The organism is Pseudomonas sp. BS-2016, assembly GCF_001806145.1.
Classification (GTDB): domain Bacteria; phylum Pseudomonadota; class Gammaproteobacteria; order Pseudomonadales; family Pseudomonadaceae; genus Aquipseudomonas; species Aquipseudomonas lundensis.
In genome coordinates this window covers 57,016-112,446 of sequence record NZ_MLCT01000008.1, presented here as the reverse complement: position 1 = coordinate 112,446, position 55,431 = coordinate 57,016, and the positions used below count along the sequence as shown (strand labels likewise).

The window sequence follows — 55,431 nt, the reverse complement described above, 5'->3', positions numbered from 1 at the left end:
GTGGTTTCTGGCGTCTGGAAAAAGGCGGTGTGGGGATGGTCTGAGGCATTTAGATGATTATTTTTCGCAATGAAAGCATCCGCCTCTGATCCAGGCTCTATGCCTCAAATAGGCATGCAATAACGTTTGAAAGCGTAGGTTGGTTCGTAGAGGTTTAAAAAAACGCTCGATCATGTTCATCCACTAACTGGATGTCGGTGTGAAATGCATATGGAAGCATTCGTGTTTTTCCAGCCACGCCTTCACTTGGGGGTATTTGTGAGTCGTGTAGTTGTCGACGATCTAGTGCAATTGAAGGTGCTTGGGCGTTTCTCGGTTGATCTTCTTGAGGAAATCCAGCCACTCCTGATGCCGGTGCTGGTACTCATGCTGCTGATCAAACGGCCCTAACGATAATCCAGCGCAGCGAATAACGTGACAGTGCCATGGCGCACATAGTCGTGCGATGGAAGTGTTTTCGGGCCTCGCCAATGGCTACATGGCCCGTTTGGACGGTTCGATCTAATACTGTCGATTGTGGTTTTCCATACGTCGCCATGGATTAATCGATGTAAATAAATGAAATCTGGCGTTTTGGCTACGAGGGTTTTTTATAGAGGATTTAGTGTTTTTTCACGGTTGTAAATTGCTTTAATAGTTGATGATTTATATGTGTTTGTGAAGGTCTTTTTAAGTCTGTTTGGCGGGTTGCTATTTTTTGTAGTCGTTCGAGTTGCTGCTGATTACACGCTTTGCCCCTTAAGGGGCAAAGTGTTGCTTGTTGTGTGTCGGAAGTTTTGTGTAAAAAGAAGGTTGCGGATTTTTTTTTGTCGCCTAAGCTTGGTCTTGGCTTGAGTGAACTACAGTTTGGCCCGGAATCGGGAGTTGGTTGTTTGTGTGCCCGTATGGGCATGTCGTGCTGTTCACCGTGGAAGGAACTGCGATGAATATAGAGTGGCAAGGTGCTCAGGATTTAAAGGATGTATATGGATGCCTTATAGAGAATGAATTGAATGTTTCTGTTGAGGCTCGCGATCAGGCGTCGGCGGTGATTACGCACGCGCAAATGCGAAGTTTTGCTCAGCTCGGCATTTATACCTATAGCCTGCCAGAAACATGGGGTGGCTTTGGGTGGGGATATGCTCCGTGGGGGAAAGTGTTAGAAAAGATTGGTTATTTGTCTCGCGATGTCTCTTTTCCTTTTTTAATATCCGTCAGGATGTCATTCATCAACGCGCTATTGGCTGTTCAGCGTGCTGATATCAATGATGTCTATATGAGGGATTTGATAGAGGGAAAAAAGGCTGGTGCATTTGCTTATACAGAGAACGCAGATGCATTTTCATTTCTATCATGTGCACTGCCTGAAAAGGAGACTGAGTACTACCTGTTAAACGGATTGAAAGCAATTGTCACTGGCGCAGAGACTGCAGATATTTTTTTAATGTTTGTGCGCGGAGAAACTGCTGATATCCAAGTGTTTTTAGTGCGCGCTGATGATCCGGGTGTAGCAGTAACGCCTCGTGCCATGCACGGCTGCCGCTCCACGGGGATTGCGTCAGTGGAGATGGTTAATGTCAGGGTACATAAGAGTCGATTGTTGATTGCAACGGATGGCCTTAGTTTTGCTCAGCGTTACTTCCTCAATTGTCGACGCGCTTTACAAACCACTTTATTTCTGGGGCGGGCGCGCGCAGTGATTGAGGCGACACTGGGATATCTACACACGACTGTACGCCATCAGCGTCCTTTGATTGATCTTCAGCATGTGCAGGCCTTGGTGGGGGAGATGTACATCTTGCTTGAGTCTGCCAGAACGTCAGTCTTTTATGCCTTGCATCGGCAGGACAGGGCGGAGTCCGATCCCTATTGGGATTCAGTCTCTTCGTCCGCTAAATACCAGGCTGTTGAGGCGGTGAATAAAATTGCGGCCCTGGCATTGAATGTGACAGGCGGATGGGGATATAGCGAAAGCAGCGGCATTGGCCGGGCGCAACGAGATTTTGCATCCTTGATTGCGGGTGCTGATCCTCAAGAGAAACTTAAAGTTGATATTGGTATTCAGAAAATCCATGAAATAGAAATGTACTATCAGCGCTGTCCTCAATAGGGAGGAATCATGCATATAAAATTATCAGGAAATCTGGCACGGTTTATTAGCTATCAGCGAGCACTGGATATTGATGTGGGATGTCGGAATACGGTGGTCGGCGCTATTCATAAGATGGTTGAGCAGTACCCCGCCCTTAATGAAGTGATTTTAGATCGGCAAGGGAATGTGAAGCGAAATTTTCATGTGTCGTTGAACGGGGAAAAGATAAGAGTGGATGAGTTTCATAAAGAAATTGTTAATGATGATCAGCTCGACATTTTTACAGCGATTGCGGGAGGTTAAAGTGAATGCAGAGCGCAGTGTTTCAGCTACCTATGCTGTCGATCCGACATTGTTTACGCCGGTGCAGTTTCATGCGCGAGCTTTACTGGGGTACAGCGTGAATGGTATTTGTGCCTGGTTTATTAAGCATTTGGGTGTGTCGATTGCACAGCAAGTGAGTGAGCACTGTCAGAGTATGGTGGTCGTCGGATGTGAGATAGATTACATTCGTCCGTTTGATTTTTTTGAGGTTGATGAGTTTACGGCAATTCTGGAGAAAGTCCGGGTCAGGCAGTCGAGTGCCTTGCTGGAGTTTTTCCATGTGTTCACCGCCGGTGGTCATGAATTTGCCCGAGTGGTCACGCGCTGGAAAATAGTAAGACTCGAAGGAGATGCGGCGTTATCAGCGGTATCAGGGAATATGAGTGAATCGTTATTGATGCGGTTTAAGCCTATAGAGCTGGATTCATTACCCATTCAGCGAATATTACCGCTGAAGGTTGTCGAGATTGAAACTGTAGGTCAATTATATGTGCAGGGCTCGTATAATCAGATGTTGCACCGGCATCAGTGTGAAGTTGCAGACCAATGGGCATTTCATGAGTTGACCGCGCTGGCGGCGCAGATGCGCGAGCGTGTTGTATTGTCGGCCTCTTCAAGTGAATACCCGATGGGTGAAATACTTGGCAGGCCAATAAAACAGATAACGATGGAGTTAAGTTGCCCTGTTTTCTTATTTGAAGAAATGCTTCTGGAAACGAACGTTTATCTGTTGGAAGCAAAATGGGTGTTTCTTCATCGCATTTATAATCTCGACCGGGCGAAGGCATTGGCGGCGACGGTGATTGAAAGTTTTTGACCGTTCCAAACACAGTCATCAAGCGTGACGGACATGCTGGCGGCTTACCATTCGTCATTCCCAGCAGGTTTTTCTAAACCTTTACCGGCATACGCCTTCAGATTCAATGCAGAGATAAACCTGCCTTTTTCTGGAGGATGTTATGAAAACCCCGAGTGCCACTAAGCGTTTTGTCGCGGGCTGTGCGTTGGCTTATGCCGTGTTCATGGCCGGTTCTGCCGTGGCTGCAAGCCCCGCTGAGTTTGTAGACGAAGCGTCTGCGGCAGGGATTGCGGAAATCGAGAACAGCCGTATGGCGATTCAGAAAACCAAGTCGGTCGATATCAACAGCTATGCCGTGGAAGTGATCAAGGATTACACCGATGCCAACCGTGACCTTAAGGATATTGCTCAGAAGCAAGGGCTGGAGGTGGCGGCTGAAGAAGATGTCTTGAGCAAGGCCAAGACGATGATGCTGCAAGTGCAGGAAGGCGCGTCATTTGATGTGGCGTATGTGGCCAATCAGGTAAAAACCCACGAAGACGCTATTTCGCTCTTTAAGCAGCAAGCTCACCAGTCAACGTCGCCGCAGCTTAAAGCGTTCGCGAAGAAGTATTTGCCAAAGCTGGAAATGCATCTGGACATGGCCAAGAAGTTGGCGACTACCCATCAAAAAGGTGAGGTGGATAAACCGGTCAGTTAATGGCCCCTGTGGCGCTGACGCTGTGGCGCGTCAGCGCACTGTCGCTAGGCCTTGGCGTCGCTTGTTTCTTCGTTGGAGGTGATGACCGTTTCGGTGCAAGTCACCTCCACTGACTGGTTTTCACCGATGCGTTTGTATTGCTTGCGAATATTGTGCAGCTCTTTGGTGTCCAGCGCGTCCAGGTTGAGCACGGCGTTTTGTGCTTCTTTAGTGACGCGCAGCAGTTCATCAATTTTGATATGCAGCACATCGTTGTCGCGGTTCTGGGTATTTTGAATGAGGAACACCATCAGGAACGTGATGATGGTGGTCGAGGTGTTAATGATCAGTTGCCACGTGTCGTTGTAATGAAACCAGGGCCCCGAAACGGCCCATATCACGATCAGTAAAATGGCGATCTGGAATGTTCTGGGGCTTCCTGCCTGCTTGGCAAGTCCTTGGGAAAAGGTATCGAATTTCATCTTGTGCCTCTGAGTGGTCGTTATAACTGGGACCACGGCAGGTGTTTGAAATTCTTTTTTCTTACATCGACCTTTTCATCTCCAGTGGAAACATTGCCCGTTAGGCGGCATCAAGGTTGGGTTGAGCCGGGCAAGGCCGAAGGTGGCGTGACTGAGCGCTCGCCATCGCCTATCGGGCCATTGCCATCCGTGTTCATACCGCCCTGACGGCCTGGATCATTGCCTTGAATGCGTGGATCGACTGACGGGTGCGTCGGGGTGTCCGCATCGTTGTGGATTTTGGAATCCTGATTGATGGTGGGCTCAATCCCTTGGGTCGCTGGCGCGGGGGCGGGCCCTTCGGGAAGGGTCGGGCCGGTGGAAGACGAAGCCGCATAGCTGCTGACGGACACCATGCCCAAGGCAGTGGCGAAAGACAGCTGTTTAATCAAGGTCATCATGAGGTCGACTCCAAAGTGGGGAGGGCTACATGATGTTGGTGTATGAAATGCACAGGTTCGTGCCACCCAAGTGACGAGCGGTTACTCGATAATCGCCGCGTCACCTGAGGCGTCAGGCTCAAACGGCGATGTCGTTGAAGCTGCAGTATTCTTCCCAGCTCATGTCCAGGGCTTCAGCGACTTCCTGATGCACTTCCCGGCGCATCGCGGCCAATTCTTCCGGCGAGCGAGCGATGAGTTCCAGGGCCAGCTCCCAGGCTTCGAGGCCACGGCTTTGGGCTTCGTCGTCAAATGCCCAGAGGATCTGCTGCTGGCGATCCTCGTGGCTGAGGTCTTTCATTTCTTCGATCAGTTCAGGGTGCCCTTTGATGAACGTATCCAGGGCCAGTTCGTTGCGGGATTCTTTAGGGATCATTCGTATTCTCGGGGCCATTCAGGGCAATAAACGACCTGCCAAGACAGGCCGTTTTCAAGGTGTTGAGCATCCTAGCGGCTTCACCCGGTGATGAAAAGCGCCGCAACACGGGCTACCCGACAGGCTGCAGCTTGCTTTCTCGTTGCAGGGCATAACCCCACACTGCGAGGGTCAGGGTCGCGATGACGGCGCCGACCATGACGATGCCCTCCCAACCGTAAACCGGGTAGGTTTGTGCGCCCGCGAGCGAGCCCAGAGCGCCGCCAATGAAATAACAGGTGATGTAACCCGCGTTAAGGCGATTGCGCGCCGCGGGCCGGATTTGAAACACGGCGTTCTGGTTGCTCACATGGACCAGTTGCACAGCAAAGTCCAAGGCCAGCACGCCGATCAACAGGGCGGCCAGCGAGCTACCGGCAAATGCCATGGGCAGCCAGCACGCCAGCAATACCAATAAACCGGCAGTGGTGGCCTGTCGGCCCTTGCCACGGTCAGCCATGCGCCCGGCCCAATTGGCCGCCACCGCACCGACGGCACCCGCGAGGCCGAACAGGCCGATCACGGCGTCTGAATAACCGTAGGGCGGCAGTGCCAGCAGAAAGGCCAGGGGTGTCCAGAACAAGGCAAACAACGAGAATGTCAGCAGGCCCAACAGCGCGCGCAGGCGCAATACCGGCTCTTCGACGAACAGGCGAAATACCGATCCCAGCAGTTTCGGATAGCTCAGCCCTGCACTCTGGTGGTGATTGGGCAGGGCGCAGTACAGCGCGATGGCGCTGATAAGCATGAGCGCGGCGGCCAGCAGGTAAATCGTGCGCCAATCGCCTGCCGAAGAGAGGGCGCCGGCCACGGTGCGTGCCAGCAGAATACCCAGCAGCAGGCCGCTCATCAGTGTGCCTACGACCCGGCCCCGGCTTTGCGGGTCCGTCAGGCTGGCAGCCATGGGCACCAGCACTTGGGCCGAGACAGAAAACAAGCCGGTGACCGCCGTACCCAGCAGCAACAGGGGGAGCGACGGGGCGAAAGCACTCAAGAGCAAGCCCAGCGCGCTTAAGACGGTCATGCTGACGATCAGGCGGCGTTGCTCAAACAGGTCGCCCAGCGGCACCAGTAGCAGCAGGCCGGCGCCATAACTCAACTGGGCGGTGATCACGACCGTACCGGCACTGCTCATGCTCAAGCCCAGCTCTTGGGCGATGGTGTGCAGCAAAGGCTGGGCGTAATAGTTGCTGGCCACGGCCAGGCCCGTCGCAGTGGCCATTAGCATGATCAGGGCAGTGCTCAGGGGTTTGTGAGCGGCAGGGGAGGTGGACATCGACTGTCTCATCAGCATGGAGTGTGGCGTGAAGTATCAGGACTGCTGCCCGTGCATGTCACTGAATATGTCGAAGTTTTTTCCAGGCCAACGACAAAGCCCTTCACCCGGAGGGAGAAGGGCTTTGAAAATGCAGCGTTTCGGCATTGGCCGTGACGGTCGCCGTATCTTAGTTACGGCGGCCCAGCAACAGGCCTACTACCAGACCGAAACCGGCAGAAATCGCAACGGTCTGCCAGGGGTGACCGCCGATGTAATGCTCGGTTGCGTCAACCACCGGCTTGCTGCGTTCGCGAACATTGTTTACGGAGTCCAGTGCCTGCTTGAGTTTCAGGCCCACCTGCGCACGCAGTGTTTCGCCTTCTTCGCCAACCAGCGATGCACTGTCCTTGAGCAGCTTATCCGATTCGGCTATCAGGTCTTGCAGCTCGCTGAAAGCCTGGTCTTTGATTTGGTCTTCAGCGGCTTGTACGGCGTTTTTTCGAGCCATTGCGGTACTCCTTGCAGGTGAAAAGGATGATGAGTTATGGAGTCAATCCGGTCGTGAAAAGTTGCATCTGTTTTGCGGGATGTACGGTGTTGAGCTGACAGCGTAGTTAAAAACCTGGCTGAGACACTTCTTTTGAAGGTGTAAGATGTAACCCAATTTACGCCGCAGGAACCTGTCATGAGCTTCAATCTCGCCAATAAGCCCCTTGCTGAGCGTGCTGCGCTTGAAGATGAAAAATCACGTCTGTTTGACCTTTGGCAGAGCAATCTGGGTAAGGCCAAAGGCGATGCCGCACGTCTGTTCGGTGAGCGTGCCAAGCGCAAAGGCAAATGGGCCGAATGGGTCCGTTCCGAGCTGGACGGCATGTCGCCGCCCGAATACGCAAACATGGTGCGCAGTGAAGTGAACCGTCTGATGGCCGCGGCCAAGTAAAACGCGTAGATGCGGCTGATCAGGCGATCTCCAGCACGCTGAAATGTTGGGATGCGGCCCCGACCTTGATCTGCACCTCGTCGTCGAGGTACTTGCCCAGCAGCGCAGCGCCCAGTGGCGAGCGCGGTGTGATGACGGTGACGGTTTGCCCGTTCGCCTTGAGCGTCAAGCCTGCCGCATCAGGGGCCAGCAGCAGGTATTGCGGGGTGCCCTTGTCTGTTTCGAGACACACCAGCGCCCCGATCTGAATCCCGCGCGCGGGGTCCAGTGGTTCCAGCGACATAGCCTGACAGCGTTTAAGTGCCTGGCGAATTTCCTCTACCCGACGTGCCTGACCTGTTGCCAGATAGGAAGCTTCCAGCCCAAGGGTGTCGTACTTGTTCTCGGCCACATTTTCTTCGTGGGTGGCAGCTTCGTAGGCGGTCTGAGCCGCGCGTTGCAGCACATCGAGATCAACCTCGAGTTTCTCCAGTAACAGGCGGTGTACGTCGATCTTGTTCATAGGCAGGGACGGTCGGGTCTTCGGTTAATTGCAAAAGCGCAGCACGTTGGCGCGGCTTTTGTCGGTCGGTGCGTTCTGATCTTGCTGTAGCCAAAACTGGCAGGTGGGGTTTGCCAGGTTGCGGTTGCTGTCACGCGCCTGCTCCAGCCGTTGCTGCTGTTCGTGTTGATACAGGTTTTGCTGATATTGCTCAAATATCACATTGCTTGGGGCGGGCGGCGGCGTCGATGGCAGTGTCGTCGGGTGCAAGAGGGCGGCTACAGGCGCCAGGGAAGCGGGTCCGGCAGCGCGATAGATCAACCAGCACGTCAGGGCTATCGCTACAAACCCGAACCAAAGCCCAAGGGCAATACAGCCGATCAGGGACAGCGGGCTGAGGGTGACTGACAATCGACGGCGAGCAATCGGACGAGCGGGCATGGCAGCCTCCGGGCGGGCGCGTGGTGTGAGTGAGCGGCGATTGTCGCACGACTGTCGCGCAGATTAATGCGCCATAACGCTTCTGTCCCTGCTGTTTTATGCGGACAATCGGGCCTTTGAATCTTGGAGCCCGGAATGAAAGTCTCCTGGGATATTTTTTGCAGTGTGGTCGACAACTACGGCGACATTGGTGTCACGTGGCGTCTGGCCCGTCAGTTGGCGGCCGAGCATGATCTGGCGGTGCGGTTGTGGGTCGACGATTTACGCGCGTTCGTGCCGCTGTGTCCTGAGGCGGATGCCACAGCCAGTGAACAATGGCAGCAGGGCGTGGAGGTTCGCCAGTGGCCACAGGTCTGGGCGGCGGTGGAGGTGGCCGACGTAGTGATCGAGGCGTTCGGCTGCAAATTGCCAGAGGCTTATTTGCGCGCCATGAAAGAGCGTGTCAGCCCAGCGTTGTGGATCAATCTTGAGTACCTGAGTGCAGAGGACTGGGTGGCCGGCTGTCACGGCTTGCCTTCCCTGCGGCCCGATGGCCTTAAACGCATGTTCTTTTTTCCCGGCTTTGAAGCTGGGACGGGCGGCTTGCTGCGCGAAGGCGATTTACTCGCACGACGTCAGGCCTTTCAGCGGGATCCGCTGGCGCGGCAGGCGTTCCTGCAAGCGTTGGGCGTCTTTCCAGACCCGCAGGCGCGCCTGATCTCATTGTTCGCTTATGAAAACACGGGCCTCGCCAGTTGGCTGTCAGCCTTGTCAGCGGGTCATCGCGCGACGCATTTGCTGGTTCCGCAAGGGCGGATCATGGCGGATCTGCTGCACTGGCTTGACGTTGAAGCGTTACCGCCAGGCACCGTTGAGCGGCGCGGCACGCTGACTGTTCAGGCGTTGCCGTTTGTCCGGCAGGAGAATTACGACCGCATCGTGTGGAGTTGTGACTTCAATGCCGTGCGGGGCGAGGACTCCTTTGTGCGGGCGCAGTGGGCCGCTCGTCCCATGCTTTGGCATATTTACCAGCAAGAAGAGGACGCGCATTGGGTCAAGCTCAAAGCCTTCCTGGCGTTATACGTCAACGGCCTGTCACCGGCCGCCGCGCAGGCGATTACCAACCTGTGGCTGGCCTGGAATGCGGGCGCGGACATGACCAAAAGCTGGAATGACGTAGAAGAACACTGGGAGCAACTGTCCGCCCACGCTGAGCGCTGGTGTCTACAACAGGCAAACCAGGCTGATCTTGCGCAAGCGCTGGTACTGTTTTATAGAAATTGGATATGATACGCGGCCTAGATTTTTGTAAATCTCAATCCAAATTCGGATACTCGCAATGAAAACTGGTAAAGAGCTTAAACCCGGCACAGTCATCAAGCTCGAAAACGACCCTTGGTTGGTTCAGAAAGCTGAATTCACCAAGTCGGGCCGTAACAGCGCGATCATGAAGACCAAGCTGAAGAACCTGCTGACTGGCTACAAGACTGAAATCGTTTACAGCGCTGACGACAAGCTGGACGACGTGATCCTGGACCGTAAAGAAGCGACCCTGTCCTTCATCTCCGGCGACACTTACACGTTCATGGACACCACTGACTACACCATGTACGAGCTGAACGCTGAAGACATCGAAGCCGTTCTGCCTTTCGTTGAAGAAGGCATGACCGATGTTTGCGAAGCCATCTTCTTCGAAGACCGCCTGGTTTCCGTGGAGCTGCCGACCACCATCGTGCGTCAGGTTGACTACACCGAAGGTTCCGCTCGTGGCGATACCTCGGGCAAAGTGATGAAGCCTGCCAAACTGAAAAACGGTACCGAGCTGAGCGTTGCAGATTTCGTTGAAATCGGCGACTGGATCGAGATCGATACCCGTGACGGTGGTTCCTACAAGGGCCGCGCCAAGGTTTAATCCTGGCGTTCACCGCACGACAAAAACCCGACCACAAGGTCGGGTTTTTTTTGCTTCATGAAATCGTGCGCAAGGCCCGGTTTTGAGCTTTGCCACTGGCCTGCGACTGGGTAGCATGGCCGATCACCATGAGGGGCAGTGATGTTGATGGATGTTGTGATGTACACCGCGTTGGGTGTCGCGCTGGGGGCGATGGGCGGATTGTTCGGGATAGGCGGTGGTTTGATTGCCATTCCCGTGCTGGGCCTGTGGTTTGGTCTGGATCAGCAAATGGCGCAAGGCACGGCCTTGGTCATGTCGGTGCCCAATGTGCTGGTGGCGCTGTATCGCTACAACCAGCGCAATCGCATCGACCTGCGTCAGGCGTTACCGCTGGTGGTCATGAGTTTCTGCTTTGCGTGGCTGGGCGCGATGCTCGCGGTAGGGCTGGATCAGCGCATTATTCGGTGGGGATTTGTCGGGTTTTTGCTGGCGATTACGCTCTATAACCTGATCAAGCTGTATGGGGCAGCGGCTCAAGCGCCCACAGGCTCTCGCTACGGCTGGCCATGGTATGGCGCGTTGGGGGCATTGGCGGGAACCACGGGCGGGTTATTTGGCGTAGGCGGCGCCGTCGTCGCGGCGCCCGTGTTGACCAGCGTGTTCGGCACCTCGCAGGTGGTGGCGCAGGGGATGTCGCTGGCCCTGGCGGCACCGAGTACCAGCGTCACGCTGTTGACCTACGCCGTTCATCACGAGGTCAACTGGCTGATGGGGGTGCCTATGGCAATCGGCGGGTTGCTGAGTATCAGTTGGGGCGTAAAAGTTGCTCATGCGCTGCCCGAGCGTGTGCTGCGCGCTTTGTATTGCGGCTTCTTGTTGGTATGCGCCGGGTTGTTGGCCATCAAGGCTTGAAGCCATCGACGATGTAGTGCGCAAAGCATTCAATAATCGGTGAGGGCGTCGTGGTGGGTTTGCGCAGCAATACAATGCTGGCGGACGGCAGCTGAGGCAGATTTTCGGCTTCTGCGACGATGCGCAACCCGGGGGTCAACAGGCTTTCGAGTTGCGCAGTCACGGCCAGCCCCGTACTGACCACAGCATTAATGGCCGCCAGGCTGGCGCTGGTATAAGCGACCCGGTATTCGCGTTGCATCGCATCCAGCGCATTGCAGGCCCAGACCCGGCAAAAACACTCGGTGTTGAACATGGCCAGTGGCAGCGGCGTTTGTTCATGGGGCGTAAAACCTTCGGCCACCATCCACACGAAGCGTTCCTGACGCAGAATCTGTCCTCGCTCTGAGCCTGGCTTGCGGGTGACGATGGTCAAGTCCAGATCGTTACGTTGCAGCAGTAACGCAGATGGCTCGCAATGCACTTCCACATTGATCAGCGGGTAATCCTGAGCGAATCGCGACAGCACCCCGGGCAAAAAACGCATCACATAATCGTCCGGTGAGCCGATTTTGATCGTGCCCACCATGTGCGGCTGGCGCAGGGTATTGAAGACCTCGCCGTGCAATTTCAGAATGCGCCGCGCGTAGCCGAGCAGGACGTGGCCTTCGGTCGTCAGTGAGACATTACGCCCGTCGCGCTGAAAAAGCGGGCATTGAAGGACATCTTCTTCAAGCCGTTTCATTTGCATGCTCACTGCCGATTGCGTGCGGTTGACAACGTCGGCGGCGCGGGTGAAACCGCCATGGTCCGCAATCGCCACGAACGTGCGCAGCAGGTCGGTATCTATGCTGGGGAAATCAGCCATTCATCAATCTCTGAGATGAGTCGCATAAGAAACATTCGTTGGATTGATCTTAGGCGCAGACAGACACTTGAGCCATCCCCCACGAGGACTCAAGCGATGAAAGGCAATAAGGTTTCAGCCGTGTGGTCACGGCTCGTCCGGTGGCACCAGTTAGCCCGCGAACGGGCATGTTTGCGCAGGATCAGTGATGCGACGCTCAAGGATCTGGGGCTGAGCCGCGCGGACGTAGAAATTGAAAGTCATCGGCACTTCTGGGAAGACCCGTTTAACAAATAAACGGGTCCTCATGCGCCCTTGCGCCTGATGCCAGGCGCAACGTTTCAGCGTTTGACTTGCTTGAGGGTTTCGGCAATCAGAAACGCCAGCTCCAATGACTGATCGGCATTCATTCGCGGGTCGCAATGGGTGTGGTAGCGGTCCGACAAGCCATCTTCGGTAATCGGGCGTGAGCCGCCAATGCACTCGGTGACATTTTGCCCGGTCATTTCGATGTGAATGCCGCCGGCGTAACTGCCCTCGGCTTCATGTACCTGGAAGAAGTGTTTCACTTCGCGAAGGATCTGCTCAAAGTCGCGGGTTTTGTAGCCACTGCTGGCCTTGATGGTGTTGCCGTGCATCGGGTCGCAACTCCAGAGCACTTGCTTGCCTGCACCCTCGACCGCACGAATCAACTGTGGCAAGTGATCGCCCACCTTGTCGGCGCCCATGCGCGCGATCAGGTTGAGGCGGCCCGGGTCGTTGTTCGGGTTGAGCGTGTCGATCAGTCGCAGCAAGTCATCGGTGTTCATGCTCGGCCCGACCTTGACCCCGATCGGGTTATGGACCCCGCGCAAAAACTCGACATGCGCGCCGTCCAGCTGGCGCGTACGGTCACCGATCCACAGCATGTGGGCCGAGCAATCGTAGTAATCGTTGGTCAGGCTGTCGCGGCGCACGAAGGCCTCTTCGTAATTGAGCAGCAGCGCTTCGTGGGCAGTGAAGAAACTGGTTTCGCGCAATTGCGGCGAGCTGTCCATGCCGCAGGCGCGCATAAAGGCCAGGGTTTCATCAATGCGGGTGGCCAGTTGGCTGTACTTTTCAGCCAGGGCCGAGTTGGCGATGAAGTCCAGATTCCATTTGTGGACCTGATGCAGGTCGGCAAAACCGCCCTGGGCAAAAGCGCGTAGCAGGTTCAGGGTGGCGGTGGACTGGTTGTAAGCCTGCACCAGGCGTTCGGGGTCTGGTACACGGCTTTTTTCATCAAAACCGATGCCATTGACGATATCGCCGCGATAGGCCGGAAGCGTGATGCCGTTGAGGGTTTCGTCATTGGCCGAGCGCGGTTTGGCGAATTGGCCGGCCATGCGACCGACTTTGACCACCGGGCAACCCGCCGCAAACGTCATGACGATGGCCATTTGCAGTAACACTTTGAACGTGTCGCGAATCTTGGCCGCGGAAAACTCGGCAAAACTTTCAGCGCAATCGCCACCTTGAAGCAGAAAAGCCCGACCCTGTGTGACTTCCGCAAATTGGCGGCGCAACTCGCGTGCTTCGCCTGCAAAGACCAGTGGCGGGTAACTGGCCAGGCTTTGTTCGACCCGCAGCAGGTGCGCGGCGTCAGGGTAGACAGGTTGTTGCTGGATTGGCAGGGCTCGCCAGCTGTCGGGGCTCCAGGATTGGCTCATCGCAGACTCTAATGTGGAAGTGAGGTGGGCCATGGTAGCAGCAAATTAGTGCGTGACCTGTCGCGCTGCTATGGCCGACAATCGCGCCTTTCTGCTCGGCGCCGAGTGGTGGTTTTTTAGTGCGATGCCCGGGTTGTGCCGGGTCGCGGCAAGGAGAGGAAATGTCTGAGGAGCGCGTTGAGCGTCTGCTCGCCGAAGTTCATGATGACTTCGGCATGATTCGGGTGCTTGAAGTGGAGGATTACCGCTTCCTCGAATTTGGCGATGCGATCGAGCAAAGTTGTGTCTTCACCGCTGATCCCAGCTGGCTGGAGTATGACTACACCCGCGCCATGCTGATCGGCGCACTGTGCCATGAAGCCCCTGAAAGTGCCCTGTTTTTAGGGTTGGGCGCAGGCACTCTGACGCAGGCCTGCCTCAAGTTTCTGCCCCTCGACGATGTCGAAGCCATCGAGCTGCGACCTGACGTCCCCCGGCTGGCCATCGAGTACCTGGGCCTGGATGATGACCCCAGGCTTTACATCCGTATCGGGGACGCCCTGGAGTTGCTCGACAGTGCGGAGTCGGCGGACCTCATTTTTGTCGACCTTTATAACGACCTCGGGCCTGCGTCCGGGCACCTGGCCTGGGGGTTCCTTGAAAACTGCCAGAAGAAACTCAATCCCGGCGGCTGGCTGATCATCAATCAGTGGGCCACCGATGATGGCAAACCGTTGGGCGCGGCACTGCTGCGCGGTTTGTACCATCGCCATTACTGGGAGTTGCCGGTGAAGGAGGGCAACGTGATCTTGATGGTGCCTGCGGATCTGGAGCAGACACTGGCGCTGGACGCGGTCACCGGGCGTGCTCAAGCGCTGGCGTCGACGCTGGGGTACTCGCTGGAGCCGTTGATCAAAGCCATTCGCCCTGCCACCTGAATGCGCAAAGATGAAACGTTTTAGCCTTTGGCCCCGAGTGGCCAAGGGTTTGGCGTTTTTTGAACCGGTCAAAATATCCTTAAGGCCCGGTCTATAGAGGCATACAGCGCTTTTTGCCTCAAAAAAACACTTCTTTTTTTTGATAAATCCGGTATAGTGCGCGCCGGCCTTTAGCCGGGCCACGTTTAGGTGTCGCATTTCCCGAAGCACGCTTCGGCTGCTCGTCCGTTTCGCGGACAACCCTGAACGCTCCATTCATTTAAACGTTTTCGCAAATCCCCGCCGACAAAGCAGCCAGGGCGACTCTTGAGTCTTACACGGCATGCGCAGCTTTGGAGCATGGGTCTTTGCGGATGCACTTAGAGGCAGACCCATGACCCAGGAAACCGGCGGCTTCGCCGCTTTTAATCTTAATCCGAATATTCTTGCAGCCGTCGCAGCGACTGGCTACGAAGAACCTTCGGCTATTCAGCAGCAATCGATCCCGATCATCATGGCCGGTCACGACATGATTGGTCAGGCGCAAACCGGTACGGGTAAAACCGCCGCGTTCGCCCTGCCGATCCTGCACCGCATCGATCCTGCTAAGCGCGAGCCGCAAGCCCTGATCCTGGCGCCAACCCGTGAGTTGGCGCTGCAAGTAGCAACCGCTTTCGAAACCTACTCCAAGCAAATGCCTGGCGTAACTGTGGTAGCCGTTTACGGCGGCGCGCCTATGGGCCCACAGCTGAAAGCAATCCGTAATGGCGCACAGATCGTTGTCGCCACACCGGGCCGTCTGTGCGACCACTTGCGTCGTGACGAAAAAGTACTGGCAACCGTGAACCACCTGGTTCTCGACGAAGCTGACGAAATGTTGAAGCTGGGCTTCATGGACGACCTCGAAGTGATCTTCAAGGCTCTGCCATCGACCCGTCAGACCGTTTTGTTCTCCGCGACCCTGCCGCAGTCGATCCGTGCCATTGCTGAGCGCCACCTGCGCGATCCGCAACACGTGAAGATCCAGACCAAGACTCAGACCGTTACCGCGATCGAACAGGCTCACCTGTTGGTTCACGCTGACCAGAAGACCTCGGCTGTATTGAGCCTGCTGGAAGTCGAAGACTTCGACGCCCTGATCATGTTCGTGCGCACCAAGCAAGCGACCCTGGATCTGGCCAGTGCCCTGGAAGCCAAAGGCTACAAAGCCGCTGCGCTGAACGGTGACATCGCCCAGAACCAACGTGAGCGCGTGATCGACTCCCTCAAGGATGGCCGTCTGGACATCGTTGTGGCGACCGACGTAGCAGCACGTGGTCTCGACGTTCCGCGTATCACCCACGTGTTCAACGTTGACATGCCGTACGACCCTGAGTCCTACGTTCACCGTATCGGCCGTACTGGCCGTGCCGGTCGCGAAGGTCGTGCGCTGTTGCTGGTAACGCCGCGTGAGCGTCGCATGCTGCAAGTGATCGAGCGTGTAACCGGTCAAAAGGTTGCTGAAGTTCGCCTGCCGGATGCTCAAGCCGTTCTCGATGCTCGCATCAAGAAGCTGACCAACAGCCTGGCGCCGCTGGTGGCTGATGCCGAATCGACTCACGGTGATCTGCTGGATCGCCTGACTGCCGACATCGGTTGCAGCCCGCGTGCCCTGGCCGCCGCTCTGCTGCGCAAAGCCACCAACGGTCAAGCCCTGGCCCTGGCGGCCATCGAGCGCGAGCGTCCACTGGTGCCGAACAGCGCGCCGCGTGAACGTTCGGGTGATCGTCCTGAGCGTGGTGATCGTGAGCGTCGTGCGCCGGTTCCATTGGCCGAAGGCCGTGCCCGTTGCCGTACCGCGCTGGGTGCGCGTGATGGTATCGCTGCCAAGAACCTGCTGGGCGCTATCCTCAACGAGGGTGGCCTGGCACGTGAAGCCATCGGTCGCATCCAGGTGCGTGACAGCTTCAGCCTGGTAGAACTGCCGGAAGATGGCCTGGAAAAACTGCTGGCCAAGCTGAAAGACACCCGTGTTGCCGGCAAACAGCTCAAGCTGCGCCGCTACCGCGAAGATTAATCACTGCTGCAGTGATTGATCGATAAAAAAATCCCCGACGTGTTCGGGGATTTTTTTTGTCCGGTAGGTGGGTCTACGTCAGGTCGATAGCCTGCCTTCATCCAAACCGATAAATATCCATGCCCAGCGCACCCAGCGTCCAGCCCGCGTGCGCCACGTGAAATGCCCCGCCGGCCCCGCGGGCGAAAAACAGGGGCAGCACGTGCTCATCACTGGGGTGGTTACGCGCGGCATGGGGGGCAGCGCGCCGGTAGTCGTGAAGCGCTGCCTCATCGTCAGCCTCGAGTTTTTCAATCATCCAGTCCCGAAATGCCTTGGCCCACGGTTCGATGCGCTCGGGGCCTGCGTGCCAGTCCAGCTCGCGCAGGTTGTGGGTGATGCTGCCGGAGCCGATCAACAAGATGCCTTCTTCACGCAGACCGGCCAGGGCGCGGCCGATGTGTGTCTGAAAGGCCGGGCCTCGTTGGCTGGGCAGAGAAACCTGCACCACGGGGATATCGGCCTGCGGGTACATCAGGGACAAGGGCACCCAGGTGCCGTGATCAAAAGGGCGTCGCGGGTCCAGTCGGGCCGGTAAACCGTTGTCAGCCAAGCGTTGCGCTACCTTTGCGGCCAGTTGGGGATTCCCTGGGGCCGGGTATTGCACAGCGAACAAGGCAGGGGGGAATCCGCCAAAGTCATGCCAGGTTTCAGGTGCCGCGCCGCTGCTGACAATCAGTTCCGCGCTTTCCCAGTGTGCAGACATGATTACGATAGCGTTCGGGCGCGGCAGTTCGGCGGCCAAACGGGTCAAGGCGGGCCCACTGGCGCCGGGCTCAAGTGCCAGCATTGGCGAGCCATGAGAAATAAACAGGCTGGGAAGCATGAACAGGGCCCTCAGGGTTAAGATGCGTCATCTTCGTTCTGATCAATGATCTAAATCCAATATAAGTTTTAGTGGTTATCCATCGAATTTAAAGGTGAATCATGCAGGCTGACTTTTGGCACGACCGTTGGGAGCGTAATCAGATTGGCTTTCACCTGGAGCAGGTCAATCCCCATTTAGCGCGTTATTGGCCCGACCTCGGCCTTGAGCCTGGAGCGCGTGTGCTGGTGCCGCTGTGCGGGAAAACCCTCGATTTAACGTGGCTGGCGGCACAGGGTTATGAGGTGCTGGGCGTTGAGCTGTCTGAGACAGCGGTGCAGGCGTTTTTCAGCGAACACGACCTCGAACCCAGGGTCAGTCAGCGGGGCGGCTTCAGGGTCTACGAGGCAGGGCCGGTGACGTTGCTGTGTGGTGATTTTTTTGCGTTGAGCGCTGAGGAGGTCGCGGCCTGTTCAGGTGTGTATGACCGCGCGGCCATCATCGCCTTGCCCCCGCAGATGCGAGAGGACTACACGGCCCATCTGACACGCATCTTGCCAGCGCGCTGCCGGGGCCTGTTGATTACCCTTGATTACGAGCAGTCGCAGATGCAAGGCCCGCCGTTTTCCGTGCCCGATGCGGAGGTCCAGCGTCTTTTGGCGGCAGATTGGTCAGTCGAGATCCTTGAGCAACCGGACATCTTGGGCAAGAGCTGGAAGTTTTTGAAAGGCGGTGCAACCCGGTTGGTTGAGCGTGTCTACCGCCTGGAAAAAACGGCCTGACGCGCACTGGACCGATATGAAAAAGGGCGACCGAAGTCGCCCTTTTTTGTTCGCCGTAAACGTTAGCCGCGGCGACGCAGTGCGTCGATACGCTCTTCCAGCGGTGGGTGGCTCATGAACATACGGGCCAGACCTTGTTTGATGCCGCCATTGATACCAAAAGCCGCCAGGCTGTCCGGCATGTGCACAGGCAGGCCCTGTTCGGAGCGCAAGCGTTGCAGGGCGCTGATCATGGCTGCTGTGCCCGCAAGGTGAGCACCTGCTTCGTCAGCCCGGAATTCACGCTTGCGCGAGAACCACATCACAATGGCGCTGGCCAGGAAGCCCAGCACCAGCTCTGCGAAGATCGTTGCCACGTAGTAGGCAATGCCGCGGCCTTCTTCGTTCTTGAAAATCACCTTGTCCACAAAGTTGCCGATGATGCGGGCGAAGAACATCACAAATGTGTTCACCACCCCTTGCACCAGGGCCAGGGTCACCATGTCGCCATTGGCGACGTGGCCGATTTCGTGAGCCAGAACCGCTTTTACTTCATCGGGAGAAAAACGCTCCAGCAGGCCCTGGCTGACAGCAACCAGTGCATCGTTCTTGTTCCAGCCTGTTGCAAAGGCGTTGGCCTCATAGGCGGGGAAAATCCCGACCTCGGGCATTTTGATCCCGGCTTCCCGGGACAATTGCTCAACGGTTTGCATCAGCCATTGTTCATGACGAGTACGGGGTTGAGTGATGACCTGGGTGCTGGTGCTCATTTTCGCCATCCATTTGGAAATGAACAGCGAGAACAAAGATCCTGCGAAACCAAAGACTGCACAGAAAACCAACAGCTGACTGAGGTTCAGATCAACCCCGTTGGCCGCCATGAACCCGTTGAAGCCGAACAGGCTCAGGGTGATGCTGGCAATCAGCACGACCGCCAGGTTAGTGGCCAAAAACAGCAAAATGCGCATCATGGTTGTAAGAATCTCCTCGACTTAAGGTATTGCCGCATGCGGGTATATAAGGTGCTGTTACAGGCTATTCAACCAAGTGACTATTTCAAACTGTGTCCTACAGGCTGATTCTAGTTGCAAGAAAGCCGTTTCCTAATACGGATTGACTTTTTTTAGACGCGAAAATTCGGTTTCGGGTCAATAAATACAAGGCATGGCGATTTTAGCGAGGTGCGGGGAGGGGGGCAGCAGGCGAGCGGATGTGGCGGGTGAAGAATATTTCATACAAAACATGCTGTGCGACATTTGATGTGTCGCACAGCATGTTGGGAAATTACTGACGGTAGGTTTTCAGGAAGTTACCGATTCTGCCGATCGCCTGGTCCAGTTCATCCACCCGTGGCAGCGTGACCACACGGAAATGATCGGGCCACGGCCAGTTAAACGCCGTGCCTTGCACCACCAGCAGTTTTTCCGAAAGCAGCAGGTCCAGGACGAATTTCTCATCGTTGAGGATCGGGCAGACTTTAGGGTCAATCCGCGGGAAGGCATACAAGGCCCCCATGGGCTTCACGCAACTGACGCCCGGGATATCGTTGAGCAACTCCCAAGTGCGGTTGCGTTGTTCGAGCAAGCGACCGTTAGGCAGCACCAGGTCATTAATACTCTGATAACCGCCCAGCGCCGTCTGGATCGCATGCTGACTCGGGACGTTGGCACACAGGCGCATGTTGGCCAGCATGTCGATGCCTTCAATGTAGCTCTGGGCATTGTGTTTGGGGCCGGAAATGGCGATCCAGCCGGAGCGAAAGCCCGCGACGCGATAGGATTTCGACAAACCATTGAAGGTCAGGCACAGGACGTCCGGGGCCAGCGAAGCCGTACAGATGTGCACGGCATCGTCGTACAGGATCTTGTCGTAGATCTCATCAGAGAACACCACGAGGTTGTGTTGGCGTGCGATTTCCAGCATGCCTTGCAGCACTTCTTTGGAGTACACCGCCCCCGTCGGGTTGTTCGGGTTGATGATGACCATGGCCTTGGTGTTCGGAGTAATTTTGGCCTTGATGTCGGCCAGGTCCGGGAACCAGTTGGCCTGTTCGTCGCACAGGTAGTGCACCGGATGGCCGCCTGCCAGTGTTACCGCAGCGGTCCACAGCGGGTAATCAGGGGCCGGGACCAGCACCTCATCGCCATTGTTGAGCAGTGCTTGCAGCGACATCACGATCAGCTCGGACACACCGTTGCCCAGGTAGATGTCTTCAATACCGACGCCTTCGACCTGTTTTTGCTGGTAGTACTGCATCACCGCCTTGCGCGCGCTGAACAAGCCTTTGGAGTCACTGTAGCCCTGCGCGGTGGGCAGGTTGCGGATCACGTCCTGGAGGATTTCATCCGGGGCTTCAAAACCAAATGGCGCCGGGTTGCCGATATTCAGCTTGAGGATGCGATGGCCTTCCTCTTCCAGGCGTTTGGCGTGCTTGAGCACTGGGCCGCGAATGTCATAACAGACGTTGGCGAGCTTGTTTGATTTGCTGACCTGCATGGCGATGTGATCCCGAAAATGAACGATCCAGCCAGAGGTGTTGCCTGACTGGGAAATTCTGTGCCTTCACACAGCGGCAATCCGCGTCGCTTCAACAATCCGTTTGAATGCGGATAACGCGGGTGCCAGACTGGCGTTTAACGAGGCGCAATCATACGTGCCACCCGACCCCTGGAAAAGCCACTGGTCGGGGGTTTTTCAGTGACAGAGGGATAACCATGCACAAGTTGGAAAAAACACTGGACGAGTGGAAGGCCATGCTCGACCCGGAGCAATACAACGTCTGCCGTCTTAAAGGCACCGAGCGACCGTTTTCGGGCAAATACAACGCCACCAAAACAGATGGCGTTTACCACTGCATCTGCTGCCAAGCGCCTTTGTTTGACTCAACAGCCAAGTTTGATTCGGGGTGCGGCTGGCCGAGCTTCTATGAGCCGATTGGCGAAAGTGCAATGCTTGAGATTCGTGACATGAGCCACGGCATGATTCGCACCGAAGTGGTGTGCGCCAAGTGTGACGCGCATCTGGGGCATGTATTCCCCGACGGCCCACCGCCAACAGGGCTACGTTACTGCATCAACTCGGTGTGTCTGGATCTCGTACCGCGCGACTGACCATCACTTTTCGAGGCGCCGTCATGACTGATAACGTGCTGAATATCCCTTGCACTACGCTGACGGGGGAAACAAAGACCCTGGCCGACTTCCATGGCAAAGCGCTGCTGGTGGTCAATACCGCCAGCAACTGCGGGTTTACGCCTCAATACAAGGGCCTTGAAGCCCTGTGGCAGGCGTATAAGGATCGTGGCTTGGTGATTCTTGGCTTCCCTTGCAACCAGTTCGGGCAACAGGAACCGGGGGACGAGGCGGCCATTTCGCAGTTTTGCGAGACCCATTACGGCGTGAGCTTCCCGCTGTTCAAAAAAGTCGAGGTCAATGGTGCCCAGGCGCACCCGCTGTTCAGGGCGTTGAAGGCCCGGGCGCCGGGGTTGCTGGGCTCCACCGCCATCAAGTGGAATTTCACCAAGTTTCTGATCAGTGCCGACGGTCAGACCATCAAGCGTTACGCCCCACCGACCAAGCCGAACGCTTTGAAACCCGACATAGAAGCACTTCTCGGCTAAGCGTCCTTGCTGACACCGGGCCAACCTTTCAAGGCGTCAAGGGCACCCAGGTGTCCAGCAGCGCCTCAAGTTCTTCACGGCGGAAAGGCTTGGCCAAATAGTCGTTCATACCGGCTGCCCGGCAACGCTCGCGCTCTTCGGGCATGGCGTTGGCGGTCAGGGCCACAATCGGCAGGTCCGGCCAGCGCTCACTCTGGCGGATCTGCCGACTGGCTTCATAACCATCCATGACTGGCATGTTGCAATCCATCAGCACCAGGTCAAAGTCCTGCTGCTCCAGTTGACTCAAGGCCTCGCCGCCGTGGGCGGCAACCGCGACATCGCATCCCAATTTGCTCAACATGCCTTTGGCCACCAATTGGTTGACCGGGTTGTCTTCGACCAGCAGGATTCGCGCCCGATGTTCGGTGGGCTGGCTGCTGGGCGGCACGCTCAAGGCTTCGTCATCGTCGTGTTGCAGCAAGTGCTGCAGGCTTTGATAGAGCGCTTTACGCGAAAGCGGGCGGGCCTTTTGTTGCAGGGGCGCAAGGGCATTCACTTGGTCGCCGGGCATGAAGTTGCCATACGCCGTGACCAGCAAAATCGGCGCTTTGATCGCGGGCCGCAAGCCAAACAGGCATTCCGGACAATCGGTGATCAGCAGGTCAGGCTCAATGCCTGCCAGTGAGTCGTCGATCGAGAAACGTTGATAGTTCAGCCCCCAGGTCGGCAACAGGTTGCCAAGCAGTTCAGACAAGCCGCTGCTGGCGGTGGTGACGGCAATGACCTTGCCCTGCAATGGCTTGGGCGAAAGGGCCGGCGTGTGACAGGGCAGCGGCAGGTCGGCGCAGAACTGGCTGCCAAAACCCACCTCGGAGCTAATGGTCAGACGCCCTTGCATGACCTCGCACAGGCTATTGGTCAATGCCAGCCCCAAGCCTGTGCCGCCAAACTGCCGGGTAATGCCTGCGCCGGCCTGGGTAAAGGGTTTGAATATTCTGGCCTGGGCTTCCCGGGCGATGCCAATGCCGGTGTCACACACCTCGATGCGCACCCGGTCGTTTTCTGCATGCAGACGCACATCCACGCGCCCAAAGCGGGTGAACTTCAGCGCGTTGGAGAGCAGGTTGCTGACGATTTGCCGTACTCGTGTCGGATCACCGATCACCAGTGCCGGAAAGTGCGGGTCAATCAGGCACGTCAGTTCCACGCTTGGCGCGGCATTCTGCGACAGCAGGTTGGCCGTGTCTTCAACCAGTGCGCCGAGGTCGAACGCAATGTGTTCGAGTTCCAGTTGCCCCGCGTCGAATTTCGACAGGTCGAGAATGTCATTAAGCAGTTCGACCAGCACTTTGCCCGAATCGTGGGCGATCGACAGTTGCTGATGCTGTTCGGCATTCAACGGGCTGTCCAGGCTCAAAGCCAGCATGCCCAGCAGGCCATTGAGCGGCGTGCGTATTTCGTGGCTCATGTTGGCGAGGAACGCCGAGCGCGCCTGGGCCATCTCCAGCGCCGTGCTGCGGGCGGTTTCGAGCTCTTCATTGGATTGCGTCAGCCGCGCGTTGATCGCCTTGAGCTCCTGAGTGCGGGCCGACACGATGTGTTCCAGTTGCGCCAAGTACTCGGTCAGGCGGTTCTCGGCGCTGCGCCGGTGGTCGATTTCCCGCACCAGGGCGTCAAATTGCTGGTTGGCGACGTCGACCAGCACCCCGATTTCGTCGTCCTCATGGCCGGGCGGGCAATCAATACGCGATTGTTTGGGATCACCGGGTTTGCTGTTGCTCAGGTCGCGAATCACCCGCACCAGAGGCTTGGTCAGCATCACGTAAAACAGCGCGAGCAGCAGCCCGGACAAAATCAGGCTGCGGGCAAAGCCGGTCAGCAGGGTGACTTCTGCCCGGTGCAAGAAGCGGCTGCCAAACGGATAAGTGTCCACCTCAAGGTGCAGCACGCCCACGCTTTGTTCCGGCAAATGATTGAAGTAGAGCCGGTCATCGAATGAGCGGTTGGCGCCGAACAAAAAGTCGCTCAGCGTACGATAGCGGCCGTCTTCAGGCTGATCATGCACCGAGGCCAGCATGGATTTGTCGTTGTCACTCAATTGCGCGCCAATGATGGCGGGCGAGCGCAAGAGCCCCAGTACCAGCTCCTGCGCCAGTTCGGAGTCGAGGTTGTAGGCAATGCGTGAGGCCGGGTTATGGCTGATCTCAAGCAAGGATTGGATTTCACGATTGATGGCAGCGTTTTCGCTGGCATAATCGATGCCAATTTGTAGCAGGCTGAGCAGCGTCCCCAATACAAAGCCGACCAGCACTGTCAGCCTCGCCTGTTTGAAAGACAGGCGGTGGGTGAGTTTTATATCCATAGGGTGCTGCACCTGTTTCCATTCTTTTCGCCGGACCAGAGATTAACAGGTTAGCCGACACACGGTGCCGGGATCATCCTGCTGACGGGTTTCGGTGACGTCGAGAATGGATCGCCATGCCCGTTCGATCACTGCGCACCCTGTGTATCAGCCCGAGGAGAAGTTGTGGATTCTAAACTGAATGCCTTTCTGGAGCGTGCCGACGCGGTGCTGGCGCGTATTGAGCCCTTGTTGCCAGCCGTCCGCGAGCCGGTGGACTGGCAGCATGCTTACGCCGCTCGCTGGCAGCGAGAAGGCCGCACGGGTTTTTTGCAGGCGCTGGACGTCAGCCTTGAGATGCGCCTGAGCGACTTGATCGGGATTGATAAGCAGCGCGATCAGTTGGGGCGCAACACCCAGCAATTCCTTGACGGTTTACCGGCCAACCATGCATTGCTCTGGGGCTCGCGCGGCACGGGCAAGTCTTCGCTGATCCGCGCTCTGTTGGCCGAATATGCCCCGCGGGGGTTGCGCCTGATTGAAATCGAACGCGATCACCTGGCGGATCTGCCGAGGGTGGTTGAAGCCCTCCAGGGGCTGGAGCAGCGTTTCGTCCTGTTTTGTGATGACTTGTCGTTTGAGGCGGGCGAGGGCGATTATCGAGTGCTCAAGAGCGTGCTGGACGGCTCGCTGGAGCAGGCACCGGAAAACGTCCTGTTGTACGCCACTTCAAACCGCCGCCACCTGGTGCCGGAGCAAGAAAGCGATAACGAACACTGGAAACGCGTGGACGGTGAACTGCACCCCAGCGAAGCCGTGGAGGACAAGATCGCCTTGTCTGACCGCTTTGGTCTGTGGCTGTCGTTTTACCCGTTCACACAAGAACATTTTTTGAGCGTGGTTGAGCACTGGATCGGCGTATTGGCGACCAAAGCCGGTTTGCAGTGGCAACGTGATCAAGCGCTGGATATTTTGGCAGTGCGTTGGGCGACCGGGCGCGGCAACCGTAATGGTCGTTGCGCTTACCAGTTCGCGCGCTACTGGGTCGGATTGAAATTGCTGGAGCAAACGAATGATTGATTTGAACGCCACAGGCGCAGGCCTGGACGGTTACACCCTGTTAACGGCGCAGTTGGAATCGCTGCTGGCCGATGAACGCGACTTTATTGCCAATGCTTCGCAGTTTTCGGCGTTTTTGTTTCATCAACTGGACGACCTCAACTGGGCCGGTTTTTACCTCAACCGTAATGAAGAACTGGTGCTGGGGCCTTTTCAGGGCCAGATCGCCTGTGTTCGCATCCCGTTCGGGCGGGGTGTTTGCGGAGAAGCCGCTGCCACCCGTCAAACTCAGCGGGTTGACGATGTGCATGCGTTCCCGGGCCACATTGCCTGCGACAGCGCGTCGAACAGTGAGCTGGTCGTGCCGTTGATCAAGGACGGTCGCCTGATTGGCGTGCTGGACCTGGACAGTCCACGCATTGGCCGTTTCACCGAGCAGGATCAAGTCGGCATTGAAGCGCTGGCGGCGATCTTTTTGCGTTTGAGCGACTGCTAAGCAGCAAGCCCGGCCTTGCGCAACAACGCGTCGACATCCACCGCGTCGATCTGCGCGGGTTCAAGAAAGCGCCGGGCGTATTGCATGAAAATCTGTTCGTGGATAAACAGGGCGAACAGGTGCGGGTCGATATGAGCGTCGTGGCACATCGCTGCCATGATGCTCAGCGCTTCACTCAGTGTTTTGCCCTTTTTGTAGGGGCGATCCGAAGCGGTTAACGCTTCAAAGATATCGGCAATCGCCATCATCCGCGCCGCCAGGCTCATTTCTTCGCGCTTAAGCCGTTTCGGATACCCGGTGCCGTCCATTTTTTCGTGATGGCCGCCCGCAATCTCAGCGATGTTGCCCAGATAGCTGGGGAAGGGCAGGTGCTTGAGCATCAGAATGGTCTGCACGATATGGTTGTTGATGATGTAGCGCTCTTCCCGGGTCAGCGTCCCCCGGGTTGTACTCAGGTTGTACAGCTCGCCGCGATTGAATTTGTAGGCAGGGACGTCCAATTGAAAACCCCAGACGTTGTCGGGTTCAATCCGCTCGGAGTCGTTGCGCTCAAACAGGTGTTCCGGTTTGTCGGCCAACAAGGGTTCGGTCACGGGCAAAGGCTGTTCCTGACGCGTTGTCTGGCGTTTGTTTTCTTCCCATGAGACCCCCTGCCGGTCATCCAGTGTGCGCGTCCAGGTACGCAGGGCAATGGTTTGCAGGCGTTGCAGATCATCTTCGGCCATGGCCTCGCCCCCCAGATTGCAACGTGCGACGAAGGCAAAATCGTCATCCAGAGCGGCCAGTACCGCTTCGCGGATCTGAGTCAGTTGCTGATCGTTGCCGCCCAGTGCCCGACCTTGCCAGTAATTGACCCATGCATCGCGCTTGAGCACTTCGAAGCGCGTGCGTACCTCATGAATGCGGTCGTACAGCGTTTCAAGTTTGGTGGCTTTGTCCACCACGTATTCGGGGGTCGTCACTTTGCCGCAGTCATGCAGCCAGGACGCGATGTGCAGCGCCTCCCATTCTTCGTCGGTGGGGCGGTAATGCTCGAATTCGGGTGACTGACTGGAGGACGCGGCTTGCGCCAGCATCAGGGTCAGGGCAGGCACACGTTGACAGTGGCTCCCGGTATAAGGGCTTTTAGCGTCGATGGCGCCCGCCAGCAATTGAATGAAGGCGTCGAGCAACTGCTTTTGCCGTGCCTGTAACCGCTGACTCTCGATGGACACGGCTGCCGCCCCGGACACCGCTTGGATGAAGGCGATCCGGTCAGGGCGCAGGTGTTCCCGGTCTTCAGTGGAGTCACTGTTGTTGAGCAGCAACACCAGCATGCCCACAGTTTCGCCGTGGCGGTTATGCAACCGAATGCCAAGCAGATGCGCACTGTGGGTGTCTAGCGCTTGCAGCACAGGGTGCAGCATGCCCGCCTGTTCAAGGTTAAGCGTACACACCACGCTATCGCCCCCTTGGTGCAACGTGCGCAGCCAGTCAGGGTATTGGCGCGGGTCCGCGTTAATCGCTGCCTCCAGGAGGTTCACGTCCCGGGGCTGATCGCCAATGATCAGGCCTTTGAGGGAAAGCTCAGGCCCATCGTTGTCTATCAGGTAAATCAGCCCGGCCTGGGCTTGAGCGATTTTCATGGTTTCCAGCACGACCGATTGCAGCAACGGTTCAAACCGGGTATGCGCCGACAGGCTCGCGGTGATTTCGAAAAAACTGGCCAGGGTTTCTTTCATGCGGCGCATGGAGGACGCCAGTTGATCAATCTCCAACACGGGCGAGTGCGGGCTCGCGGGGTAATTGAAGTCGAACCGGCGAATGGCTTCGGCTTCCTGCACCAGCCTGCGCAGGGGCTTGACCAGCACTCGGGACACCAGCCACCCCACGGGCAGGCATAACAACAGAATACCCAGCGTAACCAGGGCGCCTTGCCAGCGTAATCGGTACGCATCGGCCAGCAATTCGTCTTTGGGGACCATCAGCGCTAACTGCAGGCCATTAAGCGCACCATCCGTGAGCCCGGCTCGCGACACGATCCATTGCCGTTGGTCCGCCGTCAGCTCAGCGCCGGCTGTACCAGGTTGGGCGATCAATGTGCTCAAGGCCGAACTGAGCTGCTCGACTTTAGGCAGTTGAGTGGATTCAGGTGCCGCTATCAAACGGGAATAATCAGGGTAGGCAATGGCAGTGTTGTCCTGATCGAACAAGGCTATTTCTGTGTGAGGCGTGACTTTGTGTCGGGCGAGTGTGGCGGACAATTGCGAGAGGGTCAGGTCGGCACCGATGACGACTTTTGCGGAGCTGCGTCTGGACACCGTCGTACCCACCTCGCGGGTGGAGAAAAACAGATAGGGGCTGGTGGTGATTTCGTCGTGTATGCCCCTGGCGGGGATAAACCAGCTGCGCTGGCGCGGGTCGTATGACTCATCGGGTTTGTCACGCTGGCCAACCAGCGACAGCGAGTCATCGTAGAAAAAGTGCCGGGACAGGGGGGCGGCGTCCTGGCCCGAACGTTGAATATTCCAGGCTTCGTAGGTGGCTGATGACGGGGCAGAGAGGCGGTCCTTCGCGGCTTGCGAGCGCAGTGGGCGGACCAGAAAGAAATTCCCTTGCGCGTCCCCCAGATACAGCGCAGCCAGAGAAGGGTTGTCTTTTAGCGTCTGGACAAAGGGCTCCAACAACGCCATCCGGCTTTCTGAACCTTCGATGCCCGTATTGGCATTGAGGGCAAGCAGCCTTAACGCATGTCGAATCGGTTGGTAAGTGTGTTGTAAATCTTGCTGAACCTCCCGCTCGATTTGCTGAAACAGCTGTTGGCTGCTGTTGAGGATAATGCGCGTGGTTTGCAAATAATTGAAAATTCCCAGCGTTACGCCCAGCACGATCAGAAGCAGTGTAAACATCACACTGATGTGCACATGCAGCGGAAACTGGCGCTTGCTGGCTGGCGCAGTCGTGGGCATGAAAGGGTCTCCGCTGTGAACAATGCTCAGGTCGCCTTAAGCATAGTAGGGCCGAATAATCGGCGCTTTTTTTGTGTTCACAGCGCGGAGCCGTTGATCAGTGGTTCAGTTTCTCAAGTTCTGCGAGCAGTGTTTGTTCCATCGACGTCATGGCGTGTACCACTTGGTTGCAGCACTCATCCACGGTCGTCAGGTCGGCCTGCTCAAGTGCTTCGCATCGCGCAATCAAGAGCTGGGCACTGACAATTCGTGCTGCGCCTTTGATGCGGTGCGCCAACTCTGAAAACGGCGGCAACCCGTCTTCGGCACGGAGTTTTTGAAGTTCCTCAAGGTCAGTGCGGTTACTGCGCAAGATCTCTTCGAGCAAGCGTTTGACTCGAACCGGATCCGAGCCGGACAGGGCGTAAAGGCTTTCTACGTTGAAGGCGACTTCGTTTGAAACCGGTTTGAGCTCGTTCAACCGCTTGCTGAGCAACGTCAGGCTTATGGGTTTGAACATGCAGTCGTCCATGCCTGCATCCTGGCAATTAAGGCGTTCTTCAGGTTGCGCGTTGGCTGTAAAACCCAATATCACGCAAGGCGGGCGTTGTTCGACGTATTCGATATGGCGAATGGCCCGGGTCAAGTCATACCCATTCATGACGGGCATGTTGCAGTCCGCGATAACGACGTCAAATGCGCCCTGTTTCCAGAGTTCCAGTCCGGCAGCGCCGTGCTGCGCAGTCGTAAACATGTGCCCCAGGAACCCCAGTTGCTGGCACATCAGCAAGCGATTGGCCGGATGATCATCGACGACCAGTACGTTTAGCGGGCGTGTGCTCTGGGCGACTTCGGGTTCTTTTTCCGCCTGCTCAAGGCACGGCGTCAACGAAGGAAGTTTCAGGGTGATGTGTACCTGCGTCCCCACGTTCGGCTGACTGCTGAGTGCCAGTGTGCCGCCCATCATTTCGCACAGGCTTCTGCAGATGACCAGGCCCAGCCCGGCACCTCCCAAGGCCAGTTGCCCGGTGTTTTCAACCTGGGAAAAAGGTCGGAACAAGCGGGCCTGATCGGCTTCGTTAATGCCAATGCCCGTGTCTTGGACGCTGAGTTGCAGTTCTACCTGGTCCGCAACCTCGGTTGGTCGCACATTCATTTGCAGCGTGACTTGTCCTCGTTCCGTGAATTTGATGGCATTGCTGATCAGGTTGGTCAGGATCTGTTTGAAGCGCAAAGGGTCGATCAGGACATCCGGGGCGTCGTGTTCGGGATTGAATAGGAGAGCCAGGGTCAGTTTCTTTTGCCGGGCCAGGCCGTCAAACACGCGAATGACTGCGTTGGCCAGTTCGCGCAAATTGACCCGTTCGGCGGACAGGTTCAACCGACCGGATTCGATACGGGCGATGTCCAGGATGTCACCAATCAATTCCAGGAGATCTTTGGCCGAGTTGTACGCCACCTCGATGGAGGGCCTGTCCAGTTGCCCCTTGTCGGCCCGTTTGAGGGTGAGTTCCAGCAAGCCGATTACGGCATTCATCGGGGTGCGAATTTCGTGGCTCATCGTTGCCAGGAAAGTACTTTTGGCGCGGTTTGCTTCGTCGGCCCGCTCTTTGGCGGCCCGCAGTTCGTCCATCAACTGGCGACGGTCACTGATATCAATCCAGCCACCGATGACGCCCTGAACCTCGCCCAGAGAATCCCGGTAAGGCAGTATCCAGTGATAGATGGTGATGGCTTGATCGCCTACGTGCAGTTGGCGGTCCATGATCAGTGGCGTGCCTTCTCGAATGACACGCAGATAATCTGACTGAAAGTCGTGAGCCTCGTGTTCATTGCTGATGGCGCGCCGGGTCTGTATGACCGTTTTGCCGATCACATCTTCGCGCTTGGCGGCAAAAGTCTTCAGGTAGCTGTCGTTGCAGGTTTTCAGTACGCCCTCGCGGTCGCGTACATAAATCGGGTGGGGGGTTTCATTGACCAGCGCACGCATGAATTCGAACTGGTCGTTGAGGGCGCGCTCGGCACGCTTGCGTTGCTGGATCTGGCGACGCATGTAAGCGTTCCAGAGCAGTGACAGCAGCAACATAAGCAGGGTGCCAATGATGATTTGATAAATCAGTCGATGGTAATTGCGCCAGTAGCTGTCAGAGGCCGGGACATACCCGCGCCATCGACTGTTGATAATGCCCAGCTCATCAGGCGCAATGCTGAGCAGCGCTTTATCCAGAATGGAGCTCAGCTCGCTGGCATCACGGGCCGTCGCTAACGAGAACGTGGCTGGTTGGGTGCCAATGGTCGCGCTGATTTGTAACCGGTCCTGAAATAATTGAGACGCCAGCAGGTAGTTGGCAATGACCAGCGTGTTGACCGCCCCCTCAACTTTGCCTTCAGCCACGAGTTGTGTGGCCTGATAGATGTCGTCTGTTTCTACCAGCGTAATACCGGGGAACTCTTTACGAAGATAAGGGGTGAGTGGATTACCCAGCGTCAGTGCGAGACGTTTACCGGCCAGTTGTTCAAGATTTGAAGGGTGATCGGGGCCTTTTTCAGTCACCAGTACAAATGAGTTTTCAAGATAGGGGCGGCTGAAGTTGAGCTGGCTCTCTCTGGACACCGAAGGACTGATCGCTGAAATGATGTCGGTTTCGTGATGCTGGATCATGTCAATCATGTTGCCCAGACTGCGGGTGCGCTGGATTTCGAAACGTAAGCCGGTTCGCAGTCGGATCATTTCCAGCAGATCTGCCGTAATGCCCCGAAAATTACCCTCCGCATCAAAAAAACTGAGGGGGGCCAGGGTTTCGTTGACCACGACTTTGACCGTGGGGTGTTTAGCCAGCCAGCGTTCCTCGCGCTCGGTCAATTGAAGTTTTTGGTCGGAGAGCAGGATGTCGCTGCCTGCGCTCCAGCGTTTGGCAATGCTTTCACGTTCGCTGTTGGGGATGGCCGCCAGCGTGGTATTGAGAATGTCCAGCAGCATGGGGTTGTCGCGGCGAACGGCAAAACTGAAACCATACGCTTCATGCTTGCTGAAGTTGGCCATTTTGATGTTCTTCAAATAGCCCTTGTTAATCATGTAGTGCGTTGAAATCGTATCCCCAAGAAATACGTCGGCCTGATCAAAGGCCACTGCATTTATTGCGTTCTGATAGGAAGGGTAGGACTGGACAATCGCCTTGGGATACAGCTTTTTGACATCCGCCAGTGGCAAATAGTGATAAACCATGCTCAGGCGCAGGCCCTGCAGACCTTGCGTCAGCGAACGATTTTCTCCTTCGCGGCTTACCAGCACAGGTTGGTCAACCGCGTAGGGAATGGACAGGACCAGGTCGGGGTTGGTGGCTTCGTAGCCATTTGAGGTGCCGAGCAAATCAATGGTGCCCTGCACGAGTGCATCAATCGCTTGTTCTCGGGTAGAGAAGCGTTGAACCCGGATAGAGACGTTGAGCGCCTTGGACAAAAGCCCTGTGTAATCGGCAGTAAGCCCTTCGTAATCCTGACCACTGGTGGTCATGTCAAAGGGCGGGTAGTCCGGCGATGAAATACCCACCCGCAATATGCGCTTTTCCTGCAACCAGGTACGTTGATTCTTATCGAGAAGCGCTTCCTGATAATAGATGCCCGAGCGGCTTAGCAATGAATAGTTGTCACGGCCGTTGGCCTGCACCAATACCGGCCAGCACAGAATGAAACCTGTGATCAGTGAAAGGAAGTGTATTAACCGCGTGGGCATCCTGTTTCTCACACTAAAGAATTGCGTTTGGCTAATTCGATAAGATCAACCAATGAATTCGCTTTTAGTTTTTGCATGAGTCTTTTCTTGTAAGTGCTCACGGTTTTGTTGCTTAGAAACATGCCTTTGGCTATTTCCTTGTTGGTCTTGCCCTGTGCAAATAACTGCAAAACCATCAGCTCCCGGTCGTTGACCGATTTGAATAATTCGATTTCTGAAGAATCCCCGTCCTCGTGACGCTCGGGTGCCAGGGCTTGACTGGGGAAATAATTGTAGCCCGCGAAGACCGCTTTTATTGCACTGACAAGTTCACTCAGTTCTTCTTGTTTGCACACATACCCGGCAGCCCCGGATTGCATGCAGCGCATGGCAAAAAGGGTGGGGGATTGCGCTGTCAGGACCAGCGTTTTAAGGGTTGAGTTCATGGCATTAAAGCGTGCAAGCACTTCCAGTCCGTCGAGTTTCGGGATGCTGATGTCGAGAATGATCAAATCGGGAACACACTCGCGCACCATTTGCATTGCATCCACGCCGTTGTCGGTTTCGCCGACTATTTCATACCCTTCATGTTCTAACAACATACGAATCGCGAGCCGGATAACCGGATGGTCGTCGACAATAAAGACGGTGGTCATAGTTAATTCCTGTTAAGCACGGTATAGAAAGCGCGCACCATAGCTCAGTTATAGGAGTGGGCACACGAACCCTTTGGCCTACAAACGTAGTATGGGAAAATTCCTACGCAAATTAAGGCGCAAGAGTACGGTTAGTTGAATAGGCGAAGAGCCGGTTGTTGAAGGGATTGGCTGTTTCTTGGCTTGAATGTTTGGGGTTTAAAGCAGTTGTTTAGTGTGATGAAGGAAAAGTACTACATGCTGTCGGGGTATTTGGTTGTTGTGTTTATTTGTGTTGTTTTAATTCTTTGGTGTTAAACGCCATTTTCTGACAGGGCTATACAGGGCTCATCCGTTATCGGGATGAGCCCTGTATAGAAAAGCAGGGGGCTCAGACGGGGCTTGAGCGGCCTGTCATTTCTCGGGCCATTTCTGTGGCGTAGCTATCGGTCATGCCGGCGATAAAGTCGATGATGCGCATGAATGAACGATGCAGTGGCCAATGAGGGGCTGGCGCGTTATTACCCAGCAGATCGAGGATGCGACGGCTCTTGAAGGAGGGCGTACGCCCTTTGTGCTGCTCCAGGGCCGCCCCGCAAAAGGCATTCAGCAAGATCTCCAGCGTCGTGTAGGCGCCAATCTCATGCAGGGTTTTGCGTTTGTCCTGGAATATCTTTTGCCGAGCCATGTTTTTGGCATCCAGCACGCAACGTTTTGCCGGGCCGTGCATGTGCTCGACCAAATCACCCGATAACGTGCCTTCAAGCAACGCATCCTGCTGCTCGACGAACGTGCGCGCCGCGGCATTGGTCAAGTGTTCGATGGCTTTGCCGCGCAAAATGGCGAGCTTGCGCCGCTCCGAGTCCTTGGGCCCGAGCTGTCGATAGGTTTGCGGTAAATCATCGCCTACCAGGCCTAGCAGCAAGGCTTCCACTTCGTGGTAGGCCAGCAAGTCCATTTCCAGACCGTCTTCCAGGTCAATCAAGGCGTAGCAGATATCGTCGGCTGCCTCCATCAGGTACACCAATGGATGGCGAGCCCAGCGCTCGTCTTCAAGTTGCGGGAGGCCCAGTTTCTGAGCGATCCCTTGAAGCAGGGGCAGCTCGCTCTGATAGCAGCCGAACTTGTGTTTTTTATAACCCAGCGAGTCCGCATGCCGTGCTGTCCACGGGTATTTGAGGAAGGTGCCCAGCGTGGCGTGGGTCAGGCGGGTGCCACCGTCGAACTGGTGATACTCCAGCTGCGTAAGCACCCTGAAGCCTTGTGCATTGCCTTCAAAGCTCAGGAAGTCCCGACGCTCGGCTTCACTCATGTCGTCCAGCCAGCCGCGGTCTGCGGCCTGTTGGAACCAGTTGCGAATCGCGTCTTCACCCGAGTGGCCGAACGGAGGATTGCCGATGTCATGGGCCAGGCAGGCCGATTGCACCACCATCCCCAGGTCGGCGGGGTCACACCAGTCGGGCAGGGCGCTGCGCAAGGTTTCGCCCACCCGCATGCCCAGGGAACGGCCCACGCAGCTGACTTCCAGGGAATGGGTCAGGCGTGTGTGAATGTGATCGTTGCTGGTGACGGGATGAACTTGCGTCTTGCGGCCCAAGCGTCGGAAGGCGCCCGAGAAAATGATGCGGTCATGATCTTTATGGAATGGACTGCGCCCGAGTTCTTCAGGGCTGTGATGGGGTTTTCCGAGGCGTTCGCGATTAAGTAGGGTCTGCCAATCCAAGGCGCGGTGCTCCGTCAGTGAGTAGGGGTTCAGCTTCTCGCTTCACGCAGGAGGGTGCAAGGGGGATCAGGTTGGAGAATGATCCAGCGCAGTGGGCAGGCGAGTGTTGCTTCGCTGCCCTCTGCGCCAATCATGGGGGCCCGTTCAAGGTTTACGGGCTGTGCTCTGAATCACCAGTTTGATCAAGGGCAACAGACCTGTTGTCAGGCCGATCAGGCGAGACATGCGGCCGGTGCCCTTGGAGCGGGCACCTTTGCCCGTCAGAAACCCGAGCAGCGTGACCGCCCCGACACCCCAAAGCGGAGCGTGCTTGATGCCCAGGCTTTCTTGCCAGTTGCTCGTCATCCCGCGCATTTTCTGCAAGGGCTGTAGCAACTGCTGCGTTTCGTGGCGGATCTCCTGGCGGTGCATTTCCATCCGCAAGCGGATCAACACCTTGCGCATCTCGCGACGCGACGCTTTGGGCGGCATTTCAGGCAGGTTCATGGCAACAAACGCTCGCGGTCTTTGGCCAGCTCTTCAAGCGTGGCGTTGAAAGGAGAGGACTCATCGAACACGGCCGCTTTGAGCCGCAGGCCACAGTAGATGGCGGCCAGGGTGTAGAACACGCACAGCCCGATGATGCCGGCCAGACGATAGCTGTCCCAGACCAGAATCAGCACCAGTGCCGACAACCCGATCAGCAGTAACAACCCGAATACCAAGGCCAGCCCGGCAAACAGCAACAGGCTGACCGTGCGGGCTTTCTGTTCTTGCAGCTCAATGCCCAGCAACTCGACATGGCTGTGCAACAGGCCGAGAAAGGCGGCACCCAGGCGCCGCGGTGAGGAACGAGGGGAGCCGGATTCGTCAGTCATATTCAGCGCCGCGTAGCCAGCAGACCAATCAGAAAGCCAACGCCCGCCGCGATGCCGACCGATTGCCAAGGGTTGGCCTGCACGTAATCTTCAGTGGCCACCACCGCAGCCTGACCACGTTCTTGCAGTGACTCTTTGGTTTCTTCAAGGGATTCACGGGCTTTGAGCAAGCTGTCCTTGATCTGTGCACGCAGTTCGTCTGCCTGATCCCCCGCCAGCGAGGCGGTGTGTTCCAGCAGGCGTTCGGTGTCGGCAACCAGTGTCTGGAAGTCAGCCATCAAAATCTCTTGAGCATTTTTTGCTGTAGTGCGGGCCATGATGATCTCCGTGAGTGGCTTCTTGATGGTTCAGAGTGTAGGCAGTGAATGAAGGTTCACTGAAATTCTCGTGTCGGGCAGGCCCTGGAGCCGTTACCCGTGCGTTGTGACAAAACCTTACCTTAAATTACTCGCCTTCGCGGTTGAAGCCTGGCGTTTCGCGCGCATCGGCGTTTTCCAGGCACCCGTCCAGCAAGTGGTAACGGTTGTGCCGGACTTCGTCCACGCGGTGTCGAACGGCGCGTTCCGGGATGCCCAGCAGAATCAGCGCATGGGAGGCCAGCATCAGGCTCGACTCCAGCAATTCGGGCACCACTTCGGTTGCCCCGGCAGCCTTGAGCTCGACCAACAGGCTATCGTCGCGGGTGCGCACCAGTATCGGCACATCAATCGTGATCAGGCGCGCCTCTTTGAGCACGCACATGGCCACGTCCGTGTCGTCGACCGCAATCACCAGCAGGCGCGCGCGGTCCAGGCCCACGGCGCGTAACAGGTCGCCGCGCCGGGCGTCGCCGTAATGCACGCAACTCTCGACCTTGGCGGCCTCCTGAATGCGTTCAGGATCATAGTCCAGCGCCACGAAATCGTGGTGCTCACTGCGCAAGAACCGCCCGATGGACTGACCGACGCGACCATAGCCGCACATCACCACATGCCCGTGCAATTCGGCGTTCTGCGCCGCGATCTCTTCCAGCTCGGCTTCTTCGTACGACTTGCGATGCAAGCGTGCAGCAATTTGTGGCGCCGCGCGCAGCAGCAAAGGCGTCAGCAGCATGGAGCAGAACGTGGCGGCCAGCAGGTAACTGGCCATTTCGGGCGGGATCAAGGCATTGCTTTGCATTTGCGCCATCAGCGCGAAACAAAATTCGCCGCCTTGTGCCAGCGCCAGGCCGCTGCGCCACGCGGTCTCGCCATCGCTGTCGCGCAGCTTGACCAACAGCGCCACAACGCCGCCCTTGATTAACAGCAAGGCCAGGGTCAGGCCCAGGATCAGAAAACCGTCGTGCACGAACAGTTGCAGGTCGATGAGCATGCCGATGCTGACGAAGAACAGCCCCAGCAAGATGTCGCGAAACGGGCGGATGTCGGCTTCGATCTGATGGCGGTAATGGCTTTCCCCCAACAGCATCCCGGCCAGGAATGCCCCGAGGGCAGGCGACAGGCCCAACAAGTGCGTGAGCCAAGCGGTCAGCAGCACAATGACCAGCGCCAGCAGCACAAACAGCTCCGCCGAGCGCGAGGCCGCCACCTCATGGAACAGGCGCGGCAGCAGAAAACGGCTGGCCAGTAACAGGCCCACGAACAGAATCACGGTTTTGCCCAGCGTGATTGGCAGTGCCCAGTACCAGGCCTGATCGCTGCTCCCGGCAAATACCGGCACCAGCGTCAGCAACAGCACCGCGACCACGTCTTGAAACAACAAGACGCCAATGGCGTTCTGCCCATGGCGGCTGAAGATTTCACCCAGGCTGGTGAGCTCCTTGCTGACAATGGCCGTGGACGACAGGGCGAGCCCGGCCCCCAGCAAGAACGCGGCGTTCAGGCTCATGCCAAATGCATATAACAGTGGCCCCAACACCAGCGAGGTGCACAGCACCTGCAAGCTGCCCAACCCGAACACCACCTTGCGCAGCGCCAGCATCTTGGGCAACGAAAACTCCAGCCCCAGGGAAAACAGCAGGAACACCACCCCCAGCTCGGCCAGGTCGGGCAGGTTCGGGCTGTCGTTGATCCAGTCCAGCGCGGTAGGCCCGACAAACAGGCCTACGCACAAATAGCCCAGTACCGGCGGCAGTTTCAATCGCCTGAAAAAGGCGATCACCACCAGCGAAGAGGCGAGGATGATCAGTAAATTGGCAAACACAAAAGTCTTCCCTGTCAGTTCAAATAAAAAAAGTCGCGAGCATCCGGCAAACAGAAGGGGCCGGCGCTGATGTGCATCATTGTTTGACGGCAAAATTCCAAAATGACGGTCCTTCGCTATGCTCAGAACCAGCTGCTTAATTGGATGCAAGACAAGCGTAGTCGTCAGGAGCGTTATGGAACGTCTGTATTCCCTGCAAGGCTTGAGAGGCGCTGCCGTTCTGGGGGTGGTGTTATTTCACATGGCGTCGGTGGAGGCGAAGTATTCCGGTGGCGATCTGTTATTGCCAGCGCTGGTGAATTTTTTTCAGCTGGGGGTCGACCTTTTTTTCGTCATCAGCGGCTTTGTCATGGTCATCGTGACCCGTGGGCGCTTTCAAAACGCCGTGCAAACCCGGCGTTTTGTGTTCAATCGACTGTCGCGTATCTACCCCAACTACTGGTTGTACTTCTTCATTACGCTCGGCGTGACCCTGGCGATGCCGGGGGTGGTGAACACCTCACACGGCAGTTCGAACCTGCTGATGTCGTTTTTGCTATTGCCCAATGACCGCGTGTTGCTAGTTATGGTGGCCTGGTCGCTGGTGTTTGAGCTGTGGTTTTACCTGGTCTTCACCGGGCTGTTGTTTTTCAGGGAGAAACACCTGCCGGTGTTGCTCGCACTGTGGGCGATCGGGCTGGTTGCCTTCAACGGGCTGGCCAATTGGCAAGACTTCAATCCGGCATTGAAAATCATGCTTCACCCCTATGCGCTGGAGTTCATTGCGGGCAGCGCACTGGCGTTGTTTTTTTACAGCAGGCACAGCGCCAAGGTCCCGACCGCTTGGGTGTGGACGACGTTGCTGATCGCACTGCTGGCGGGTTTCCCGCTGATTTACGGGTACAAGCTGTTCTTTGCCGAAGGGCTGGTGCGCATGCTGTCAGTAGGGCTGGTGTTCGGCGCCGTCGTGGGCTCGCTGGCGCTGCTGGAACGCCGCAAGTTGATTCGCGTGCCCACGTTTCTGGTCTTTACCGGCGATATGTCCTACACCATTTACCTGTCGCATTTGTTGGTGTTGGGGGTGATCGGTCATCTCTGGCAACGGGTCGGGGCGTGGCCTGACAGTCCGTGGGACAACGCGCTGTTTCTGCTGCTCATGATGGCCGCCGTGCTGTGTTACGGGGCGCTGGCCTATCGTTTCTTCGAAAAGCCGGTACTGGACTGGGCCACGGCCTATTGCGCCCGCACCTTCGCCGTCAGCCCCCGGCGCCCGCAGACCGATTCGGCCAAGTGACTGGCGGCGCCGGATTCGGGTCGACGACACAGGGTGAGGCTCCTAGAATGAACGCCTATTTTTCTCAGGTCGTGAATTATGCCTTCCGAATGTCAACTGTTCGGCACGCTGGGTTGTCATCTGTGTGAACTCGCTGAAGCAGAAGTCATGCCGCTGGTCCAACACGGTTTACTGGTCGAACTGATCGATATTGTCGACAGCGAGGCACTGGTTGAAGCCTACGGGTTGCGCATTCCTGTCCTGCGTCGCGTGGACACGGGCGCCGAGTTGGATTGGCCATTCGATACCGAACAGATTGTGGCGTTTCTGCGGTAGGTCGACGTCCAACCGCTGATGCACCGCCCATGCTGAGCGAATGGCTCGGCATGGCGCAGCGCAGCAGGGGTTCACGCCGCTGTGTCAGGCCCTGTAGATGAACCCGGTCGGCACGTCGCTGAGCGGGGACACTTGAACCCCGCCCAAGAACGTCAACAACTTGCCTTCCTGTTTGGCCGTCTTCAGCGCCATGGAAAGCGGCGACAGAGGATTGCGCCGGATAAAGTCGTCGACCGATTCCGTCAGTGGTTTGGCCAATGAAATCTGTGGCGTGTCAACACGGTGCAGTTGCAGGTAGTTAAGGGTGCTGGCGCCCTTGCGGCGGAACACCAGCTCAGTCGCACTGGTGACGTCGGGATAGATCTCGAACCCCAAGCGTTCCAGCAGGCCCCTCATCATTTTGTTCAACCCTAGGGGCTCCGTGAGCAGCAGCCGTTCGCTGGCCAGCAAGACCAGATCGAGCTGGTTGAAAAATGCCCGGCGGGCCAGTTGCCCCATGGTGAACGTTTTGTTGCCGATCCCTGTCCCTTGCGCCAGCAGGGCCAGCGGGTCGCCCAGGTGAATGTTGTCGGGGACTGCATTGCCGCTGCGCCAGCCGTGCAAGGTGTTGTTGATATTGCTCATGCGCGTGGGGGTCAGGTCAGGGCTGGAAGCGTCGGCGGTTACGTAGAGTCGTTTGGCCAGTGCACTCCTCGAAACCGGTGTCAGGGCGGGCAAGAGTGAGCCGATGAATTGGGCCAGGGTTTTCTGGAAAAAGGGTGGGAAAACGATCCAGGAACCGCTGATGTACTCGGCCAGCCTCGGCTGTAAAAAAGGGCTTTCATGGATGCGCAAGCCCAGTTGCTCATAGGTATTGCAGGGTTTGTCCGGGTATTTGATAAACACCCGTTTGCCTTGGGCAAGGTTGCCCTGGGGCAATATCTGATAATACAGATCGTCGATTTTTATAACCCGGTGAGTGCCCCGTGCGTCAGTGACTGTTGAGATGGGCGGGTTGATGCTTTGAGGTTTGAGTTGAGCGTCTTCAAATGTCTCGCCCCACCTTCTCCAGCTGGTGTTATTCAACGGTTCAACGCGGGCCGTGGTGGTTGAAAACACGGGTTGTTTCGCGGGGCTGACCGGCTGTTCTTCGGGGACCGCAGGCGCCTTGCGTTTGTTGCTCAGGCCCACGCGGCTTCCTGCCGTGCCAGTGCTTGTGCCGGCGCGTGGCGCGGCTTCACCCAGGCCAGGCTTGTGGTATTGCCGGGACCAGACCGGAAACTCCTGATGCTTGACCAGGTACTCGGCCAGATCCAGTTCCAGGCGCTGTTGACTGGCGGCCGGGAACTCAAACTGATCCAGCAGCCTTCGCGCTTCGCGGTAACTGAAATTGGGAAATGCCACGCGTACGCGAAGCGGGGCGAGTGTCGATCTCACACCGCCGCGCAGCCCTCCTTGCGGGCTGCCCACGCGCCACACCCCGGCACTGTCGCGCTCGACGGGCGAGCGGTACCAGGCTTGCGGGTGACGCATGTCCATCACGCGCCATGTGCGCAAGTGGGCGTCGTATTTGACCTGAAACCAATGCTCGTCCTGCTTGATGAAGTGTTGCGGCGTACCTCGTGGTGCGGCCGCTTTTTCATAGACGCCCTCGTAGATACCGTCGGAACGTAAAGTCAGGTCGGAAAGGCTCTGGTTGTAGCTCAGTTTCGGATCAAGGCCCGGCGCAGGCGTGGCAGGTTTTTTTACGCCTCTGACAATCCCGACCCCGACATCGATGCCCGCGTCTACCCAGTGCGCAATCATGCTCACCCAGTGCCCGATCGCCTCGCGCTGGCTGTCGCGTTTGAGCGCGTCGATGAAGTTCCACAGCGACATCAAGCTGCGGCCCAAGGCAATCGGTGCCGTCACTTTCAGAGGCAGCAGCATGGTCACCACGTCGACGGCAGTTTCAATGCTGTTCCACACCGTCAGATGATTGATCTCCGAGGTTGAGGTACTCAAGGCGTCGGCATTGGCCAGGGCATGCCGTGCGTCGGCCAGGCAGGCCTGTTCGATAAAGTTACCGGCGACGGGCAGTATGTTGACCTCGGGCGCCCTGAGCCCTCGGGCGAGTAACGGGCGAATCCGCTCCTGATTGCCTTGGCTGACGCGGCCCACGAAGTAGTCCAGCAACTGAGGATTGCCCAAAAAGTGCTTGGCAAAATGCTGGCGGTTTTCAAATTCGCGAAAGCGTTTTCCGTCAGGGGCTTCAGGGGTGTAGACCACCAGTGAGCGCACGGCGAATTGAGGTTGCGGGGCGTTGATGTCCAGCTCCATTTGCGAATTCGCGCGTTGCTGATCGGCGGGTGTGCCAAAGATCAACACGCCCCTGACGGTCGCCCCGCTGATCAGCAGTTGGTAGGTCTGGATCAGGTGGCCTTCAAAGGTGCCCGCGTGGGTCGGGTCTTGCGCGGCATTCACGGCGGTTTCCACCCATCGATACCCGCGATCCACGCGATCAGGGGAAAAATCCCCGGAAATCTTGGCTTCCAGTGCATCCGCCAGCATGCGCGCACTCATCACGCGCATGGCGGTTTCGCGTCGCGCCTGGGCTTTGGGGGAGTCGATCAGGGCGTCTTGAAGAAACGCCGCGTAGCTGTCGCCAATGTTGACGGCGCGAATGATGGTTTTGACTTGCCCGGCATCCAGCGGTGCCGCAGCAGGGTCATCGTTACTGAGCGTGGTCACACGGGCCGTCAGCGCGTAGTCGATATCGAATTTACTCACATTCTCCAGCGCCAGCTCGGTCATGGTGCGGGTGGTGCTGCTCAGTTTTATCGTGGGCCCGGTACGTGAAAGGCTGTTGGCCGCCGTGTACGACGAAGGCGCCCAGCCTGTCAGCGGAATCACGGGGCCTGACCCTCGTTCGGCAGACGTCACCGTAATCAGCACCGTGTCCGGATCAACCTCCAGCCCATACTCCGCGAAAATATGCTGTTGCAACTGCTCCCGCGCGTAGCGCAACAAGAAGGGCCGGTCGCCAAACTGGTCGGGAGACGGCTCGCCATTTTCATGGGCGATCAGGCTCAGCAGTCGGTACTGCTCGGACACCTGCAGCCAGGTTTGGCGGTCGGTGCTGCTGGCTTTGAGTAACCAGTCGCGGGCTTTCTTGGCAAGCCGTTTAACCGATCGCGCATTCAGCGCTTTGGCCTGTTTGAAGCGGTGTGTGTAATCGAGTACGTGCGCGACCGCTTCCCTGATGTCTGTTGGCGAGCGCTGCGCGGCATTGAGCAGGGCATGAAACAGATTCTGTTCGCGCTGAGTGTCATGTGCGTTAAACACATGCTCAAACACTGAACCCTGAATTTCCGTGAACACCATATCCAGCGCTGCTTGCGGGCTGTTGTCCCACGTCACGACACGCTTGAGGTCCTGGGTTGAAAGCAGCTCCAGCATCGACTCGAATTCCGAGACGCTGCGCCAGCGACGTTCGATCTCCGTGTGTAACGCCTGTAACGATTCGAAGCCCAGCAGGCCCCCAGACGGCGTGTACAGCACTACCCTGGCGGCGTCGGTGCTGGAGCCTATTTGCACGGTGGCGGTTTTGGCCGGGATCGAAAACGCGCCCGCTTCATCATTGGCGCCAGTGCCATCACGCTCGGTAATGACAAATGCGCCCGTCAGGTCTGCCAGTGCCGGGTCCTCCAGGGTCTTGATCGACAGGGCGTAGACGGCCGGGCGTGAATAAGCAGGCAGCGCGCCCCGTGCCGTGAGCGTCGGGTAGCGCACCACCTGATCGATCATCACCCGGTGCTCGGGCGTCAGGGTGCTGTCGTAGGACAACAAGTGGGACTCGGCCACCACCAGCTCGCTGAGTTTTCCCAGCAGCCACGCTTTGCGCGACAGCGTTCCGGTGACCGAGGTCTGGGCGCTCCAAAATTCAGTGGTCTGTTGCTTTACGTAGGTTCGCAGGTGTTGGCGCACGTCTGCGGCGAACGTTTCAAAACGTGCAATATCCAGGCTGCCGGCTGCGGCTTCGTCGTCCCGGGCAACCGTGGTGCGCTCTTTGGGGTAGCGCGGGTAGACCCCGGTACGGAAGGTCTCCAGTACTGTATCGATCACGCTTAATGGCTGCGGACTCAGCGTTGACAAGGGCGGGCTGGTCGGCGTGACCACCACCAGCAGACGCTCGGGATCGAGTGAACCTGTGGCCTCGGGAAACCGGGTTTTCAGCTCGTCGTGCAGCACCGACTCAAGGGTGGGCTGGTCCGCCAATAAGGTTTGAATCGCCGTATCAAGCGCGGTCCACGTCTGGATGCGCTGCTTTTCGGCATCCGGGCTTGCCATGACCAGTTCGGTGCTCAAGGCATCCGATAGATGAAACACATCACTCATAGACATCACTCACGCATGTTCAAGTAACCCGCGGCCCTGGTGTCATCCAGCCAACCGCCGGGTGGGGAGAAGGACGTGAGCAGTGTGTACCGGTGCGCGTGCATGAAATGGCTACATATATAGGGCGCGGCATGATTGATGGTTTCTTGGCAGGGCGCTGTGGGGGATAATCCCGGGCTGCTTTTTCACTGCCGAGTTCACTATGTCGACCCCTGCTTTCAACGCCGCCGAGCACCAAGCCAGCACCCTGTACCTGCCGCCGGGCCAGTGGTCGACCGTGTTGGACTGTTTGTGCGATCACTTTCGTGCGATCAGCCGTGAGCAGTGGCTGGACCGCATGGCCCGTGGGCGGGTGCTGGATGCCGACGGTCGGCCAGTGGGCCCGCAACTGGCGTACAAGGAAGGCCTGCGCATTCACTATTTTCGTGAAGTGCCCAACGAAACGCCGATCCCCGTGCAAGAGACCATCCTTTATGCCGATGAGCATTTGGTCGTGGCCGATAAACCGCACTTTTTGCCCGTCACCCCGGCAGGTGAATACGTCGAGCACACGTTGCTGCGGCGGCTGATTCGCACCTTGGGCAATCCGAATCTGGTGCCCTTGCACCGCATTGATCGGCACACCGCCGGGCTGGTGCTGTTCTCGGCCAACCCGGCGAGTCGCTCGGCGTATCAGTCGCTGTTCCCCACTCGCCAAATCGACAAACACTACGAAGCCATTGCCCCGGCGTTGCCGGATCTGCCGCTCCCCCGCGTTCATAAAAGTCGTTTGATCGATGGCGAACCGTTCTTCCGTATGCAGGAAGGGCCGGGTGCCATCAACACCGAGACCCACGTCAGTGTGATCGAGAAAAATGGCGACCTGTGGCGTTACGGGTTATCGCCGGTGACCGGCAAGAAGCATCAATTGCGCGTGCACATGGCGGCGCTGGGGGCCGGGATTTGCAACGACCCGTTTTACCCGCAGGTGATCAAGGATGCGGTGGATGACTACGCCAATCCGTTGAAACTGCTGGCCAAAACGTTGCGTTTTATCGACCCGGTGACAGGCCAGGCGCGTTATTTCGAGAGCCGGATCGAGCTGGACTGGTAGGCAACACACAACCGACGGCGAGCCAGAAACAACAAAACCCGCACCAGGCGGGTTTTGTTTTAACGCATGAAACTTACAGCTCTTTAACGGTACGAACCTGATCTTTGTTGATGCGAGTTTCTTTACCGTCCAATTGTTTGAACTGGTAGAAGCCCGAATCTTCATCGTACTTAGGCGTGTCGGTTGCCTGGATTTCACGACCGTCGTTGAGCGTGATCACGGTTGGCGAAGCACAGCCAGCAAGGGCGGCCAGGCCAGCAGTGAGCATGAGAGCGGCGAGAGTCCGATGAGTCATGGTGTTTCTCCAACAAATGAATGTGCTTTATAGGTAACTGACCCTGAGACGTATACATCGTCTGCAAGTTCCCTGACTAGTGGCGCAAGGATAGCTATTGCGTTTATTTGAGTAAATCCGGGGTATTAACGTTGAGCAGCCGCGGATCATTCTCGGCGCACTCGCAGGCCTGTGCATTGAGCTCAAGCATGACTTTGCGCGGGCTGCGCTCGCCGTTTTCCCAAGCCGTATCAAACACGCCGCGGTGTTGCACGGGGATCACGCAGAGCAACGGCTCCCAGTGTTCGCCTTGGCGCACCATGACCGGTCGGGCAGGGTGCTGAGCGGCGGTGTCGAGCAACCGGGCGATCAGTGCGGCGTCGATCTGCGGTACGTCACAAGGCAGCACCAGCAAATGGGCATGCCGTGCGGCCGCCAGCCCGGCGCGGATACCGGCCAATGGCCCCTCGAAGTCGTCGTTGCCATCGCTGACCCATTGATCGGCCAAGGCCGCGTAACGCTCGCGGTTACGGTTACAGGAAATAATCAGGTCATCGGTGAAAGGCCGTACCACCTGCACGGCATGGGTAATCAGCGGCTGACCCTGCCACTGCACCAGCCCTTTATCGTGCCCGCCCATGCGCTGGCCGCGTCCGCCCGCCAGTAACAGGATGGAGCAGGGGAACCGGTTCATGAATTGACTCCGCGCAGTCAGGCAAAAGAAGGGCTGTGATATAACACCGGGCTGTTCTTCCTACAACTGGACCTCGTCTATGAAAGCCAAGGTTGATGCGCCTTTCGTACCTTTGAACATCGCTGTTCTGACCGTCAGCGATACCCGCACCCTCGACACCGACACCTCGGGTCAAGTGTTTGTCGACCGCCTGACTGACGCGGGCCATCGATTGGCGGCGCGGGTGTTACTCAAGGATGACCTGTACAAAATCCGCGCTCAGGTTGCGCAGTGGATTGCCGAGGATGACGTGCAGGTGGTGCTGATGACCGGCGGCACCGGTTTCACGGCCCGCGACAGCACGCCCGAGGCCGTGAGCTGCCTGCTGGACAAACAGGTGGACGGTTTTGGTGAGTTGTTCCGGCAGATTTCCGTGGCCGACATCGGCACTTCGACCGTGCAATCGCGCGCCCTGGCCGGTCTGGCCAACGGCACGCTGGTGTGCTGCCTGCCGGGTTCGACCAATGCCGTGCGCACGGGCTGGGACGGGATTCTGGCCGAGCAACTGGACGCCCGGCATCGCCCCTGCAATTTCGTGGCGCACCTGAAGCAGGCAGCGGCCTGTGAAACCCGTGGGTAAGCCGGGCCGTACCGGCGAGTTGATGCCGGTTGAAGTGGCCCTTGCGCGCCTGCTGGCGCTGGCCGCAGCCGCGCCGATCCGCGACACCGAGACCTTGCCACTGGCCGCTTGCGAGGGGCGGGTCTTGGCGCAGGATCTGGTCTCCACCCTGGACCTGCCGCCCTGGCCGAACAGCGCCATGGACGGTTACGCACTGCACCTTGCTGACTGGACGGGTGAGCCGTTGCCCGTCAGCCAGCGCATTTTTGCCGGGCAGGCGCCCGAGGCGCTGGCGCGCGGCACCTGTGCGCGGATCTTCACCGGGGCCCCGGTGCCTGCCGGGGCGGATTGCGTCGAAATGCAGGAAAACGCGCAGGTGCAGGCCGATGGGCGGGTGGTGTTCACTCAGTCGCTGCGCGTCCAGCAGAACATTCGTCCACAAGGGCAGGAAACCACGGTCGGTGAGGTGGTACTGCCCGCAGGTACGCGCCTGGGGCCGATTGAGCAAGGGCTGGCCGCGTCGCTGGGCTGCGCCACGCTTGAAGTGATTCGGCGGGTCCACGTGGCCGTGTTGTCCACCGGGGATGAACTGATTGAGCCGGGGCAGCCCTTGGGGCCGGGCCAGATCTACAACAGCAACCGCGTGTTGCTGTGCAGTTGGCTGACCCGCCTGGGGTGTGAGGTGCTGGATGCGGGCATCTTGCCGGATGATTTGCCGGCCACCCGCCAACGCCTGGTTGAATTGGGCGATGTGGATTTGATTCTGTCCACCGGCGGGGTGTCCGTCGGTGAAGCTGACTTCCTGGGGATTGCCCTGCGTGAAGAAGGTGAGCTGGCGCTGTGGAAGCTGGCGATCAAACCCGGTAAACCGCTGACGTGCGGGCATTACCGTGGCGTGCCGGTCATCGGCCTGCCGGGTAACCCGGCCTCGACGCTGGTGACCTTTGCGTTGCTGGCGCGGCCGTACCTGCTGCGCCGTCAAGGTGTGCAGGCGGTCGAGCCGCTGACCTTTCAGGTGCCGGCCGGGTTCGTCTGGGCCAAGCCGGGCAATCGTCGCGAGTACTTGCGCGGGCGACTGGAACAGGGCCGTGCGGTTATCTACAAGAACCAAAGCTCGGGCGTGCTGCGCAGCGCGGCGTGGGCCGAAGGGCTGGTGGAAGTGCGCGAGGGCAGTACCCTGGCGCAGGGCGATGAAGTCGGTTTCATCCCGTTGAGCGAAGTGTTGGGCTAACGCCGCGCAGCTGCTGACGCACCACGCGATGGCTGCCAGTGACGCAGCCATCGCGTGATTCAGGCAAACGGCCCGTCCCAATAGCGCTGGTACATGCCGAGTTTTTTCTTCCAGCGAGGGGGTAAATGCCGCTCCTGCTGACCGAGCTTGTAGGCCCCCAGTTTGACTGCATTGCGCAGCAGCGAACCCGGCCAACTGAACACGCGTCGCGGCCCTAAAAACCGCAGTTCGGATTTCACGTAGCGCAGCCCTTCACCCCCGGCTCCGCCAAACGCCTGCCTGATCCAGGGCTCACGGGCCTGAAAAACCCCGATGTCGAAGTAGCGGCGAAATTCCTCCTTGAGCGAGTAATTGTGGGAGTGCCGACAGCACGCCTGGCCCTCGTACGCGACTTTCCAGCCCGCCAGCAGCATTTTGGCGGCGACGTACATGTCTTCCGAGAGGATCACGTGGTTGGGAAACCCACCCACTGCGAGCAAGGCTTCACGCCGGTAGGCGGAAAACGAGTTGGACATGAACGCGGTCTTGATCCCCAGCTGCGGCGCATCGGCAAGGCTTTTGAGCTGCGAGTGGGGCGGGTAGTTGAACTGCCGCGCGTGTTGCGCCAGTGGCACGGCGTCCAGATGGGGTAACTGTCGCCCGCACACTGCGCCCACTGTCGGGTCGCTGAACGGGCGAACGATGGCGGCCAGCGCGTCGGGGTCCTCCAGATAGGCATCCTGGGTCAGGAACACGCACACCGCGTAATCCGGGTGGCGCTCGACCATCATCTGCCGCGTGCCACCGTGGTTGAAATCCTTGCTGTCGATGCGCAGCACGTTCGGGCAGCGTGCCTGCGCCCGTTCGAAGGTGCCGTCGCGGGAGCTGGAGTCGACGATGAAGGTGTCGAACTCGATACGCTGGCGCGCCAGCGAGTCGAGCAGGCGTTCCAGCTCCTGACGACCGTTGTAAGTCGGGATGATGCAGGCAATGGTGAGCGGCTCAGTCATGGGGCCTCCGGGTTGTCAGTGCGCCACGGGCGTAACCACAGCGCCAGCGCCAGCATCAGTAACGCGCCGAACGCCGTGCTCAGGCCCAATTGCAGCCAGATGGACTGCAACGGGTGCAACAGCCCGGCCGACAGCAGCATCATGCCCAGCCCGAGCAACCAATGGCTGCGCCATGGCACGTCAGCCAGCAGGTGTTGACGGCGCATCAGCAGCAGGCCGGTGAGCACCACGCCCCCCACCGCCGCCAGTGCGATCCCGATGAGGCCGAAAAACCAGGGCAACACGGCCAGCAGGATCGCGTTGAAGAGGCTGCCGATCAATTCGCAGGTCAGCGGCAGGCGCGTATCACCGGCCGCGTAGGCATAACGGGCGAGCAGGGCGTTCCATGCGCCGAACATCAAGGGCACCGAAAACCACGCCAGCAAGTGGGGCAAGGGGCTGTCGGCGGCCTGATTGGGCAGCAGCAGGTGCACCAGCGCGCCGGCAGCGCCAATCAGTCCGGCCACGGCGGGCACGGTCAGCAAGGTGGCGCTGGCCAGCCCCTTGCGCAGCAGGCCCAGGCGTTGCTCGCCGGAACTGCCGCTCATCAGGCCCAGTAACACCTGGTTGAGACTCATGAGTGCAATCAGCGGCAGGTTAATCAGCTTGCGCGCGAGGTTGATCCACGTGACCGAGCCTTCGCCCAGCAGCGATGCGACCATCCGCTCCAGCAAGGCCAGCCCTTGACTGGCCAGGTTACTGCTCAACAACGGGCCGATGCGTTGCAGCAGTTCACGACCGGCACCGGGCGCGGCCTGCACCTGCCAGGGTTTCCAGCCGTCGCGGTACAGCGGCAGGAGCATCACCGACGGCATCAGCACACTGCCCAGTACGCAGGCACTGGCCAGCCCCTCGGCGGTGGACTGGTGCTTGAAGAAGGCCAGGTAGATCACCGGCGGCAGGTTGAACAGCAGCGATCCGAGCCCGGCCAGCACGAACCGCGAACGGGCTTGCAAGGGCACGCAAAACAAGCCGTGCAGCACAAAGCCCGGCGCACACCACGCCAAAATGCGCAAACTGTGGCTGGCCAGTTCATAGCCCTGATTGTCGAGGCCGGGGCCGATCAAGCGCACCCACAGCAGCGAACCCACGCCCAGAATCCCGCTCAGCAGCAGGCCGCACAGCAGCAAACGCGGGGCCAACGCGCCGAGCCAGGCACGTTGCTCCAGCGCCGTGCGTTGTTGGTACAGCGGCAAGGCGGCTGCACTCAACAAGCCGGCGGCCAGCGCCATGCGCAATGCTTCGGGCAGAAACAGGGCCACTAGAAAACCGTCACTGCGCCCGCCCGCGCCCCATGCGGCCACCAACAACCACTCGCGGGCGAACCCCGCCGCGAGTCCGGTGAGGGTTGCCAGGGTCAGCCACAGGGTTGATCCGAACATGGCCCGGCCCTAGTGAAACAACGTGAACAGGCCTTTGCCGCCCACTTTGTAGTTCAGGTTGCGGCAGCGTTCGCCTTTGATGGTGGCATCGGGACCGCCGACGATGGCGTAGGGCGGCACCGGTTTGGACACCACGCAGTTGCCACCCACCACGGCGCCTTCTCCGATGTCGGCACCGAAGGAGAGCAAGGCGCGGCTGGCAATCCAGGCATAGTCGTGAATGTAGACCGGGCCGCCAATGGCCCAGAACTCGGGCGCTTGCACGTCATGCCCGCCCGCAATAATCAGCACGTGCGAGGCGATGGTCACATGGTTGCCAATAATCAGTCCGCCCCGTGCGTCCAGTTGGCAATGCCAGCCCACGGTGCTGTCGTCGCCGATGCGCAAGCTGTCCACGCCGAGGATTTCCGTGTTGCGCCAGACCGTCGAACCTTTGCCGATTTTCGCCCCGCCCGCGCGTAGCCACAGCAGGCGCACGGTATGGCTGGGGATCTTGCAAATCAGAATGTTGTAGGCCAGTTCCCACCAGCGCAGCAGGCGGTCGCGCAAGGTCGGCCAGTTTTTGCCGTACAGCGGGATCAGCGCGCCTTTGAGTTCGCGGCCCAGCAACGCATAAAACCGTCGGGCCAGCGGCGGTTCGATGCGTGGCTCGATGTTCAGGTAGCTGATGAAGCACAACGTGTCGCCCTTGAGCGGTTGTTCAAAGCACACGTCATTGGCCAGCATCCAGTCGTAGGCGTTGGTCAGATCTTCAAGGCTGACCCCCATTTTCTCGGCGTACTCGGGCAAGGCCTGACGCAGGTTACGCGAGTGAAAAAGACGGTGCTTCATGGGCGAACTCCTGAAAAAGGCGCCGGGGCATTGTGTGTGAGGCGCCGGGCTTCATGCAGGCTCAAGCCGAGCATCAGCCAGAACAAGGCGATCAACACCTGAGTGAAGCTGAAATAGTGATCGAACAGGCCGCTGACCAGCGCAGCCAGCAGGCCGACGGTGGTGCCGAACCAGATTGAATTGTCGGCCGTCAGGGCGATGGGCGTGTGCTGCGGACGCACGCTGCGCCACCAACTGGCGATCACGGCGATGAACAGCAACATACCGGGCAGGCCGAGCTTGTACATAAAGTTCAGGAACAGGTTGGAAATACCCAGCAAACCCGTGCCTGCCAGCCCGGCCTCCACTTTGAAGCCGATGCCCAACGGAAAGGCGGCGATGGCGTTGGGAAAAGCCCGGTATTCATCCAGGCGCACACTGGTACTGCCGGTGTCGGCCGTGGAGAAAATGGCGGCCAGGCGTTCTTGCAACGGCGGGTACACCAGCAACAGCACCACCACCGCCGCAACCCCGGCCAGCAGCATGCGCCCGGTGTAGGGGACGCGTTGGCTGGCGCACCAGATCAGCACCACCATCATGCTGATCAACGCCCCGCGCGAGCCGGTCATGGCCAGTGCAAGCACCCCCAGCAGGCCGACACTGACCCCCAGCAGCCTGAGCCAGCCACGCCGGGTAAACCCGAAGCACAGGGCCAACGGCACCAACAAGGCCATGGCGCCGCCCGTCACGTTGGGGTGCATCCACGGCGAACTCATGCGCGTGGTAAAGGACTGCAAGCGGTCGTCGAGCATGCTCACCCCGCCATAGCCCAAGTGGCCGAGGATCGAGGTAATGCCGCTGGCAGAGCGGTCCCGCAGGTACACCGGGATCGACAGCAGCAACAGCAATAACGTGCCGAGCAGCAATGCGATCACCATCTGCTCGCGGGCTTTGGGCGTATCCAGCAGCCGTGGCACCAAAAACAGCACCGACAGGTTCAGCAGCCAGCGCACCCAATTGACCGGCCCGTTGCCTTCGGCGCTGACCATCCACTGGCCGACCAGGAACGGCAAGGCACTGAACAGCATCAACGCCAGGACCCAGCGTTCGGTGCGCAGCAGTGTGGGGGCGGGAGGCAGGTTATTGAGCAACTTTTGCACCAGCACGCTGCCCCACACCAGCAGGATCAGCAGCTCCGACACCGTGGTGCGAAAGCCGATATTGACCGTGGTGTAGGGTAAAAACGTCGCGAGCACGCCAAACAGCAGCAGCCCCCACAGCGGATGGCGCAGCACCGTCACCACGCCCGCGACGCCGACCATCAACACGATCACGCTGAGCGGCGGCAGCACCCAGGCCATCAACCCGAACAGCAGGCTGAATATCAACGCCAGCGGAAGCGCCAAAGGCATTAGCGAAGCTCCTCCAGCAGCGCATAAAGACGCTCGCGGTAAGCCTCGTCCGCGTAACGGCCGGCCCAGGCTTTCATCTGCTGCGGGTCTTCCGGGGCCTGACTGGCCAGGCTTACCATCAACCCGGTGAGCGCCTGGGTGTCAGTGGGGGAGAAGCGAGGGCTCTGCGCCGGGGTGATCTCATCCAGTGCCGAGCCGCTGGCCACGGCCACCGAGGTGCCGACACTCAGCGCTTCAATCACCGGCAGGCCGAACCCTTCGGCATAAGAGGGCTGCCACAGGCGTTCGGCGTGTTGGTACACCGCGTGCAGTTGGGCGTCGGTCAGGTCGCTTAAAAAATGCAGGCCGGCTAATGACTGCAAGGGCTCAGGCAGGTGTTCCCGGGCGCCGACCAGCACCAGCTCCGGCACCTGTTGCGAGCGTTGACGCGCTGCCTGCCAGGCCTCCACCAGCCAGGGAATGTTCTTGCGCGGCTCGCGGGTGCCGACTGCCAGCCAATAGCGCGCAGGCAGGTTGAGTTCGCTGATATCGGCCGGTTCACCGACAAAGCCGCTGACCAGATTGGGCAGCACCCGCACTTTGTCTTTGGCGCCGGGGAAGCGCTTGACCACTTCATCCGCCGTGTATTGCGAGGGCGTCCAGATGCGGTCCGCAACCTTGATCGAATGCCCGATCGAGAGTTGGTCGCTGGTGCGGTACACCTTCTCTTTGAGACGAGAGCCGTGGTGGTTGATGTGGGTCAGCTGGAACAAATCGTGCAGTTGCAGCACATAGCGCATGCCGTGGGGTTTGGCGCCCAGGGGCAAGCCCATGTTGAAGTTGCAGATGTGAATTTCAACCCCGGCTTCGCGCAGGGCGCCCGGCAGGAAGCCGCCTTCAAAACGTAACCGGCCGGGCAGCCGGTGCACGCTTTGCAGCGGCGCCCCCCAGCGCGGGCAATGCACGCGGCGGCGCAGCGGGTGATCTTCTGGGGCGACGCCGAATAACTGCAATTGCACCTCGGGGTGTGCGCGCAACGCCGCTTCCAGCGCCAGCGCCTGACGACCAATGCCACTGTTGCCATAGCCCGCGGCGGGGCGGTAATCCAGACCTATGCGCATACGCTGACTTCTTCTTTTAAGGAGGGAAGACGGGTGTAAACCTGTTCCAGCTGGGCCGCAGCCACCGCCCAGTCATGCTCGGCCCTGACGTAAGCGCGTCCGGCCTCGCCAATACGTTGCAGCAGGGCGGGATCGCTCAGTGCCGTATTCAACAGTTGGGCCAATTCTTGCGGGTGTTCGCTGCCCAGATAGTGCTCGCCGTTGATGACCTTTAACCCCGAGCTGCCTTGCCCGGTGGTCACCACCGGCAAACCGGCGGCCATGGCTTCGAGCACTTTGAGCTTGGAGCCGCCGCCCTGGCGTAACGGGGCAAAAAAGACGGCGGCCTGCCGCTGTAAATCGCGCAAGTCCGGGACAAAGCCTTGCCATTCAATGCGCGGGTCGGTCCAGCGCTGACGCCAGCGGTCAGGCAGGCCAAAGCCGCAAACGGCAAAACGCACGTGCGGGTTGAGCGCCCACAGCTGTGGCAGGATGCTGTCCAGCGCCCATTCCACAGCATCGACGTTGGGGTGGTATTCATAATTGCCGACAAACAGCAGGCGCTGGCTGTGCAGGTCCGGTTGCACCTGGGCGTAATGCCCGCTGTCGACACCATTGACCACCACCGACACCGGCGTGCGGGTCAGTTGGCGCATCACCTGTGCGTCCTGTTCGGTGACCGCGATCAGTTCCTTGGCCAGCCCGAACACGCGTTTTTCCCAGCGCCGGTAGCGCCACTGGTCATAGGAGGTAAACGGCTTGAGCCAGCCCGGCAAACGGTCGTAGCTGGCGGCCCCGAGGGCGGATTCGACATTGTGCTCGGTGAGAATAAAGTCGCGTCCGGCGGCCGCCAGCGCACGTTCGAACGGCTGAAAACTATAGCTGTGTTCGATCTGGATGACGTCCCACGGCTCTTGCAACAGTTGCCCCACTTGCTGTTCCAGTGGGGCCGTCACGCCGTTGATGCCGGCCAGCATCGGGTAGGGCGCCAAGGCCACGGCCAGCAGGGTTTTAAAGCTGCGTAAGGGTCGACGCCTGAGCACGATCAAGCGCTCGAGAAACGGCTCAAGGGCCGCGCGGGTGGCGGCGTCGAGGGCGGTTTTAGATTGCACCAGCAAGGTGATTCGGTGCCCGCGCGCGGCCAGGCTGCGCAGCAAATGGTATTGGCGTGTCTTGCCGCCACTGGTGGTGGGCCAGGGCAGATAGGGCAGGGTCCAGAGTATTTTCATGGCGTCCATACCAACAGTTGCAAACTGGATGTGAGTGGCACGCTGATCGCCGTCGCGTCGCTCAACGGGGTTTCAGTGCCCGTGTGCGGGTTGTACAGGGTGGCCCGGGTCACGCCCGGCAACTGCACCTGATCGCCGCTGGCGCTCCAGAACATCCACAGGCGTTTGCCGTCGTCCCGGGTCCAGCCAATGCTGTACAGGTCGTTGGGCGCGCCCTCGACTTGCGGCGCGTCGGCCGGGTCCAGACGCGGGCCGGTGACCTTGAAGAAGTTCTGCAACGCCACATACACGGGCTTGGGATTGCCTTGCAGGTCCAGCAAGCCGTAGTACTGGTCACGCGGGCTGGCGCGGCTGTCGAGGTCGCTGAGGTTGAACAAAAAGATGCGCTGAAAATCCATCGCGCTCATCAGCGCCAGCCGCCGCAAGGTGTAATCGGACTGGCCATCGACCCCGATCAGCAGTTGCATTTCTTGCGGGCCGTTGTAGCTCGACCAGCCCCATTCCGTGGCCCACACCTGGGCAATGCCTTTAGCGTGCAAGGCGCTGTTGAGGAAGTTGGCGCGGGTCAGGAAGTCATTGTCGGCGGGGGTATCGCCCTCCGGGTACTGCGAATAGGGGTGGTAGGCCGTGATCAGGTTTTGCTGGGCCAAGCCTTGTTCGAGCATTTTTTCCAGCATCAGGCCCGATTGCTTAGGCATCTGGCTGTAATACGCCATCCCGGCGGTGGCGACTTTTTGCTCGGGCCGCACGTCGCGGATCGCCTTGGCGGTGGTGGTCAGCAGGCGGTAATACTCGGCCGGGTCAGCCTGGGGCAGCCACATGATGTTGGGCTCGTTCCAGACTTGCCAGACGTTCACGTTCGGGTAGCGTTGCGCCAGCATCAGCATGCGCCGGGCAAAC

52 protein-coding genes and 1 pseudogene (1 of these 53 only partly in view) are annotated in these 55,431 nt (G+C 58.4%); 21 read left to right on the top strand and 32 right to left on the bottom strand.

Annotated features, from left to right (window positions below):
* Positions 1 to 186: 186 nt before the first annotated feature.
* A pseudogene (locus BKD70_RS23980) lies at positions 187 to 449 on the bottom strand (transposase); the annotation flags it as partial.
* 473 nt (positions 450 to 922) lie between these two features.
* On the opposite strand from BKD70_RS23980, the gene BKD70_RS00580 reads away from it, so the two are divergent.
* The 4 genes from BKD70_RS00580 (at position 923) to BKD70_RS00565 (ending at position 3,894) form a co-directional block, all read left to right on the top strand.
* Positions 923 to 2,089 (top strand): acyl-CoA dehydrogenase family protein, encoded by a 1,167-nt coding sequence (locus tag BKD70_RS00580; RefSeq protein ID WP_047273902.1) that lies wholly within the window; start codon positions 923 to 925, stop codon positions 2,087 to 2,089.
* Between the two features lie 9 nt (positions 2,090 to 2,098).
* Positions 2,099 to 2,374 (top strand): MoaD/ThiS family protein, encoded by a 276-nt coding sequence (locus tag BKD70_RS00575; RefSeq protein WP_047274329.1) that lies wholly within the window; start codon positions 2,099 to 2,101, stop codon positions 2,372 to 2,374.
* Positions 2,331 to 3,212 carry a hypothetical protein gene (locus tag BKD70_RS00570; RefSeq protein ID WP_139047494.1) on the top strand — a complete coding sequence of 294 codons (882 nt, stop codon included), beginning with the start codon at positions 2,331 to 2,333 and terminating at the stop codon, positions 3,210 to 3,212. The genes BKD70_RS00575 and BKD70_RS00570 overlap by 44 nt, the downstream gene beginning before the upstream one ends.
* A gap of 142 nt (positions 3,213 to 3,354) precedes the next feature.
* Positions 3,355 to 3,894: a DUF4142 domain-containing protein gene (locus BKD70_RS00565; protein WP_047273904.1), complete on the top strand. Its 540-nt coding sequence runs from the start codon at positions 3,355 to 3,357 to the stop codon at positions 3,892 to 3,894.
* A 44-nt stretch (positions 3,895 to 3,938) separates the two neighbouring features.
* Here BKD70_RS00565 and BKD70_RS00560 read toward each other — a convergent pair whose 3' ends face one another.
* The 5 genes from BKD70_RS00560 to BKD70_RS00540 all read right to left on the bottom strand — a co-directional run bounded on the left by BKD70_RS00560 (position 3,939) and on the right by BKD70_RS00540 (position 7,015).
* Entirely contained in the window at positions 3,939 to 4,355 is a 417-nt protein-coding gene (locus BKD70_RS00560) for a low affinity iron permease family protein (protein ID WP_047273906.1), read from the bottom strand.
* Between the two features lie 110 nt (positions 4,356 to 4,465).
* Complete coding sequence (locus tag BKD70_RS00555) at positions 4,466 to 4,795, bottom strand: hypothetical protein (protein WP_052892147.1); 330 nt, start codon at positions 4,793 to 4,795, stop codon at positions 4,466 to 4,468.
* A gap of 118 nt (positions 4,796 to 4,913) precedes the next feature.
* Positions 4,914 to 5,210 carry a DUF6388 family protein gene (locus BKD70_RS00550; RefSeq protein WP_047273908.1) on the bottom strand — a complete coding sequence of 99 codons (297 nt, stop codon included), beginning with the start codon at positions 5,208 to 5,210 and terminating at the stop codon, positions 4,914 to 4,916.
* A gap of 112 nt (positions 5,211 to 5,322) precedes the next feature.
* Positions 5,323 to 6,525 carry an MFS transporter gene (locus BKD70_RS00545; RefSeq protein WP_047273910.1) on the bottom strand — a complete coding sequence of 401 codons (1,203 nt, stop codon included), beginning with the start codon at positions 6,523 to 6,525 and terminating at the stop codon, positions 5,323 to 5,325.
* A gap of 169 nt (positions 6,526 to 6,694) precedes the next feature.
* The gene (locus BKD70_RS00540) at positions 6,695 to 7,015 is read right to left on the bottom strand and encodes a YqjD family protein (RefSeq protein ID WP_047273911.1); all 321 of its coding nucleotides are present in this window, start codon (positions 7,013 to 7,015) and stop codon (positions 6,695 to 6,697) included.
* Between the two features lie 177 nt (positions 7,016 to 7,192).
* Between BKD70_RS00540 and BKD70_RS00535 the strand changes: the two genes are divergently transcribed.
* A complete protein-coding gene (locus BKD70_RS00535; protein ID WP_047273914.1) occupies positions 7,193 to 7,447 on the top strand; it encodes a hypothetical protein in 255 nt (84 codons plus the stop codon).
* 19 nt (positions 7,448 to 7,466) lie between these two features.
* Here BKD70_RS00535 and BKD70_RS00530 read toward each other — a convergent pair whose 3' ends face one another.
* Together BKD70_RS00530 and BKD70_RS00525 are read right to left on the bottom strand one after the other, a co-directional pair.
* Entirely contained in the window at positions 7,467 to 7,949 is a 483-nt protein-coding gene (locus tag BKD70_RS00530) for a GreA/GreB family elongation factor (protein ID WP_047273916.1), read from the bottom strand.
* 24 nt (positions 7,950 to 7,973) lie between these two features.
* Positions 7,974 to 8,369 (bottom strand): hypothetical protein, encoded by a 396-nt coding sequence (locus BKD70_RS00525; protein ID WP_047273918.1) that lies wholly within the window; start codon positions 8,367 to 8,369, stop codon positions 7,974 to 7,976.
* Between the two features lie 135 nt (positions 8,370 to 8,504).
* Between BKD70_RS00525 and earP the strand changes: the two genes are divergently transcribed.
* The 3 genes from earP (at position 8,505) to BKD70_RS00510 (ending at position 11,154) form a co-directional block, all read left to right on the top strand.
* Positions 8,505 to 9,638, top strand: coding sequence for an elongation factor P maturation arginine rhamnosyltransferase EarP (gene earP / locus BKD70_RS00520; RefSeq protein WP_047273920.1), 1,134 nt, complete (start codon positions 8,505 to 8,507; stop codon positions 9,636 to 9,638).
* A gap of 49 nt (positions 9,639 to 9,687) precedes the next feature.
* Positions 9,688 to 10,260, top strand: coding sequence for an elongation factor P (locus BKD70_RS00515; RefSeq protein WP_047273922.1), 573 nt, complete (start codon positions 9,688 to 9,690; stop codon positions 10,258 to 10,260).
* A 141-nt stretch (positions 10,261 to 10,401) separates the two neighbouring features.
* Positions 10,402 to 11,154 (top strand): sulfite exporter TauE/SafE family protein, encoded by a 753-nt coding sequence (locus BKD70_RS00510; RefSeq protein ID WP_047273923.1) that lies wholly within the window; start codon positions 10,402 to 10,404, stop codon positions 11,152 to 11,154.
* Here the strand turns inward: BKD70_RS00510 and BKD70_RS00505 are convergent.
* Positions 11,144 to 12,001, bottom strand: coding sequence for a LysR substrate-binding domain-containing protein (locus BKD70_RS00505; protein ID WP_047273925.1), 858 nt, complete (start codon positions 11,999 to 12,001; stop codon positions 11,144 to 11,146). The two genes, BKD70_RS00510 and BKD70_RS00505, sit on opposite strands and share 11 nt — an antisense overlap.
* Here BKD70_RS00505 and BKD70_RS25565 point away from each other — a divergent pair.
* On the top strand, positions 11,939 to 12,277 hold the full coding sequence (locus BKD70_RS25565) for a DUF1127 domain-containing protein (RefSeq protein ID WP_371913979.1): 339 nt from the start codon (positions 11,939 to 11,941) through the stop codon (positions 12,275 to 12,277). The two genes, BKD70_RS00505 and BKD70_RS25565, sit on opposite strands and share 63 nt — an antisense overlap.
* A 44-nt stretch (positions 12,278 to 12,321) precedes the next feature.
* On the opposite strand, the gene BKD70_RS00500 is transcribed toward BKD70_RS25565, so the two are convergent.
* A complete protein-coding gene (locus tag BKD70_RS00500; protein WP_047273929.1) occupies positions 12,322 to 13,668 on the bottom strand; it encodes a class II 3-deoxy-7-phosphoheptulonate synthase in 1,347 nt (448 codons plus the stop codon).
* Positions 13,669 to 13,829: 161 nt separating this feature from the next.
* Here BKD70_RS00500 and BKD70_RS00495 point away from each other — a divergent pair, with 161 nt between their 5' ends.
* Positions 13,830 to 14,585, top strand: coding sequence for a spermidine synthase (locus BKD70_RS00495; RefSeq protein WP_047273931.1), 756 nt, complete (start codon positions 13,830 to 13,832; stop codon positions 14,583 to 14,585).
* Positions 14,586 to 14,958: 373 nt separating this feature from the next.
* Complete coding sequence (locus BKD70_RS00490) at positions 14,959 to 16,620, top strand: DEAD/DEAH box helicase (protein ID WP_047273933.1); 1,662 nt, start codon at positions 14,959 to 14,961, stop codon at positions 16,618 to 16,620.
* Between the two features lie 97 nt (positions 16,621 to 16,717).
* On the opposite strand, the gene BKD70_RS00485 is transcribed toward BKD70_RS00490, so the two are convergent.
* On the bottom strand, positions 16,718 to 17,485 hold the full coding sequence (locus tag BKD70_RS00485; protein WP_047273935.1) for a class III extradiol ring-cleavage dioxygenase: 768 nt from the start codon (positions 17,483 to 17,485) through the stop codon (positions 16,718 to 16,720).
* Positions 17,486 to 17,586: 101 nt separating this feature from the next.
* On the opposite strand from BKD70_RS00485, the gene BKD70_RS00480 reads away from it, so the two are divergent.
* Entirely contained in the window at positions 17,587 to 18,246 is a 660-nt protein-coding gene (locus BKD70_RS00480; protein WP_047273937.1) for a thiopurine S-methyltransferase, read from the top strand.
* A 62-nt stretch (positions 18,247 to 18,308) separates the two neighbouring features.
* Here BKD70_RS00480 and htpX read toward each other — a convergent pair whose 3' ends face one another.
* The gene (htpX, locus tag BKD70_RS00475; protein WP_047273939.1) at positions 18,309 to 19,196 is read right to left on the bottom strand and encodes a protease HtpX; all 888 of its coding nucleotides are present in this window, start codon (positions 19,194 to 19,196) and stop codon (positions 18,309 to 18,311) included.
* Between the two features lie 313 nt (positions 19,197 to 19,509).
* A complete protein-coding gene (locus tag BKD70_RS00470; protein WP_047273941.1) occupies positions 19,510 to 20,721 on the bottom strand; it encodes a pyridoxal phosphate-dependent aminotransferase in 1,212 nt (403 codons plus the stop codon).
* Positions 20,722 to 20,939: 218 nt separating this feature from the next.
* Here BKD70_RS00470 and msrB point away from each other — a divergent pair, with 218 nt between their 5' ends.
* Together msrB and BKD70_RS00460 are read left to right on the top strand one after the other, a co-directional pair.
* Positions 20,940 to 21,335 carry a peptide-methionine (R)-S-oxide reductase MsrB gene (gene msrB, locus BKD70_RS00465; RefSeq protein ID WP_047273943.1) on the top strand — a complete coding sequence of 132 codons (396 nt, stop codon included), beginning with the start codon at positions 20,940 to 20,942 and terminating at the stop codon, positions 21,333 to 21,335.
* Positions 21,336 to 21,358: 23 nt separating this feature from the next.
* The gene (locus BKD70_RS00460; RefSeq protein WP_047273945.1) at positions 21,359 to 21,844 is read left to right on the top strand and encodes a glutathione peroxidase; all 486 of its coding nucleotides are present in this window, start codon (positions 21,359 to 21,361) and stop codon (positions 21,842 to 21,844) included.
* Positions 21,845 to 21,872: 28 nt separating this feature from the next.
* Here BKD70_RS00460 and BKD70_RS00455 read toward each other — a convergent pair whose 3' ends face one another.
* Positions 21,873 to 24,188: a response regulator gene (locus tag BKD70_RS00455; protein ID WP_047273947.1), complete on the bottom strand. Its 2,316-nt coding sequence runs from the start codon at positions 24,186 to 24,188 to the stop codon at positions 21,873 to 21,875.
* Positions 24,189 to 24,353: 165 nt separating this feature from the next.
* On the opposite strand from BKD70_RS00455, the gene BKD70_RS00450 reads away from it, so the two are divergent.
* Together BKD70_RS00450 and BKD70_RS00445 are read left to right on the top strand one after the other, a co-directional pair.
* Entirely contained in the window at positions 24,354 to 25,247 is an 894-nt protein-coding gene (locus tag BKD70_RS00450) for an ATP-binding protein (RefSeq protein ID WP_047273949.1), read from the top strand.
* Entirely contained in the window at positions 25,240 to 25,722 is a 483-nt protein-coding gene (locus BKD70_RS00445; protein WP_047273950.1) for a GAF domain-containing protein, read from the top strand. Before BKD70_RS00450 ends, BKD70_RS00445 begins: the two co-directional genes overlap by 8 nt.
* Here BKD70_RS00445 and BKD70_RS00440 read toward each other — a convergent pair.
* From BKD70_RS00440 to BKD70_RS00405, 8 genes are all read right to left on the bottom strand, one after another.
* The gene (locus tag BKD70_RS00440; protein WP_047273952.1) at positions 25,719 to 28,670 is read right to left on the bottom strand and encodes an HD domain-containing phosphohydrolase; all 2,952 of its coding nucleotides are present in this window, start codon (positions 28,668 to 28,670) and stop codon (positions 25,719 to 25,721) included. The genes BKD70_RS00445 and BKD70_RS00440 overlap by 4 nt on opposite strands.
* A gap of 97 nt (positions 28,671 to 28,767) precedes the next feature.
* A complete protein-coding gene (locus BKD70_RS00435; RefSeq protein ID WP_047273954.1) occupies positions 28,768 to 32,382 on the bottom strand; it encodes a transporter substrate-binding domain-containing protein in 3,615 nt (1,204 codons plus the stop codon).
* 8 nt (positions 32,383 to 32,390) lie between these two features.
* Entirely contained in the window at positions 32,391 to 33,017 is a 627-nt protein-coding gene (locus tag BKD70_RS00430; RefSeq protein ID WP_047273956.1) for a response regulator transcription factor, read from the bottom strand.
* 370 nt (positions 33,018 to 33,387) lie between these two features.
* Positions 33,388 to 34,719 carry a deoxyguanosinetriphosphate triphosphohydrolase gene (locus BKD70_RS00425; RefSeq protein WP_047273958.1) on the bottom strand — a complete coding sequence of 444 codons (1,332 nt, stop codon included), beginning with the start codon at positions 34,717 to 34,719 and terminating at the stop codon, positions 33,388 to 33,390.
* Between the two features lie 144 nt (positions 34,720 to 34,863).
* A complete protein-coding gene (locus BKD70_RS00420) occupies positions 34,864 to 35,205 on the bottom strand; it encodes a hypothetical protein (protein ID WP_047273960.1) in 342 nt (113 codons plus the stop codon).
* Positions 35,202 to 35,576: a phage holin family protein gene (locus BKD70_RS00415; RefSeq protein ID WP_047273962.1), complete on the bottom strand. Its 375-nt coding sequence runs from the start codon at positions 35,574 to 35,576 to the stop codon at positions 35,202 to 35,204. Before BKD70_RS00415 ends, BKD70_RS00420 begins: the two co-directional genes overlap by 4 nt.
* Positions 35,577 to 35,578: 2 nt before the next feature.
* Positions 35,579 to 35,893 (bottom strand): YqjD family protein, encoded by a 315-nt coding sequence (locus BKD70_RS00410; protein ID WP_047273963.1) that lies wholly within the window; start codon positions 35,891 to 35,893, stop codon positions 35,579 to 35,581.
* A gap of 127 nt (positions 35,894 to 36,020) precedes the next feature.
* Positions 36,021 to 37,757 (bottom strand): monovalent cation:proton antiporter-2 (CPA2) family protein, encoded by a 1,737-nt coding sequence (locus tag BKD70_RS00405; protein ID WP_047273965.1) that lies wholly within the window; start codon positions 37,755 to 37,757, stop codon positions 36,021 to 36,023.
* A gap of 175 nt (positions 37,758 to 37,932) precedes the next feature.
* Here BKD70_RS00405 and BKD70_RS00400 point away from each other — a divergent pair, with 175 nt between their 5' ends.
* Positions 37,933 to 39,030, top strand: coding sequence for an acyltransferase (locus BKD70_RS00400; protein ID WP_047273967.1), 1,098 nt, complete (start codon positions 37,933 to 37,935; stop codon positions 39,028 to 39,030).
* A 78-nt stretch (positions 39,031 to 39,108) separates the two neighbouring features.
* Positions 39,109 to 39,345: a glutaredoxin family protein gene (locus BKD70_RS00395; RefSeq protein ID WP_047273969.1), complete on the top strand. Its 237-nt coding sequence runs from the start codon at positions 39,109 to 39,111 to the stop codon at positions 39,343 to 39,345.
* Between the two features lie 84 nt (positions 39,346 to 39,429).
* Here BKD70_RS00395 and BKD70_RS00390 read toward each other — a convergent pair whose 3' ends face one another.
* The gene (locus tag BKD70_RS00390; protein WP_047273971.1) at positions 39,430 to 43,701 is read right to left on the bottom strand and encodes a dermonecrotic toxin domain-containing protein; all 4,272 of its coding nucleotides are present in this window, start codon (positions 43,699 to 43,701) and stop codon (positions 39,430 to 39,432) included.
* 202 nt (positions 43,702 to 43,903) lie between these two features.
* Here BKD70_RS00390 and BKD70_RS00385 point away from each other — a divergent pair, with 202 nt between their 5' ends.
* Positions 43,904 to 44,794 (top strand): RluA family pseudouridine synthase, encoded by an 891-nt coding sequence (locus BKD70_RS00385; protein WP_047273973.1) that lies wholly within the window; start codon positions 43,904 to 43,906, stop codon positions 44,792 to 44,794.
* 73 nt (positions 44,795 to 44,867) lie between these two features.
* On the opposite strand, the gene BKD70_RS00380 is transcribed toward BKD70_RS00385, so the two are convergent.
* Both BKD70_RS00380 and mobA read right to left on the bottom strand, forming a co-directional pair.
* Complete coding sequence (locus BKD70_RS00380; RefSeq protein ID WP_047273975.1) at positions 44,868 to 45,089, bottom strand: YgdI/YgdR family lipoprotein; 222 nt, start codon at positions 45,087 to 45,089, stop codon at positions 44,868 to 44,870.
* 103 nt (positions 45,090 to 45,192) lie between these two features.
* A complete protein-coding gene (mobA, locus tag BKD70_RS00375; protein ID WP_047273977.1) occupies positions 45,193 to 45,762 on the bottom strand; it encodes a molybdenum cofactor guanylyltransferase MobA in 570 nt (189 codons plus the stop codon).
* Positions 45,763 to 45,841: 79 nt separating this feature from the next.
* Here mobA and moaB point away from each other — a divergent pair, with 79 nt between their 5' ends.
* Together moaB and glp are read left to right on the top strand one after the other, a co-directional pair.
* Positions 45,842 to 46,381: a molybdenum cofactor biosynthesis protein B gene (gene moaB, locus BKD70_RS00370; protein WP_047273979.1), complete on the top strand. Its 540-nt coding sequence runs from the start codon at positions 45,842 to 45,844 to the stop codon at positions 46,379 to 46,381.
* Positions 46,382 to 46,403: 22 nt separating this feature from the next.
* Positions 46,404 to 47,591, top strand: coding sequence for a gephyrin-like molybdotransferase Glp (gene glp, locus BKD70_RS00365; RefSeq protein WP_169859579.1), 1,188 nt, complete (start codon positions 46,404 to 46,406; stop codon positions 47,589 to 47,591).
* Positions 47,592 to 47,650: 59 nt separating this feature from the next.
* Here glp and BKD70_RS00360 read toward each other — a convergent pair whose 3' ends face one another.
* The 7 genes in view from BKD70_RS00360 to BKD70_RS00330 are tightly spaced (at most 9 nt apart) and all read right to left on the bottom strand, a layout consistent with a single transcriptional unit that may run on beyond the window.
* Entirely contained in the window at positions 47,651 to 48,580 is a 930-nt protein-coding gene (locus BKD70_RS00360; protein WP_047273984.1) for a glycosyltransferase family 2 protein, read from the bottom strand.
* A complete protein-coding gene (locus tag BKD70_RS00355; protein ID WP_047273985.1) occupies positions 48,577 to 50,001 on the bottom strand; it encodes a lipid II flippase MurJ in 1,425 nt (474 codons plus the stop codon). Before BKD70_RS00355 ends, BKD70_RS00360 begins: the two co-directional genes overlap by 4 nt.
* Before the next feature lie 9 nt (positions 50,002 to 50,010).
* Positions 50,011 to 50,832, bottom strand: a complete 822-nt coding sequence (locus tag BKD70_RS00350) for an acyltransferase (protein ID WP_047273987.1) — start codon at positions 50,830 to 50,832, stop codon at positions 50,011 to 50,013.
* Positions 50,829 to 52,223, bottom strand: a complete 1,395-nt coding sequence (locus tag BKD70_RS00345; protein ID WP_047273989.1) for an O-antigen ligase — start codon at positions 52,221 to 52,223, stop codon at positions 50,829 to 50,831. The genes BKD70_RS00350 and BKD70_RS00345 overlap by 4 nt, the downstream gene beginning before the upstream one ends.
* Positions 52,223 to 53,323 (bottom strand): glycosyltransferase family 1 protein, encoded by a 1,101-nt coding sequence (locus tag BKD70_RS00340; RefSeq protein ID WP_047273990.1) that lies wholly within the window; start codon positions 53,321 to 53,323, stop codon positions 52,223 to 52,225. The genes BKD70_RS00345 and BKD70_RS00340 overlap by 1 nt, the downstream gene beginning before the upstream one ends.
* Entirely contained in the window at positions 53,314 to 54,531 is a 1,218-nt protein-coding gene (locus tag BKD70_RS00335; RefSeq protein WP_047273993.1) for a glycosyltransferase family 4 protein, read from the bottom strand. The genes BKD70_RS00340 and BKD70_RS00335 overlap by 10 nt, the downstream gene beginning before the upstream one ends.
* Positions 54,528 to 55,431 carry the 3' portion of a cellulase family glycosylhydrolase gene (locus tag BKD70_RS00330; protein WP_047273995.1) on the bottom strand. 425 nt of this gene lie beyond the right edge of the window, so only the last 904 of its 1,329 coding nucleotides appear in the window; the start codon falls outside the window, past its right edge — the gene reads right to left on this strand; the stop codon is at positions 54,528 to 54,530. The genes BKD70_RS00335 and BKD70_RS00330 overlap by 4 nt, the downstream gene beginning before the upstream one ends.

What these genes read in the sequence shown, in the direction of transcription:
- BKD70_RS00530 (WP_047273916.1), bottom strand. Translation starts at nt 7,949, where the DNA reads ATGAACAAGATCGACGTACACCGCCTGTTACTGGAGAAACTCGAGGTT.
- BKD70_RS00350 (WP_047273987.1), bottom strand. Translation starts at nt 50,832, where the DNA reads ATGAAGCACCGTCTTTTTCACTCGCGTAACCTGCGTCAGGCCTTGCCC.
- BKD70_RS00400 (WP_047273967.1), top strand. Translation starts at nt 37,933, where the DNA reads ATGGAACGTCTGTATTCCCTGCAAGGCTTGAGAGGCGCTGCCGTTCTG.
- BKD70_RS00505 (WP_047273925.1), bottom strand. Translation starts at nt 12,001, where the DNA reads ATGGCTGATTTCCCCAGCATAGATACCGACCTGCTGCGCACGTTCGTG.
- BKD70_RS00440 (WP_047273952.1), bottom strand. Translation starts at nt 28,670, where the DNA reads ATGCCCACGACTGCGCCAGCCAGCAAGCGCCAGTTTCCGCTGCATGTG.
- BKD70_RS00390 (WP_047273971.1), bottom strand. Translation starts at nt 43,701, where the DNA reads ATGAGTGATGTGTTTCATCTATCGGATGCCTTGAGCACCGAACTGGTC.
- BKD70_RS00525 (WP_047273918.1), bottom strand. Translation starts at nt 8,369, where the DNA reads ATGCCCGCTCGTCCGATTGCTCGCCGTCGATTGTCAGTCACCCTCAGC.
- BKD70_RS00515 (WP_047273922.1), top strand. Translation starts at nt 9,688, where the DNA reads ATGAAAACTGGTAAAGAGCTTAAACCCGGCACAGTCATCAAGCTCGAA.
- BKD70_RS00580 (WP_047273902.1), top strand. Translation starts at nt 923, where the DNA reads ATGAATATAGAGTGGCAAGGTGCTCAGGATTTAAAGGATGTATATGGA.
- glp (WP_169859579.1), top strand. Translation starts at nt 46,404, where the DNA reads ATGCCGGTTGAAGTGGCCCTTGCGCGCCTGCTGGCGCTGGCCGCAGCC.
- moaB (WP_047273979.1), top strand. Translation starts at nt 45,842, where the DNA reads ATGAAAGCCAAGGTTGATGCGCCTTTCGTACCTTTGAACATCGCTGTT.
- BKD70_RS00485 (WP_047273935.1), bottom strand. Translation starts at nt 17,485, where the DNA reads ATGCTTCCCAGCCTGTTTATTTCTCATGGCTCGCCAATGCTGGCACTT.
- BKD70_RS00420 (WP_047273960.1), bottom strand. Translation starts at nt 35,205, where the DNA reads ATGAACCTGCCTGAAATGCCGCCCAAAGCGTCGCGTCGCGAGATGCGC.
- BKD70_RS00430 (WP_047273956.1), bottom strand. Translation starts at nt 33,017, where the DNA reads ATGACCACCGTCTTTATTGTCGACGACCATCCGGTTATCCGGCTCGCG.
- BKD70_RS00490 (WP_047273933.1), top strand. Translation starts at nt 14,959, where the DNA reads ATGACCCAGGAAACCGGCGGCTTCGCCGCTTTTAATCTTAATCCGAAT.
- BKD70_RS00455 (WP_047273947.1), bottom strand. Translation starts at nt 24,188, where the DNA reads ATGGATATAAAACTCACCCACCGCCTGTCTTTCAAACAGGCGAGGCTG.
- BKD70_RS00445 (WP_047273950.1), top strand. Translation starts at nt 25,240, where the DNA reads ATGATTGATTTGAACGCCACAGGCGCAGGCCTGGACGGTTACACCCTG.
- BKD70_RS00340 (WP_047273990.1), bottom strand. Translation starts at nt 53,323, where the DNA reads ATGCGCATAGGTCTGGATTACCGCCCCGCCGCGGGCTATGGCAACAGT.
- htpX (WP_047273939.1), bottom strand. Translation starts at nt 19,196, where the DNA reads ATGATGCGCATTTTGCTGTTTTTGGCCACTAACCTGGCGGTCGTGCTG.
- BKD70_RS00335 (WP_047273993.1), bottom strand. Translation starts at nt 54,531, where the DNA reads ATGAAAATACTCTGGACCCTGCCCTATCTGCCCTGGCCCACCACCAGT.
- earP (WP_047273920.1), top strand. Translation starts at nt 8,505, where the DNA reads ATGAAAGTCTCCTGGGATATTTTTTGCAGTGTGGTCGACAACTACGGC.
- BKD70_RS00495 (WP_047273931.1), top strand. Translation starts at nt 13,830, where the DNA reads ATGTCTGAGGAGCGCGTTGAGCGTCTGCTCGCCGAAGTTCATGATGAC.
- BKD70_RS00360 (WP_047273984.1), bottom strand. Translation starts at nt 48,580, where the DNA reads ATGACTGAGCCGCTCACCATTGCCTGCATCATCCCGACTTACAACGGT.
- BKD70_RS00415 (WP_047273962.1), bottom strand. Translation starts at nt 35,576, where the DNA reads ATGACTGACGAATCCGGCTCCCCTCGTTCCTCACCGCGGCGCCTGGGT.
- BKD70_RS00395 (WP_047273969.1), top strand. Translation starts at nt 39,109, where the DNA reads ATGCCTTCCGAATGTCAACTGTTCGGCACGCTGGGTTGTCATCTGTGT.
- BKD70_RS00535 (WP_047273914.1), top strand. Translation starts at nt 7,193, where the DNA reads ATGAGCTTCAATCTCGCCAATAAGCCCCTTGCTGAGCGTGCTGCGCTT.
- BKD70_RS00540 (WP_047273911.1), bottom strand. Translation starts at nt 7,015, where the DNA reads ATGGCTCGAAAAAACGCCGTACAAGCCGCTGAAGACCAAATCAAAGAC.
- BKD70_RS00345 (WP_047273989.1), bottom strand. Translation starts at nt 52,223, where the DNA reads ATGCCTTTGGCGCTTCCGCTGGCGTTGATATTCAGCCTGCTGTTCGGG.
- mobA (WP_047273977.1), bottom strand. Translation starts at nt 45,762, where the DNA reads ATGAACCGGTTCCCCTGCTCCATCCTGTTACTGGCGGGCGGACGCGGC.
- BKD70_RS00555 (WP_052892147.1), bottom strand. Translation starts at nt 4,795, where the DNA reads ATGATGACCTTGATTAAACAGCTGTCTTTCGCCACTGCCTTGGGCATG.
- BKD70_RS00480 (WP_047273937.1), top strand. Translation starts at nt 17,587, where the DNA reads ATGCAGGCTGACTTTTGGCACGACCGTTGGGAGCGTAATCAGATTGGC.
- BKD70_RS00460 (WP_047273945.1), top strand. Translation starts at nt 21,359, where the DNA reads ATGACTGATAACGTGCTGAATATCCCTTGCACTACGCTGACGGGGGAA.
- msrB (WP_047273943.1), top strand. Translation starts at nt 20,940, where the DNA reads ATGCACAAGTTGGAAAAAACACTGGACGAGTGGAAGGCCATGCTCGAC.
- BKD70_RS00470 (WP_047273941.1), bottom strand. Translation starts at nt 20,721, where the DNA reads ATGCAGGTCAGCAAATCAAACAAGCTCGCCAACGTCTGTTATGACATT.
- BKD70_RS00560 (WP_047273906.1), bottom strand. Translation starts at nt 4,355, where the DNA reads ATGAAATTCGATACCTTTTCCCAAGGACTTGCCAAGCAGGCAGGAAGC.
- BKD70_RS00435 (WP_047273954.1), bottom strand. Translation starts at nt 32,382, where the DNA reads ATGCCCACGCGGTTAATACACTTCCTTTCACTGATCACAGGTTTCATT.
- BKD70_RS00410 (WP_047273963.1), bottom strand. Translation starts at nt 35,893, where the DNA reads ATGGCCCGCACTACAGCAAAAAATGCTCAAGAGATTTTGATGGCTGAC.
- BKD70_RS00385 (WP_047273973.1), top strand. Translation starts at nt 43,904, where the DNA reads ATGTCGACCCCTGCTTTCAACGCCGCCGAGCACCAAGCCAGCACCCTG.
- BKD70_RS00570 (WP_139047494.1), top strand. Translation starts at nt 2,331, where the DNA reads ATGATGATCAGCTCGACATTTTTACAGCGATTGCGGGAGGTTAAAGTG.
- BKD70_RS00510 (WP_047273923.1), top strand. Translation starts at nt 10,402, where the DNA reads ATGTTGATGGATGTTGTGATGTACACCGCGTTGGGTGTCGCGCTGGGG.
- BKD70_RS00545 (WP_047273910.1), bottom strand. Translation starts at nt 6,525, where the DNA reads ATGTCCACCTCCCCTGCCGCTCACAAACCCCTGAGCACTGCCCTGATC.
- BKD70_RS00575 (WP_047274329.1), top strand. Translation starts at nt 2,099, where the DNA reads ATGCATATAAAATTATCAGGAAATCTGGCACGGTTTATTAGCTATCAG.
- BKD70_RS00355 (WP_047273985.1), bottom strand. Translation starts at nt 50,001, where the DNA reads ATGTTCGGATCAACCCTGTGGCTGACCCTGGCAACCCTCACCGGACTC.
- BKD70_RS00380 (WP_047273975.1), bottom strand. Translation starts at nt 45,089, where the DNA reads ATGACTCATCGGACTCTCGCCGCTCTCATGCTCACTGCTGGCCTGGCC.
- BKD70_RS00565 (WP_047273904.1), top strand. Translation starts at nt 3,355, where the DNA reads ATGAAAACCCCGAGTGCCACTAAGCGTTTTGTCGCGGGCTGTGCGTTG.
- BKD70_RS25565 (WP_371913979.1), top strand. Translation starts at nt 11,939, where the DNA reads ATGGTCCGCAATCGCCACGAACGTGCGCAGCAGGTCGGTATCTATGCT.
- BKD70_RS00550 (WP_047273908.1), bottom strand. Translation starts at nt 5,210, where the DNA reads ATGATCCCTAAAGAATCCCGCAACGAACTGGCCCTGGATACGTTCATC.
- BKD70_RS00500 (WP_047273929.1), bottom strand. Translation starts at nt 13,668, where the DNA reads ATGAGCCAATCCTGGAGCCCCGACAGCTGGCGAGCCCTGCCAATCCAG.